Below are 57671 nucleotides of genomic sequence, written 5' to 3' on the forward strand. Positions count from 1 at the left end.
CCGTAGCCGGCTGGGCTGGTGCGGGTTGGGGGTTGATGGGTTTGATGACCGCGTCGGGGCGCTGGGCGAGTTCGCGGGCATGCTCGGCCGAGATCACCCCGTACCCATTCATATGCGCCGGGGTGGTGTTCGACTCGTCGGTCAGCGTGGTTTCCTCACACACCACATGCAACACGATCCGCGCCTGGGCCGGCGGCAGGGTTCCGGGCTCAGGGATCTCGGCATCACACTCGGCACGCCCACACTGGCACTCAAACCGGGTGCCCGACAACAGGGCGAACGCCGCATCGGAGTTGCGGGCCCGTTTCCCCCGACCATCCTTCGAGCACACGGTGCTCGCCAACGCCTGGACCGCGGCGACCGCGATACGCGCGTTCTCCGCGGTCATCGACGCCGCCAGAGTGGCCATCCCATCGCCGAAGTCCTCGACCCACACCGCACGCTGCCCTTTGGCATGCTTACGGCGTTCCCGCACCGCTTCGGGGTCGTGGCGGAACACGATCCGGTCAGCCAGATCCCGGATCGCTTGGGGCGACCACCGGCCGCGGCGTTTACGAAGTTCCTTGGTGATCGCGGCATCCACCTCGCCAATGTGGTCACCATCCACCAGATCGGTGCGGCCGACGATCGCGACGGTCTGCGCCTTGGTGAGCACACCGTCACGCAAACAGGCCGACACCAGCGGCAGCCGATCCCGCAAAGCGAGCGCCTCGCCCAACAAACACTCGGCCGTCAACTGAGAGATCGCCAACGACGCCGCGATCCGCATCGCGCACTGCGCGCGTTGATCGATCCAGTCGGTGTCGTCATCCATCGTCGGCTCCACCAGCCGGGTATGTAGTTCGGCGGCAACCTGATACGAGCGCCACGCCAAGAACGACGTGCCGTGTGCGGCCTGCTCGAACGAAGCGACCAACTCGTTGATCGACACCGCCTCCTCGTCGTCGATCACCGCGAGATCAGGTAGACCCAACACGGCAGCGTCGATCTGCGGCCACTGCACCGTTGCTGCGGTGTCGGCCGACTCTTGATCCTCGGACGCCGATTCTTGATCCTCTGACAAAGCAGTCACCCCCTTCCCCGATTCACTGGATTCAGACTAGAACACGACACCGACAATTCCGTTCGGCCAGACTCTGATCGGTAGAGGTACATTCGAAATGGTCGACTGTGCAGCACGTTTCCGGATAAACGTCGTACATCTGAATCCCTCCCCCAATTGCTGAGTACAGGGTAGAACACAGCACCGACAATTCTGTTCGGCCGCGACTTGTTCGTTGACTGTGCACTCGAAATCGTCGACTGTGCGGCACTTCCCGACCGAACGTCGTACATCGAAATCCCTCCCCGACCGACTTAGTACAGGGTAGAAGAAGGCACCGACAAGAACGTCACGCGTCGAGTGACGTTGATACACAGCGCGTGTTGGACTTGGTAGGAGAGCTCGCGGCCCTTCGAGGCTCCTCGCTAGCGCTCGTCGCACCTCAGGGAGCGGTAGGAGCGTCGGCATAGCGCCTCGAGCACCTCAGGGAGCGGTAGGAGCGTCGGCATAGCGCCGCGAGCACCTCAGGGAGCGGTAGAAGGGTCGGCTAGCGCCTCGAGCACCTCGGGGAGCGGTAGAAGGGTCGGCTTGGCGCCTCGAGCACCGCAGGGAGCGGATGGAGAGACCAACCTGCGGGAATCTGTACGCATCAGCCGAGTGAAGTGGATAGTGCACTTACACAAGCTGACTCGTACAGATTCCCCACATGAACCGGTGTGGCTCACCAACGATCGCGGTCGAGGGGCTCCCCGGCTGCACCGGCATCGGCGGCGCAGCCGAAGCCGACCACCCAACGGCCGTCGGACAATTCGACCTGCCCGAGCATCATCGGCGAGGGAAGGTCGGCGAGGAATGAACCCAGCGCCGACGGTGACAGAGTCCAGATCTCACCCTGGATCGCACGTCCGTCGGACGGATCGCGGATCAGACCCGGCTTGGGTGGCGTGGTGGACAGGGCAACGAGACGGTACGACGGCGCGGTGGTCACCTCACCGACCCAGCGAGCGCCGCGGTCGGAGAGCTCGTGAGTCAGCGGACCGCCACTCATGTGCGCACCGAACACAGCAAGTTCGACGGTGGGGGCGACGGATTCGGGCCAGGAGGCGGCGGGCGATGCCGCGCCCAGACGCTGGGCCAGATCGACGAGCACCGCGTCCTCGTGTGCCTTCGCCAGCAGGGTGATGCCGAACTGCGCTTGACTGCCATCGGTTTCGTCGACGATGCCCGACGGGATGGCGAGGCCACACAGGTCGAAGAGGTTGCAGAAGTTGGTGTAGGTGCCCATCCGGGAATTGACGCCCACCGGGTCGGCATCAACGTCGGCGAGGGTCGGATGCATGGGTGCGGTCGGGACGATGAGCGCGGTAGCGTCGCCCCATTCGGTCATCGCCAACTCTCGCAGCTCGTCCAGCTTGCGGTGTGCGCGAAGCAGATCGACAGCCCCGAATCGATTCGCGGAACGGATGATTCCCGCAACGGTGGGGTCCAGATCCGAGCCGCCGCCGTCGATGTACTCGCCCACGGCGTCGTAGCGCTCCGCGACCAGCGCGTCGTCGTACAAGAGCTTGGCAGCGGCCAGGAATGGCGACAGGTCGATGGTCTTGATCACCAGGCCGGCAGACTCTGCGCGCGACACCGCGTCGGCGAAGGCAGCACGCCAGTTGTCATCCAACGACGGCAATTCGGCTGGCACAGCAACAACCGGGCGCTCCGGCGCGGCCAGAAGAGTCGGCGTACCGAACGGTCGCGGGCCACGCGCACCGGCCATCGCGGCCATCGCGGCGTCGGCGAGATCGAGGGTCGCGGCGAAGATCGTCACCGTGTCATAGCTGGCGCACGCCGGGACCACACCGTCGGTGGAGATCGCACCGACGGTCGGCTTGATCCCGACAATCCCCTGCAATCCCGCGGGAACCCGACCCGAACCTGCGGTGTCGGTACCGATCGCAATGTCAGCGAACCCGAGCGCGACAGCCACCGCAGAGCCGGAGCTCGAACCACCGGAGATACGGTCGGGACGACGCGAGTCACGTGCCGCGCCATAGGGACTGCGTGTTCCGACGAGGCCGGTGGCGAACTGGTCAAGGTTGGTCTTGCCGATCACCACCGCCCCCGCCGCCTTCAACGCAGCGACCGCGGGTGCGTCGACATCAGGTGTGTAGGCGTACCCGGGACACGCAGCCGTGGTGGGTAACCCGGCCACGTCGACATTGTCCTTGACCGCCAACACCATTCCGGCGAGCGGGCCGCCACCCGCGACGGACTGCGCGAAATCTGCGGAAACCTCATCGCGAGAACGCAACGTGATGAACACCTCGGGGCGATCGGCGGCAGCGATTCGGCCGAAGATGTCGTCGATCTTGCTCATGCCACTTTCCCTTTCGCAAACTCGCCCTGCAACGACCAGCGTTGACGCTCCTCGGCCCGCGCAACCTCCATTGTCTCCCGTTTTGCCGAGATGTCGACGGCCTGCGAATCGAGGAAACGCTGATGCTCGGCCAGCGAGAACACTCCGTCGGTGATCCGGGTGCTGTCGCCACGACCGGCGGCGACGTCGGCCCGCATGTCGATCAGCTCCTCGGCACTCACGGGATACCAGCGGATCTGGTCGAAGAAGCGCAGCAGCCACGGGTGCTCGGGGTCGAATCCCGGTGCAGGCAACGGATGCCGATGATTCCACACCTGCGTCGTGCGGCCGACGAACTGATATCCGCCGGGTCCCTCCATGCCGTAGATGCACAGATACGCGCCACCGATGCCGACGGCATTCTCCGGCGTCCACGTCCGGGCCGGGTTGTACTTGGTGGTCACGAGACGATGCCGAGGATCGAGCGGAACAGCAACCGGCGCACCGAGATACACGTCACCGAGGCCGAGCACCAGATAGCTGGCGTCGAAGACGGTCCGGTAGACGTCGTCGACCGAGTCGAGCCCGTTCATGCGACGGATGAACTCGATGTTCCACGGACACCACGGCGCATCCGACCGCACGCCCAGCATGTAGCGTTCGATGGCCTCGCGGGTGGCGGGATCGTCCCACGACAACGGCAGGTGCACAGTACGACTCGGCACGACGAGATCCTCAGCCGCCGGGAGCTGGCTTTCACACTCGGTGAGCCACTCCAGCATCGACGCCTGCGACCACACATCCGGGTCGGCCTTCACCTGCAACGACCGAATCCCCGGGGTGAGATCGATCAGACCCCTGGGCTTTTCGGCCGCGATACGCTCACTCAGCGCGTGCACCCGGGCACGCAGCGCGAGATCGAGCCGCATGTCGCCATATTCGACGAGGATGTTGTCGTCGCCGCTACGCCGATAGGTGACGGCCGTCGACCCGTCCGCGGTCGACGTGGTGCCCAGAATGCCGTTGTCCGTGTCGCCACCGGCCGACAGCACAGGCACGAACGACGCGCGACGCCCCAACCCCAACTCGGTGGCCGACGCCGTCGCATCGCTGCGGACCGCCACGAAACGCACCGTGTCGCCGGGCTTGAGCTGCCCCAGCTTCCACCGTTCCGCGCTGGTGACCGTCACCGGACACACGAACCCGCCGAGGCTCGGACCATCCGGCCCGAGAAGAATCGGAGTGTCACCCGTGAAGTCGAGCGCACCAACGGAGTACGCGTTGTCGTGGATGTTCGACGGATGCAGACCCGCCTCTCCCCCATCGGTCCGCGCCCACCGCGGCTTGGGGCCGACGAGCCGGACACCGGTGCGATCGGAGTTGAAGTGCACCTCGTAGTCGGTGGCGAACAGATCGTCGATGTCGTCGGGCGTGAAGAACTCCGGCGCCCCATGCGGGCCGACTGTCACACCGAGCTGCCACGCGTTGGTCATCGCGGGTTGCTCGTCGAAGAGGATGCGACGAGCCCTTCGAGGCTCGCAAGCTCGCACCTCAGGGATCGGGGACGGCTCGCACACCGGACTCGACAGCTCGTCACCATCGTTCAGGCGCCGACCGTCCTTGCCGCCGAACCGGCCCATCGTGAAGGTCGAGCGGCTACCCAGGTAGTCCTCGGCGTCGAGACCACCCGAGATCGCCACGTAGACGCGCATTCCCAGGTCGCCGACCGCTCCCACGTCGAGCGTCGACCCCGCGGCGATGCGCAGCGGAACCCACTGCGGCACAACCTTTCCGTCGACCCGAACGATCACCGGGGCACCCGTCACCGCGACCACCGCCGGCTCGTCGAACCGCAGCGCCGGCCCGGCCAGGGTGACCTCGAGACCGGCTGCGGTCTCGGCATTTCCGACCGCGACGTTGGCCAGCCGGAACGACAGATCGTCCATCGGGCCGGACGGCGGGACGCCGACCTTCCAGTACCCGACGCGGCCGGGCCAATCCTGGATGGTGGTCAGCGGACCCGCGCGTAAGACGGTGATTGCCATGGTGGAACAGAGCTCCTGTGGGAAACGAACGAGAAAGGTCAGGACGGCCGGGTCACGATGACGCGGACCGCGGTCGGGTCGAAACCGTTGCAGGGGTTGTTGATCTGCGGGCAGTTGGAGATCAGGACGAGCGTGTCGACGTCGGCACGCAACGCCAGACGCTTGCCCGGCGCCGACAAGCCGTCGACGATGCCGAGCGAACCGTCCGCATCGACCGGCACGTTCATGAAGAAGTTGATGTTGCCGACCATGTCGGCCTTCCCCAGCCCGTGCCGACTGCCCTCGATGAGGAAGTTCTCCACGCACGCATGCTGATGCTTGGTGTGGTGTCCGTAGCGCAGTGTGTTGGATTCCTGCGAGCAAGCGCCACCGACGGTGTCGTGATTGCCGACCTCGTCGGCGACGATGGTCATCAGCGGGTTGGCTTCCTGATCACGGATCACACTGCCCGTGGTCAGAAAGATGTTGCCCTGCACGGCGATCGTGGCCTGCGCCGAGTAGCGGATCGAGTGGTCGTGCGCGCCGAAGAACAGCGTGTCGACCGCCTGGTTGCCGTACAGATCGACGATGGTCAGCACATCGCCGGCAGCGACGACGCCGGACCAGGGCCCGCGGTCGCCGACCTCACCGTCGTAGACGACGGTGCCGGGCACCAGGGCAAGTTCCTCGGCAGGAGCAGAAGCGAAATCGGTGGTTGTAGTCATCGTGGTGTTGGTAGTCACAGTGCATTCCAGACATCTTCGGAGTTGGCCACGGCGCGTTGGTATTCGGGATCGGTGTTCTCGACGTCGGCGAGCAGAGACGTCAGGTCGTCGGGTGCCTTCCACGCCAACAGTTCGAGCGGTCCGGTGTCGAAGGTGGGCGACGGATCGAGCGGGTGTGCGGTGTTGACGATCGCCACCACACACGGGAGGTGCAGGATCAGGTCGACCGACTTGTCGAGCCCCGCCGAACCCTTCGACGTCAACGTTCCGTCGGCCTCGACCACGACACCGTGGAAGAACGACAGCGACGGCGCGACGTCGGTCGGCGTGAGCCCGTGCTTGGCCGCAGCCAGCGTGAACATCTCCCGGCCCGCCGGTGACGCGGAATGCACATGACCGTCACCGTATTTGGCGGTGTTGCCGACGAGGGTCGAGGTACCGCACAGCGCGTCGTGGTGAGCCGACTCGTCGGCGACGATCGTCGCCAGCGCACGCCCCTGATCGCTCAGCAGCGGATGCCCGGTCGACAGGTACGCCTGCCACGGCACCTTCACTGTGTCGGCGACGTTGAGGCGCTCCCACGGGGCGTCGGCGCGCCACAGCAGGATGTGCGCGCACGCAGATCCGGCGATGTCACGCAACCGGATTCGCGTGCCACGCGCCAGCACCTTGCTGGTGTAGCGACCGCCGGGAATGGTCTCGGCCCAGGTGAGGGTGGACGGGTCGACGTCGACGGGAGGGTTGGGCCACTTACTGGCCGGAACCACCGGCATCGAGTCGGTGATCGCACCGGCCTGCGACCGCGCATGCTCGCGGGCGCCGGCAGTGGTACCGGTATCGGTGATGGTGCTCATGGGTGTTACTCCTTGGGTGTAGCAGGTTTTCGAGTTGTGGGTCGCCGGCCCTTCGAGGCTCGTCGCTAGCGCTCCTCGCACCTCAGGGACCGGAGGGCGAGTGTCAGGCGCCGACGGTGACCGGCTTCGGGTGCTCTTTGCCGCGGGGGTAGCAGGCGATGCCGACCAGGACGGTCGCGACGATGCAGATGGGGCCGGCCCAGCGCAGGATGGGCATCTCACCGCTCGGGTCAAAGACCTCGGTGCGCGGCCAGGCCAGGTTGATCACCATCAGCGTCCCGTAGGCGACCGCCAGGATGTTGACGATGATGCCGAAGCGGCCGAGCCCGAACAGCTTCTTGCCTTCCGCGTCGACCGCGACACCGCCGTTGGGCCAGCCCTGGAAGCGGCGGTAGAGCATCGGCGCCGTGACCGCGAGGTAGGCCAGGTAGATCAGGATGATGCAGACGCTGGCGAGGGTCGCGAAGATCGCCGAGTTGCCGACGTTCACCAACAGGATGCCGATGCACAACAGACCGATCAGGATGGCCGGGAGGATCGGGGTGCCGGTGCGGCTGTTCACGTGAGACAGCTGCTTGGAGAACGGGAGTCGGCCGTCACGAGCCATCGAGAACATGAGGCGCGAGCACGCGGTCTGGATGGCCAGGGTGCAGATGAAGATCGCCACGGCGACGTCGCACAGCAGCACCTTGCCCCAGAAGTTGCCGAGCACCGAGTCGAGCACGTACGGCAGGCCGCCGGTCGCAAGCTCCTCACCCAGGGTCGGTGCCGCCATGAGGGCACCGAGCAGCATCAGTCCGCCGCCGATCGCGGAAACGGTCAGCGCCATCCGGATGGTGCGCGGGGCGACGCGACGCGGGTTCTTGGTCTCCTCGGCGAGCTCACCGGCCGAACCGAAACCGACCATGACGTAGGCGGCCATCAGACCGGACACGATGAAGGCCCAGATGTAGCCCGGCTGCGTTCCGGGAACTCCGGTGTCGAACACCACGCTCGGTCCGCGCTGAGCGTGGGTGAACAGTGCGAGGATCACGGCGACCACACCGACGAGCTCACAGGTGACGCCGATGTTGTTGACGCGGCTCATCCAGGTGACGCCGACGCAGTTGATGGCGGTGACGATGACCAGCAGGATCGAGCCGAGGAGCACCGCGTTCGCCGCACCGCTCGAGCTGGTGAGGTCGGGATCGTCGCCGATGATCTGGAAGCCCGACCACACCGTCGGCAGCACCACCTGCAGCGCGATCGCTGCCGCCGACGCGGTGACGATCTGGGCGATCATCATGAACCAGCCGCCGAACCAGCCGATCACCTCCCCGCCCATGCGTCGGGACCACTGATAGATGGCGCCGGAGATCGGGTAGCGGGCCGCGATCTCGGCGAAGCAGAGCGCGACGAGGAACTGGCCTGCGTAGACGATCGGCCAGGTCCAGAAGAAGGCCGGACCGCCGAAACCGAAGCCGAGGCCGAAGAGCTGGAAGATCGTGGTCAGGATGGACACGAACGAGAAGCCCGCGGCAAACGATGCGAACTTGCCGAGGGAGCGGTGTAGCTGCTGGTCGTAGCCGAATTCCGACAGGTCGTCGGCGTCCATGCCCGTGGTGGGAGACACGGGCTGCGACGTTACGCCGGTAGATGCGGTAGAGGTCATCGTGTGTGGTCTTTCTCTGCGGTTTCTCTCTGGGGGGAGCTCACCGTTGAGCGGTTTAACTGTCAGTTGATAGATAAGCGTGTCGCTATTTCTATCACATGACAGAAATGTTGCAAGCCGGGAAACTCGCGCAACGAATGCGTTACGCGCCGCAGGTCAGCGGGCCGGGTGGCCGCACGGGCTACACTCAAGGCTCGGAATCCACCCGAAATCCCCACTCAGATGCTCCGCCGCACAGAAGGGCCGGGACATGACCCCACGGTCGGCGTCGCGCCGCACGGTGGCCGGTCCGGGCCGACCCCGACTCGTCGAACCCAAACGCCGCGGCGAGACCGCTCGTGAGGAAATCCTCGACGCCGCAGCCGAACTCTTCACCAGCCGTGGATACACCGGCACGTCGACGCGCATGATCGCTGACGCCGTCGGCATCCGCCAGGCGTCGATGTACCACTATTTTGCCACCAAGGACGACATCCTCGCCGCGCTGCTCGAGACCACCGTCCTCACCCCGCTAGACCATGCGCGTCGGCTGCTCACCGAGGAACGGCCCGCGCTCGAACGACTCCTCGATCTCGCCCGCTACGACGTCACACAACTGGCGTCGTCACGCTGGAATCTCGGCGCGCTGTACCTCCTGCCCGAGGTCCGCGACGAGCGGTTCACCGAATTCCGGGCCGCCCGACGCGAACTCGCCGACATCTACGCCAGACTTGCGACCGAGGCGCTCGGCGCCGCGTCGGACAAGCGAAACCTGTTGCCGTTCAGGCTGGTCGAGTCCGTCATCATGATGCGGGGCGACGAAGCGCGCGGAGAGTTGGGCGAGCACACCGCCGCCGGCCTCGTCGACACCATCGTCGGCGCGATCAAGATGCTGCTGGAGCACGACCCGGCGCGTTGACCCCGGAAGCGGCCATCCGTTGCGCCGCCGTCCTCGATCCCGCCGCGATGGGCCGACGCCCGACCGCCTTGCTCAGACCCCACGGTGGCATCCCGCTGTTGATGGTCTCGTGCCGGTCGATCTCGTAGGTCTCGTGCCAGATGCCGACCGCGTTCTGGTCGGCGAAGTGCTTGTTGAACCACTGCCACGCCGGCCGATGTGGTGCCGCGGAGTCGGCGGCGAAGGCCTGGATGTCCGCGGCTGATCGCCAGTAGGTCACCACCAGCGGCGACGGAACGAGATACAGGTGATACGAGAGCAGCCCGGCCTCGCGATGGCGTTCGAGATGCTTGAGCATCCTCGGCATCGCGAAGAACGTGTAGGTCCACGCGCGGATGCGCCACGGTTTCGTCACTTTCATGCCGATGAGGAACAGCGTCGTGCCGTCGGGTGGCGTCAGGTTGGTCATTCTCGCGGCGTCGGGCTTGGACATGGCGAGCCTCCTGGTTTCAAAACGATGTTATGAAACAACGTTATGGAATAATCGGCCTCGTGGCAAGACCCAGAATTCATACGAATGACCTGCGCGACCAACTGCTCGACGAAGCCGTTGCGATCGTCGCGGCTCATGGCATCGGCGCGCTGTCGTTGCGGGACGTCGCGCGGGCCGCCGGCACGTCGACGACCGCGGTGTACTCCCTGTTCGGCAGTAAGGAAGCCCTGGCCAGAGCCGTTCAGGTGCGGGCACTGGAATCGTTCACGGCCGCCGAGCATGCAGTCGCGCAGGCCCCCGACGCCGCCGGCGACATCGCGAACCTGGGCACCGCCTACGTCGGCTGGGCACTGGCAAACCCGAAGCTCTACGCGTTGATGTTCGGCGACGCGCTGACCGGTATCGCGCCGACCGACGAGTCCACCGCGGCGGCCGAACGCGCGATCCAACCACTGCGCGACGGCGTCGCACGAGCCATCGAGTCCGGGGTGTTTCGGAAAGCCGACGTCGCGACCGTCGCCGCATCGCTGTGGGCGCAGGTGCACGGCATGGCACTGCTGCTCCTGTCCGGCCACTACCCCGCCGACGCCGATCCGGTCGTCGCGGGTGGGGCCATCGTCCAAGGTTGGCTGGCACAACCCGATTAGGCTGTCCCCCATGGCAGGCCGCAGCATGAGTTTCGACCCGATCGCACAGGCACAGGCGAACTGGACCCAGGCCGGGTGGGGCGACGTGGCCGACGGGATGGTCGCGGTCACGTCGGTGATGCGCGCCCACCAGATCCTGCTCGCCCGCGTGGAGGCATCGCTGCGCCCCTACGACCTCACCTTCTCGCGCTTCGAACTTCTTCGGCTGCTTGCTTTTTCACGCCAGGGAGCGTTGCCCATCACCAAGGCGTCAGACCGCCTGCAGGTGCACGTCACCAGCGTCACGCATGCGATCCGCCGGCTCGAGGAGAACGGACTCGTCCAGCGTGTCCCCCACCCCACCGACGGTCGCACCACCCTCGTCCAGATCACCGAACTCGGACGCTCGACGGTCGAGGACGCGACCAAGACCCTCAACGCCGAGGTGTTCGCCGACGTCGGCATGAGCGACGACGAGATCGGCGGACTGGTGTCGGCGATCCAGTCACTCCGACACCACAACGGGGATTTCTGAACAGGGGCGACTTCCCAGCCTGCTCCACTCGGATCGCCGGCCACCATAGAATCCCCGAGTATGACGATCGCCTACTGGATCGCGGCCGTACTCCTCGGTGCGTTCTTCGCCTATGCGGGCGCGCTCGAACTCCTGCGTACGCGGAAGCAACTCGGCCCGGGCGCTGTCCGAAGTGACACCGCCGGGCATCGGCATGCAGATATACGCATCTGAGGACTCAACGGTGTCATCTGGGACGGCCGTCGTGTGGTCATCGACATCGGCAGCACGATCCGCCTCAAAAAGAAAGTAGGGGAAGAAGATTCCGCCCCTACCCTTGGTGTCCTCCCCGAGAAATTTCTAGCGGAAGACCATGAACCCCGGGGAAGAAGTTCTTCCCCTAGATTTTGCGACCTGGCGATCAGGCATTTCCCCAGGTCAGCGCGGATCGAGCCCGAAGGGTAGGCCACGCTCGCGGACCCACGCGGTGTGCGCCTTGGCGAGATCGCTTGTTGGTTCGCCGATGCCGTCGAGCGCGTCGGACTGTTCGCGGGTGTCGAAGGTCGCGCCGAGTCCGCTGAGTACCGCGTTGACCCCGAGGCTGATCCGGGCGAGCATGACGTAGTCGCTGGGCACGCTCATGCGGCGGAAGGCCACGCTTGCCGGACCGTCGCCGATGAAGGATCGCAGCGCGTCGCCGCTGTCGTCGGCGACAAAGGAATGCGGCTGCTCGCCGAGCGATGCCCTACTCATCATCGCCCACCACTCGAAGACCTGGTCGGCGGTCAGATCGGCGTCGGTGTCGAGGAATCCATGCCGGTTCGCGAGGCGAAAGACCTCGTCGCGATCTCCCGCGAGAGTCGCCCGATACGTGTGCACGATGCCGGTCCGCACCCACTCGGGAAACTGTTTGACACAACCGAAGTCGACGAAGCCGACACTCCCGTCGTCGCCGAAGCGGTAGTTGCCCGGGTGTGGGTCCGCGTTGAACAGACTGCCGTGGCGGTAGGCGCCGAACGCGAAGTAGCCGATCACCTCGCCCCAGTGGTTGCGCAGGTCCTGATCGGCGGTGAGGGCCTCGGACCACCCGACGCCGTCGACGTAGCTCATCGTCAACACCCGGTTGGTCGAACGGTTCGCGACCACCTCGGGTATCCGGATGAACGGATGTCCGCGGTACAGGTCGGCAAACCGGCCGATGCTTCGCGCCTCATGCCGATAGTCGAGTTCCTCGGCGATGCGCTCGGACAGTTCGGCGGCGGCCGCGCGTTGATCGGTGCGAAATGCCCTGGGGGTCAGCGACATACTGAGTTTGAAGAAGGTCGCCAGCAGTTCGGTGTTGGCCAGGTCGTGACGAATCGCCTGCGCCACACCGGGATACTGCACCTTGACCGCCACCCGGCGCCCATCGGGCAGCCACGCCACATGCACCTGACCGATGGAGGCAGCCGCCATCGGCTCGGGCGAAAAGCCCGCGAACAACTTCTCGATCGGCTTCCCCAGTTCGGCTTCGACGATCTCGCGTGCGGTGTCGGCGTCCATCGGTGGCGCGTCGGCCTGCAGGCGACGCAACGCCTGCTGGTAGATCGCCAGCGGCCCGTCTGTGGGCCCTGAACCGTCGAAGGTCGACATGAGTTGCCCGGCCTTCATCAGGACACCTTTGGAATGCCCGAGCAGATCGGCATAGCGATCGGCGGTGCGACGATGGAAATCGTCCACGGCCCCTTCGTTTCCCGCCCGCTGGCGCAATCCGGCCACCACACGACCGCCCGCCGACCGGGCCGCGAATCCCACCACGGGAATGGTGCGACGCACACGGCCCGCGCGCACCTCGCCGAAGCGGTCGGGAGCCTGGGGCGCTTCGTCGGTCATGATCGGGATCCTTTCAGGAATCTCATCGGCAGGGAATGCAGCCCGCGGAGCAGGCGCGAGTCGCGCAGCACCGGCGGGCCGTCGAGCACTGGCTCACGACCGATCAGCATCCGCAGCGCCACAGTCACCTCCAGACGCGCCAGCGCCGCGCCGAGGCAACGATGGGGACCGTGTCCGAACGCCAGGTTCGGTTGTCTCCCATCGCGATCGAGACGGAACTGGTCGGGGTTGTCAAAGACATCCGGGTCGCGGTTGGCGGAACCGAGGACCACGATGGCCCGGTCACCGGCCCCGATGGTGTGCCCGCCCAACTGCTGCGTGAACGTCGCCACCCGGAAGACGGCCTGGGCGGGACCGTCGAGCCGCAGCATCTCGTCGAGCACGGCGGGGTCGTCGGCGTCGATCCGATCGATCGGTCGCCGACCGACCGGCCCGGTCAGCAGTCGGGCGATCCCGCCACCGAGCAGGTTCGCGGTGGTCTCGTGCCCGGCGACCGCCAGCAGGATCGCGTTCATCACCACCTCGTCCAGATCGAGACGCGGATCGGTCGCCAGCAGACTCAGCAGGTCGTCGCTCGGTTCGGTTCGACGCTGTGCGGCCAACGGCAGGAACTCGGCGACCAGCGCGGCGAGCGCACCGGCCGCTGCGGGGGCCGCCTCGGCATCGAGGATGCCGTCGAGCGCCGGGGCGATGGCGGCCGCCTCGGTCCACAGCGTCTGCGCCGCAGGCAGATCCAGACCCAGCCACTCGGCGATCACCGCAATCGGAAACGGCTGGGCGATCTCGGTCATGAAGTCGAAGGGGGTGCGCGTTCCGATCGGCGCGATGATGTCGTCGGCGATGGCCACGACGCCGTCGGAGAGCTGCGCGATGTACCGGGGCGTGAACACGTCGCGGACCGAATCACGTTGGCGCGCATGATCATCGCCGTCCAGAAGAAGCATCGTGCGGGAGAGCGGCGGCTCGGCGATGCCCAGGGCATCGAGTCCCTGACGATTCACCTCGGACGCCATCGGATCGCTCGTCCACCCGCGCCCGGTCAACACCGACCGCGCGGCCTCGTATCCGAGGATCAGCCACGCCCCCGACGCGTCGTCGTGGCCGACGGGTCCGTGCAGCGCGCGCAGACGTGCGTAGTCGGCCGGCGCCCGGTCCGATGACCAGGGAAGTTGAGCAGGCCCGAGTGCGGTACTCATTCCGGACTCCTTCCCAAGTGCTCACTTAGGTGGTTACACTTGGACAGACTAAGTGAGCACTTGGGAGGTGTCAATGGACGCTTTGTCGACGCGCGACCGATTGATCGACGAGGCAATGCGCCTCTTCGGCGAACAGGGTTACCGCGCAACGAGCGTCGCCCAGATCGAGGCAGCCGCCGGCCTCGCGCCGGGATCCGGCGGGCTCTACCACCACTTCCGATCCAAGGAGTTGCTGCTCGAAGCCGGGATCGATCGTCAACTCGACCGGATGAGCGCTCTCGCCGACATCCGGCAGATCTTCGAGGGACTGACCGACATGCGGTCCGAACTCACCGTCCTGTGCCGATACACGCTGAGCGTCATCGACGAAGAAGCCACCCTGCTACGCATCGTGTCCTCCGAATTGCGAGACCGCCCACGCAAACTCGCCGACGCCTTCGGATCACTGGTGGCCGACTCCTACACCGGCATGACCGCCTGGGTCGCGCGGGCCGCTCCGCACATCGACACGCAGGCCGCCGAGGCGATCGCCGCCGTTGCACTGGACGCCCTGTTCGCACACCGCACCATGCGGCAATTCCTTGGCGTCGAACCCCTCGCCATCGACGACGAACGATTCGTCGCCGAATGGGTCGCGATGGTCGCGGGGCGGATCGAGAGCGTCTGACGCGGGCTCGTCAGTGCAGGCTGTTGATGATGGCGCTGAAGTCCTGGTCGGCGTGCTGTTCGGCGAACGCGCGGTAGAGCTGCGCCGCGTGCGTGCCCAGCGGGGCGCGGGAACCGGTGCTGGCGACCGCGTCCATCGCCAGGCCGAGATCCTTGTTCATCAGCGCGGTCGCGAAACCCGGCTTGAAGTCGTTGTTCGCCGGTGACGTCGGCACCGGACCCGGGACCGGGCAGTTGGTCTGCACGGCCCAGCAGTTGCCCGTCGCACCGGTGATCACGTCGTACAGCGCCTGATCGGCGAGACCCAGCTTCTTGGCGAGCACGAAAGCCTCCCCCACCGCGATCTGCTGGACGGCGAGCACCATGTTGTTGCACACCTTGGCGGCCTGGCCGGCACCGGCCGTGCCGCAGTGAATGATCTTGCCCGCCATGGGTTCCAGCGTCGGGCGGGCCGCGGAGAACGACTCCTCCTCACCGCCGACCATGAACGCGAGCGTGCCGGCCGTCGCACCCTTGACACCACCCGAGACCGGGGCGTCGATCTGCGCGAACCCATGGTCGAGCGCCTGCGCGTGGATCTCCCGCGCGTCGTCGACCGAGATGGTGGAGCTGTCGATGAACAGCGCGCCGGTCGGCGTGGCCGGCAGGATATCGGAGTAGCACTTCTTCACGATGGCACCGCTGGGCAGCATGGTGATCACCACCTCCGCGGCGGCCACCGCCTCCACCGCCGACGGAAACGTGCCGATCCCGTTGGCTTCCGCGGTCTTGACCGCCTCCGGGACGGGATCGAACCCGTGCACGGTGTGGCCGGCCTTCACCAGGTTCGCGGCCATCGGGCCGCCCATGTTGCCCAGTCCCAGAAACGCGATCGTCGTCATTGTCGATTCTCCTGTTGATGTGTGGTTGTGGTTGACGCGCCCTTCGAGGCTCGTCGCTTGCGCTCCTCGCACCTCAGGGAGCGGATGGGGGCCACTTGGGTGGAGACTCTGGGGTCACGGAGCGGAGTGAAACCGCGACGCGATCGACCTGCCGAGAACCACCCGCATGATCTCGTTGGTGCCTTCCAGGATGCGATGAACGCGGAGATCCCGGACGATTTTCTCGATTCCGTACTCGGACAGATATCCGTAGCCGCCGTGAAGTTGCAGTGCCGCATCGGCGATGGTGAAGCAGGTGTCGGTGACATAGCGTTTGGCCATCGCACACTGCTCCACCTTGTCGGGGGCGTTGGCGTCGAGCGCCGACGCCGCATGCTCGAGCATCAGCCTGCTGGTCTGCAATCCGGTCGCCATGTCGGCCAGCGTGAAGCGAATGGTCGACTCGTCGAGCAGAGCCTTCCCGAACGCCTTGCGCGTGGCGACATAGGAGGCGGCCTTGTCGTAGGCGGCCTGGGCACCACCGAGCGACGACGCCGCGATGTTGAGCCGACCACCGTTGAGGCCGTTCATCGCGATGCCGAAACCGATGCCCTCGGTGGCGCCGAGCAGCCGGTCGGCCGGAACCCGCACCTCGTCGAGGATCACCTGCGCGGTGGGCTGCGCATGCCAGCCCATCTTGTGTTCCTGCGCACCGAAACTCAGTCCCGGCGTGTCCTTGTCGACGAGGAACGTCGAGATGCCCTTGGGTCCGGCGTCACCGGTGCGCGCCATGATCACGTACAGATCCGACGACCCGGCACCCGAGATGAACTGTTTGACACCGGTGAGCACGTACTCGTCACCGGATGCAATTGCCTTGGTGGACAACGCCGCCGCGTCCGAACCGGCGCCTGGTTCGGTGAGGCAGTAGCTGGCCACGGTCTCCATCGTCGCCAGCTTCGGCACCCACTCGGCGCGCTGCTCGTCGGTGCCGTAGTGATCGACCATCCACGTGCACATGTTGTGGATCGACAGGAACGCGGCCACCGCCGGGTCGGCGTAGGCGAGTTCGGCGAAGATCCGAACCCCGTCGAGACGACGCAGTCCACTGCCGCCGACGTCGTCGGAGCAGTAGATCGCGCCCATGCCCAATTCGGCCGCCTCGCGCAGTTCATCGAGCGGGAAATGATTGTTCGCATCCCATTCGAGCGCGAAGGGCGCGAGCTTCTTGGCCGCGAAACCGGCGGCGGTCTCGACGATCACACGATCGTCACTGTCGAGACCGGCGCCGGGACCGGCGTCGGTGAACAACGACATCTGCGGTCAGTCCATCGTCGGGATGACGAACTCGGCGCCATCCTTGATGCCCGACGGCCAGCGCGACGTGATGGTCTTGGTCTTGGTGTAGAACTGGATCGACGCCGGGCCGTGCTGGTTGAGGTCGCCGAAGCCGGAGCGCTTCCAGCCACCAAAGGTGTAGTACGCCACCGGAACCGGGATCGGCACGTTGACGCCGACCATGCCCACCTCGACACGAGCCGTGAAGTCACGGGCAGCGTCGCCGTCCTGGGTGAAGATCGCAACACCGTTGCCGTACTGGTGATCCGTCGCCAGCGCGAGTGCTTCCTCGTAGTCGTGGGCGCGCACGATCTGCAGCACCGGACCGAAGATCTCGTCCTCATAGGACGTCATGCCCTTGGTGACATGGTCGAACAGCGTGGGGCCGATGAAGAATCCGTTCGAGATGTCCTCGTCGCCGAAAGTCTGTTCGTCGCTGGTGCGTTCGCGGCCGTCGATGACGAGCTCGGCACCCTCTTCCACACCCTTGGCGATGTAACCCTTGACGCGCTCGAGCGCGGCCGCGGTGACCAGCGGACCGTAATCCGCCTTGGGGTCGAGGCTGTGGCCGACGCGCAGCGCGTTGACCTTGTCGATCAGCTTGGCGCGCAACCGGTCCGCGGTCTGCTCGCCCACCGGAACGGCGACGCTGATGGCCATGCAACGCTCGCCGGCGCTGCCGTAGCCGGCACCGATGAGGGCATCGACGGCCTGGTCGAGATTGGCGTCGGGCATGATGATCATGTGGTTCTTGGCACCGCCGAAGCACTGTGAGCGCTTGCCGTGGGCGGCCGACGTCTCGTAGATGTACTGCGCGATGTCGGAGCTGCCGACGAAGCCGAGTGCCTTGACGTCGGGGTGGGTCAGCAGCGCGTCGACCGCCTCCTTGTCGCCGTGGACAACCTGGAAGACACCGTCGGGAAGCCCTGCCTCGGTGAACAATTCGGCCAGCCGGACCGGGACCGACGGGTCGCGCTCGCTCGGCTTGAGGATGAAGGCGTTGCCGCAGGCGAGCGCGGGTCCGGCCTTCCACAGCGGGATCATCGCGGGGAAGTTGAACGGCGTGATGCCGGCGACGACGCCGAGAGGCTGGCGCACCGAGTGAACGTCGATACCCGAACCGGCGCCCTCGGTGAACTCACCCTTGATCAGATGCGGGATGCCGATGGCGAACTCGATCACCTCGATGCCGCGCTGGATGTCGCCGCGCGCGTCGGCGTGGGTCTTGCCGTGTTCGAGCGAGAGCGTGGTGGCCAGGTCGTCGGCGTTCTGGTTGACCAGGTCGACGAAGCGCATCAGCACGCGGGCGCGGCGCTGCGGGTTCCAGGCGGCCCACTCCTTCTGCGCGGCCTTCGCGGTCTCGACCGCGGCGGCCACCTGCTCGGTGCTCGCCAGCGGGACCTGCGCGGCAACCGCTCCGGTGCTGGGGTTGAACACGTCGGCAAAGCGGCCGGCACCGGCGTCGGCGGTCACCCGCTTGCCGTCGAGGTAGTGCGGAATCGAAGTGGTGGCAGTCACGGCGAGGATCACCTGAATTTCGGATCGGGGAAGTCTTGACGCCCCCAATAGTAGGACATCCAAGTAAATTCGCAAGGACTTTCTCCTCTGGCGCAGATTTCGGCGATGAGGGATCGTTAGGGTACCCTCGCTCGTGACCTCGGCCTTTTGGGTCGAGAACCGGGCCTCACCATGCTCTTCTCGAAAGGAGCCCACCTTGTCGGTCGTCATCCTGTACGGAACGGAAACGGGAAACTCCGAGCTCGTCGCTGATGCGATCGCCGATGTGCTCGCCACCGACCACGACGCGTCGGTCTACGACATGAGCGACTACGCCGTCGAAGATCTCGATCCGGCCGATTTCGTCGTCATCGTCTGCGCCACCTACGGCGAAGGCGAACTGCCGACCGGCGCCGAGCCGTTTGCCGAGGAACTCGACAGCGTGGACCCCGACCTCACCGACCTGCGCTTCGCGGTCTTCGGCCTCGGCGACACCATCTACGGCGAGACCTTCAACCGTGGCGGCGAGATCATCGCCGAGATGCTGACCAAGCGCGGCGCGATCCAGGTGGGCGAGCACTCGCGCCACGACAACTCGTCCGCGATCAAGCCCACCAAGCAGGCCGAGGAATGGGCGGCGACCATCTCGCCGATCATCGACCCGGTCACTGCGGTTTAAGCAGCCGAACGTTCGTCGGTCGCCGAGGGTGCCTCGGCGGCCTCGACCGCCTCTTCCCAACCTCGCACCGCAGACAGTTTCGCCAGTTCGATGACCGCGCGGACCATGACCGCCAGGATGATGCCGAGGAACAGTGCCGTCGGCACCGACACCTTGAGGTTCTCGCCGAGCAGTAGTACGCCGAGGACCATCGCGACTGCCGGTTCCATCACCGTCATCGATGGGAACGACGTCTGCAGGTCGCCCGCGCCGAACCCCTTCTGCTGGGCGATCACGGCGCAGATCACCACCGTGCCGAACAGATAGATCTCGGGCTGGGTGAAAGTCCGCGGCAGATCGTGGGTGATCTGGTAGACGACGGCCTTGATGAGCAGTGCCGACACCCCGAAGAGCGTTCCGGCCACCAGACCGTAGAACAGCGCCTTGTAGTGCGGGCTCGACCGTTCGGCACACCACACACAGCTGAACACCACGGCCACCACTGCGCCGACCGTCGCCCACATGACGATCTCGTCGGGGCGTCGCATCGACGGTTCGGGACGCGCGACCGCCAGGAAGGTCGCCACGCAGGCGACCAGAACGCCACCCCACGCCCACTCGACCCGATGGGGATGACGGTGATCGGCCCAGGCCTCGAACGGCAGCGCGAACAGCACCGCGAGCACCACCAGCGGCTGCACCAGCAGGATCGACCCCAAACCCAGGGCCGACGCCTGCAAAATGAAGCCGCAGAGCGCGATTCCCGCGCCAGCCCACCAGCCTGCGGTGATCGCGCCACTGGCCCGCGACGCGCGTTGCCGCAACACTGTGCCACCAGCGATCAGCAGCGCCGCGAACACGGCGAGCAGAGCGGGGACCCAGGTATGCACGCCCACAAGGCTAGGGCATCGAGGATGCGGCTCGCACCCGCCGGACAGGCCCGCAAGGCAGTGTCGGTGCCTCCGGATGGCCTCGCCGACACGTACATTTCAACCATGCGGTACCGGCCTGATCTGGAGCGACTCGCGACCCTTGACGCGACCCACCCCCGGACCCTCGTCCTGATGCGGCATGGGAAATCGGGCTATCCACCCGGTGTCGGCGACCACGGCCGGCCGCTCGCCGATCGTGGCCGACGCGAGGCCGCGCTCGCCGGACGCTGGATGGCCGACGAAGGACTCGTCGTCGACGCCGTGTTGTGTTCGTCGTCCACCCGAACCCGCGAGACGCTCGAACGGACCGGCATCACCGCACCGACCACGTACCTCGACGACATCTACGGCGGATCGCCCTTCGACGTCCTCGAGGCGATCCGGGTCTTCGCGCCCGCGGACGCACGCACGTTGCTCGTCGTCGGACATGAGCCCGGGATGCCCACGACGGCGCTCACCCTCGACCCCGACGCTGACATCGAGCGCTTCCCCACCTCCGCGTATGCCGTCGTCACCGTCGGCGATCCGTGGTCGGAGTTGGGGAACGCGGCGGTCGCCGACGCGCACCTGGTGGGCGTGCGCATCCCACGGGACTGACGGACGTCCGGCGTCGTTCTTCACCAGCTCGTGCGGCCGGGCTGACGCCACCACCGCTCCCTGAGGTGCGAGCTTGCGAGCCTCGAAGGGCGTGGTGAGACAACAACGTTCGTCTCACCAGGCCTTCGAGGCTCGTCGCTAGCGCTCCTCACACCTCAGGCAGCGGGAGGGGACAGCTCAGCGGGAGGAACCGCACGGCCGGCGGGAGGGTTCAGGGTGAGCGGGAGGAACCGCACTCGCGGCGGAGGGGACAGCTCAGCGGGAAGGGCCGCACGGCCGGCGGGAGGGTTCAGGGTGAGCGGGAGGAACCGCACTCGCGGCGGAGGGGACAGCTCAGCGGGAAGGGCCGCACGGCCGGCGGGAGGGGTTCAGGGTGAGCGACCCGACATTGAGCGCTTCGGCAACCGTGGGTTACGATCGGTCAGCAATTGAGGTTTTGTTCAATCCGTAAATCCATGGAGCCACCATGCCGCACACCTCCCACGACGACGACCGCCCGCTCTACGAGATCAAGGCGAACCTGTTCAAGGCACTCGCCCATCCCGCGCGCATCCGGGTGCTGGAGGTGCTGAGCGCCAACGGAGAACCGACACCGGTGAGTGAATTGCTGACGATCACCGAGATCGAGCCGACGCTGCTGTCCCAACACCTCGCCGTCCTGAAGCGCCATCAGGTGGTCCGCAGCGAACGCAAGGGCAACGCCGTCTTCTACGAACTCGCCCACCCGAAGATCTCCGAACTGCTGGTCATCGCCCGCACGTTCCTCGCGGACACCCTCGGAGCCCGCCGGGATCAGCTGCGCGCGCTGTCATCGCTGCCGCCGGTGGTGAAGAAGTGACCTTCTCGACCGCGGTCCGCCACGCACGCGTGCGCGTCACCCGACTACTGCCTGAACGCGCCGACTACGCCGACCTGCGCTCGTCGTGGAAGACCGACGTCCTCGCGGGCATCACGGTCGGCGTGGTCGCGCTTCCGCTGGCGCTCGCGTTCGGCATCAGCTCCGGCGTCGGCGCCGCCGCCGGGCTCATCACCGCCGTCGTCGCCGGTCTCATAGCGGCGATCTTCGGCGGCTCGCACGTGCAGGTGTCGGGTCCGACCGGTGCGATGGCGGTGATCCTCGCGCCCATCGTCGCCGAACACGGACTCGGCAGCGTCGCGCTCGTCACGGTGCTGGCCGGGCTGATCGTGCTGGTGGCGGGGGTCGTCGGGCTCGGTCGCGCGGTCACCTTCATCCCCTGGCCGGTGATCGAGGGATTCACCCTGGGCATCGCGGTCATCATCTTCTTGCAGCAGGTTCCCGCGGCCTTCGGCACCACCGCGCCGGCGGGTCAACGCACCCTCCCCGCAGCACTGGACGTGGTGATCCATGCGGACTGGACGGTCGCGGTCAAGACGCTCGGAGTGGTCGCGCTGGTCGCGGTCCTGATGGTCGGACTCCCCCGCATCCACCGCGGAATCCCCGAGTCGCTCACCGCAGTGGTGGTCGCGACCATCGCGGTGATCGTGCTGCACGTCGACGTCGCGCGGATCGGCGAACTGCCGTCGCATCTGCCCGCACCGGTCCTGCCCGACGTGGACCCTGCCGCACTCAAACCCCTGTTCGGCGCCGCGCTGGCCATCGCGGCTCTCGCAGCGATCGAATCGTTGCTGTCGGCGCGCGTCGCTGCGACGATGTCGCCGACCGGACCCTACGATCCCGACCGCGAACTGACCGGTCAGGGACTCGCGTCCGTCGCGTCCGGCCTGTTCGGTGGCATGCCCGCGACCGGTGCGATCGCGCGGACCGCCGTCAACGTCCGATCGGGTGCTCGCACGCGGGTGTCGGCGATAGTGCACGCTCTGTTCCTGCTCGGCGTCGTCTACCTCGCGACCGGGCCGGTGTCCGAGATCCCACTCGCCGCGCTGTCCGGTGTTCTCATGGTCACGTGCTTCCGGATGATCTCGGCGACCACCGTGCGCAAGATCCTGCGTTCCACACGATCCGACGCGATCATCTTCGTCGTCACCGCCGTCATCACCGTGTGCTTCGACCTCATCGAGGCCGTCCAGATCGGCATCGTGGTGGCCGCGTTCTTCGCGTTGCGGCAAGTGGCCAAGCGGTCGAGCGTCACCCGCGAGGAGTTGCCCGGCCCAGAGCACGACGGCGACGACCAGATCGCCCTCCTGCGGCTCGACGGCGCGATGTTCTTCGGTGCGGCCGAACGCATTTCGTCGACCATCGCCGAGGGCGCCGGCCCGGCCGGGGTGACGGTCGTGATCATCCGGATGTCGCATCTGGGCATGCTCGACGCCACCGGCGCGCACACCCTCGCCGAGATCGTCGCCGACCTCGAGGCACGCGGGATCACCGTGATCATCAAGGGAGTTCAGCCCGAACATCGTCGGCTGCTGGACGGGGTCGGGGTGTTCGACTCACTGCGCCACGAGAATCACCTGATGGACACGCTCGACGACGCGATCGAGCACGCGCGCGATCATGTCGCGCGGGTCGAACACTAGCGCTGCACCCCCGGCTACGCTGACGTTGTGTCTGTCCATGCCAACGGGTTTGTCCGCGTCGCCGGCGCGGTACCCGTCGTCGCCCTAGCCGACCCAGCGACCAACACCGCCCGCACCATCGAGCTGATGCGCCGCGCCGCCGACGACGGCGCCGGTCTAGTCGTCTTCCCCGAACTCGGGTTGAGCGGATACAGCATCGACGACCTCGTGCAGCAGGACGCGCTGCTGCACGCCTGTCTCGTGGGTCTGGACGAGATCGTCGAGGCGAGCGCCGGACTGCGGCCGGTGGTCGCCGTGGGATTGCCGATGGTCGTCGGCGACGGCCTCTTCAACTGCGCCGCCATCGTCCACGACGGCAGGGTTCTGGGCGTCGTACCGAAGGCGTATCTGCCCAATTACCGTGAGTTCTACGAACAGCGGTATTTTTCCGCCGCCCGGGACGCGGTGACGACGACGGTCACCGTCAGCGGCGCCGAGGTTCCGTTCGGCACCGACCTCATCTTCGAGGCCGCCGATCTGCCCGGGTTCGCCCTGCACGTCGAGATCTGCGAAGACGGCTGGGTGGCGGTGCCGCCGAGTACCTGGGCCGCGCTCGGCGGCGCGACGGTGCTGGCCAACCTGTCGGGCAGTCCGGTGACCGTCGGCAAGGAGTCGTACCGGAAGTCTTTGTGTACCAGCCATTCCGCGCGATTGGTGGCAGCCCACCTCTACGTCGCGGCCGGATACGGCGAGTCCACCACCGACCTCGCCTGGGACGGCGACGCACTCATCTCCGAGAACGGCACCCTGCTCGCCCGCAGCGACCTGTTCGCGATGTCCAGCCAGATCATCTCCGCGGACATCGATCTGGACCGCCTACGACAAGAGCGACGCCGCATGATCAGCCTGCGCGATCAGGCCGGCGACTACGCCGACGACCTGAAAGCGTTACGCCGCATCAGTTTCGACCTCGGAACGATCAACGACGACGACGTGGTGCGCCGCGTCATCCCGCGATTCCCGTTCGTGCCGGCGGATTCCGCCGACCGTGACGAACGGTGCCGGGAAGTCCGCAACATCCAGGTGCAGGGCCTGGCGGCGCGATTGCGTGCGACGGGGATCGAGAAGATCGTCATCGGGGTGTCCGGCGGACTGGACTCCACCCTGGCGCTACTCGTCGCGGTCGACACCTTCGATCGACTCGGGTTGCCGCGCAGCAACATTCTCGCCTACACCATGCCGGGGTTCGCCACCGGCGACGCCACCCTGCGGCGGGCACACACCCTGATGGATTCCCTCGGCGTCAGCGGCACCGAACTCGACATCCGACCGTCGTGTCTGCAGATGCTCGCCGACCTCGATCACCCGTTCAGCCGCGGCGAGCAGGTGTTCGACGTGACCTTCGAGAACGTCCAGGCGGGCGAACGCACGTCGCACCTGTTCCGGCTGGCCAACCACCACGGCGGAATCGTGCTGGGCACCGGCGATCTCTCCGAACTGGCCCTCGGCTGGTGCACGTATGGCGTCGGCGACCAGATGTCGCATTACAACGTCAACGGGTCGGTGCCGAAAACCCTTATCCAGCATCTGATCCGGTGGATGATCGCCACCGGGGAGTACTCCGGGGACACCACCAGCGCCCTCACCGAGATCCTGGCCGACGTCATCTCCCCCGAGCTGGTGCCACCCGGAGCCGACGGCGCCATCCAGAGCACCGAGGACACCGTCGGACCGTACGAGCTGCACGACTTCTTCCTCTACCACCACACGCGATTCGGCTATCGGCCGGCCAAGATCGCCTACCTCGCGCAGCAGGCGTGGGGTGACCGCGATCGCGGCCCGTGGTCGGACATGATCGCACCCGAGCGGCGCAACGAGTACGACGCTGCCACCATCGAACGCTGGCTCGGCGTCTTCCTCAAGCGGTTCATGAACAATCAGTTCAAACGCACCGCGATGCCCAACGGACCCAAGATCGGTTCGGGCGGATCGCTGTCCCCGCGCGGCGACTGGCGCTCGCCGTCCGACGCGTCGGCCCGCGTGTGGCTCGACGACCTCGGAGGTCGGTGATCAGTCGCAGGCGGCGAGCAGCTGTTTGAGCTGGTCGTCGAAGGCACTGGCGATCGACTCGGGGTCGGGGGTCTGGTCGGTGCACGACACGATGCCGATGTTGAGGTGCCCGTCGGCGGAGAACACGGTGATGTTGAGGCCGAGACCCTGGAAGATCGGGCCCAGCGGGTACACACCGGTCACCTTGGCGCCGAGGAAGTACAGCGGGAAGTCGGGCCCGGCGACATTGGAGACGAGCACGTTGAAGATCGGCGGATGGGCCGACGCCAGCTTGCGGTCTCCGTAGAACTTCATCAGGTTGGCCATCGTGACACCGGGCGCGAACTGCGCCCAGCCGCGCAGGATGTTGCCGTCGATGGTCTGGTGATGGTCCTTGCTGGTCCGGCTGTATTCGGCGGCCGCTTCCACCCGCTGCACCGGGTCGTCGATGTCGGTGGGCAGCAGGGTGAACATGCCGGTCACCTTGTTGGTGCCCTCGACCACCAGGTCTTTCTCGTTGGCGTCGTGCACCGACACCGGGACCATGCCGACCAACGGCTGGTCGGGCAGTTCGTCGTGATCGGTCAGGTAGGTGCGCATCGCGCCGCCGACCATGGCGAGCACCACATCGTTGATCTTGACGCCGAACCGGTTCTTCACGCGCTTGACGTCCTCGAGCGAGAGCTGGCTCAGCGCGATACTGCGGTGGGGTGTGATCGGCGCGTTGAATCGCGTGCGCGGCGCCCGGAACGGGGCGGGCATCGCGCTGTCCGAACGCGAACGACGCAGCCAGTCGAAGGGCACCCCGAGCGTGCCCGGGAGCAGCTTGGCCATCGCCACCGGACGACCGAGGAAGAAGTTCATCGCGCCGGTCACCGCGATGGTCGTCCGCGACGACGGCCCGGCGGTTTCGAGGAGTTTGTCCGGATCGAGATCGGGCGCTTCGGGCGTGAGAGTGCAGAGCTGCGACAGCATTTCGGCGCTCGTGACACCGTCGGTGCTCGCGTGATGGACACGCAGCATGGCCGTGATCCGACCGTTCGCCATCCCCTCGATGATCCAGAGTTCCCACAGCGGCTTGCCACGGTCGAGTGTCTGCCCGGCGAGATGTCCCACCAGTTCGGCGAGTTCGCCCGCATCACCGGGACCAGGAACCGCCACCCGGTGGACGTGACGTTCGATGTCGAAGTCGTCGTCCTCGATCCAGACCGGATGGTCGATGTTGAGCATCGAATTGTCCAGCTTGCGACGGAAAGTCGGCATCGCCGAGACGCGCCGTTCGAGTTCGCTGCGCATCTTGGTGAAGGAATAACCGCCGGGCACCGTGCTCGGGTCGACCTCCACCAGACCGATCACGTGCATCAACTGCGACCTGGTCTCCAGGTACAGGAATGACGCGTCGAGCCCGCTCAGCCGTTCCATACACTCATCCGCATCTCGTCCTCCCTGCCGTGCGCACGCAGGATGTCCCCATCCTTCTCACCCACAGAATGTCCTCATCCTTCTTATATGATGCCGCAGGAAGTGGGCAGCAGGGACCGGTTCCGCGAGTACGTTTGCCCCATGCACATTCGTCCCACCGATCGTGAGAACTACCGCGACATCCCGGTCGAGGCCAACCCCGTGTTCTGCCGGCCCGGCGAAGCGACGGCATTCTCCCGCTACGAAATGCCCGCCGACCCCTCCCTCCCTGAGACCGCCTATCAGATCGTGCACGACGAGGCGATGCTCGACGGCAACGCGCGACTGAATCTCGCGACCTTCGTCGGAACCTGGATGGACGACCACGCCAACCGGATCTATCTCGAGTCGGCCGACAAGAACATGATCGACAAGGACGAGTACCCGCAGACCGCGGCCATCGAAACCCGTTGCTGGACAATCCTTGCCGACTTGTGGAACGCCCCCGATCCGGGAAAGAGTATCGGCACGTCGACCATCGGGTCGTCGGAGGCGGCGATGCTCGGCGGTCTCGCACTCAAGCGCCGGTGGCAGGAAGCGCGCAAGGCCAAGGGCCTCGAGGGCGGCACCCCGAACTTGATCATGTCCTCGGCGGTGCAGGTGTGCTGGGAGAAGTTCTGCAACTACTTCGAGGTCGAGGCGCGTTACGTCCCGGTCACCGACGAACACCCGACCCTCGACGGTCACGACCTGGCCGACTACGTCGACGAGTACACCATCGGCGTCGTCGCCATCATGGGCGTCACCTACACCGGCGCCTACGAACCGGTCACCGCGATCTCCGACGCCCTCGACGAGATCCAGAAGAACACCGGACTCGACATCCCGATCCACATCGACGGCGCGTCCGGAGCGGCGGTCGCCCCGTTCCTGCAACCGAACCTGCCGTGGGACTTCCGCGTCGAGCGCGTCCACTCGATCAACATGTCCGGCCACAAGTACGGATTGGTCTACCCCGGCATCGGCTGGGTGGTGTGGCGCGATCGCTCACTCCTGCCGGACAGCCTGGTGTTCGACGTGACCTATCTCGGCGGCCACATGCCGACCTTTGCCCTGAACTTCTCCCGGCCCGGCTCCCAGGTGCTGCTGCAGTACTACCAGTTCCTCCGCCTCGGCTTCTCCGGATACCGTGCGGTGCAACAGAATTGCCAGGATGTGGCCACCTACCTGTCGGCGGCGATCGGTTCGATGGACCAGTTCGAGCTGATCAGCGAGGGCACCGACATCCCAGTGTTCGCCTGGCAACTCGCCAAGGGAACCTCCGAGAACTGGGATCTGCACAGCCTGTCGTCGCAGCTGCGGCAGCGCGGCTGGCTGGTCCCGGCATACCCGATGCCCGACAACCTGTCCGACCGCACCGTGCAACGCATCGTCGTCCGCAACGGCCTCTCCCGCGACCTCGCGACCAATCTGCTGCAGGACATCAAGGAGTCCGTCGTCTACCTCGACAACTTGGACGCCCCGATGCCGACACCGTCGACGACGAGCAACTTCCATCACTGACTAGATCGGCAGCGAGTTGGCGAAGTCGAGGATCTGCTGTTCGGTCAGTTTGATGGCGCCGGCGATGATCACGGTCGAGAGTTCCTGGGCCGGGTCGTCGGAGATCTTGAACATGCCGCGGCCCTTCACCGGGTCGATCGTGGCCGTGCCATGCTTCCAGCTCACCGGGTGACCGGTCTCGGCCTCCTTCGAGAAGGCGGCATTGCGCGCGTCCTGGTTCACGTACCAGGTCAAGGCGAAGTTGCGTTCGAGTCCCTGTGTCGCACAGCGGATACGGGCGACGGTGCGCTGATTTCCGTTGCCGTTCTCGGCCGGGCCTCGCTCGTCGAGGGACGGCACGATCATCCAGACACACCGAGTGCCCTCGAACGAGGACGCGATATCGGGGGCCTGCGGCACCAGGTCGGGGAACTGGCCGACGAGCGGCGCGTACAACCCCCAGCCGGCACCAGCCGCGATCGACTCGGATTCGCTTGCCGCAGAATCCCTGTCGTCCTTGATGGCGAAAACCCGGTAAGAATGCTCACCTTTGGTCACGGTGATGTCGGTCGCGGTGGTGTGGGGTCCGCTGTACACGACGACGTCGTCACGGACGAGCCGATATCCGCTCGCACCATCGACCGACTGCCACGTCGCCTTGACCCGTCCCGGTTCCTTGGTGAGCTCCAGTCCGGTCGGGGCATCGGGTGCGCTCGGGGTGTCCAGGGCACGGACGCCCAGGTACGCACCGACGAGTGCGACGACGGAAAGCACTGCGATCACCGCGACGCCCAACCAGCGTCGGGGCTTGCGTGGCACAACGGGACTGGCGGACACCGGCGTCGGGTAACTGATCTGCGGACCGGGGTGTGTCATCAGATCGGCAGCTTCCGCATGAGGTCGGCCGCCTGCTTCGGCGTGCCGTCCGGGTAGAAGACCTGCACGTAGGTTCGCGCGCGCGGGCCCGAACTGAAGGCGAGCGTGGCCGAGCCTCCGTTGAATCTGTCGGCTCCGACGTACAACGTCCCGATGTTGCCCTGGGTGGTCGTGAACGGCTGCGGCGAAAACCGGTAGGTTCCGATCTTCACATCCGTCGACGTCGCCTCCGGGCTGTCGAAGGCGAATATCGAGATCTGGTAGATCTTGGTGGTGTCGTCGGCCTCGTACTTGTTGCAGTCGATCGTCTTCTGGGTGTTCTCCGGGAACGCGAGACTGCCGCCACCACCGGAGCAGGTGATCTCGTCAAACGTGTTGGTGCTCAACGGAGTCACCGGAATCAGATCCGGGTACAGGTCGGCCACCCACTGCAGTTCACCCCACGTCATGTAGACCGTCACCTCGTCGGAGGCGAGGGAGAACTCCGATCCGGGGGCCGAATCACTGCGCGCGGCAACGGTGTACGTGTACTTACCGGGAAGCGGCAGCGGCGCCGCATAAGTCGTGCCGGGGCCGGTGTAGATCTCCTGATCGTTCTGCTTCACCACATAGGACGACGCCCCGCCGACACTGTTCCAGGTCAGCTCCACCGCCCGGGTGGTGACCTTGGCGTCGGGCCGGCCGGGCGTCTCCAATCGTCCTGCGTCGGGCATCAACAGCGCGACCAGAGCCCCGACCAAGGCCGCGGCCAGCACGATCGCCGTGCCGATCAGCGCGAGTCGGCGTGGCTTGCGAGGCGGCGCCGATGGCGGCGACACCGGCCCAGAGTTCCAGACGCCCACCGGTTGGACGGTCGGCGACGACGGATATTGCGGGGCGGTCGGCCATGCACCGGGCGTGGCCTGGGCAGGTGCAGGTGCTGGTGCTGGTGTTGGTGGCGGCATCGTCGGCGTGGGCCCGACCAGCGTCTTGCGCGTGTCGAAGGCGTCACCGAGCGCGGTCGCGAAATCTCGGGCGCTCTGGAATCGGTGGTCGGGGTTCTTGGCGACCGAACGCTGCAGCACCGGGTCGACGCCCGGCGGCAGGGTGCGGTTGCGTTCGGTCGCCCGAGGCGGTTCGGCGAACATGTGGGCGCTCATCAGCCCGTGCAGCGATGGCGCCTCGAACGGCGGTGCGCCGGTCAGCAATTCGTACGCGGTGGCGCCGAGCGAATAGATGTCGCTGCGGAGATCGACCCGGTGCCCGCCGATCTGCTCGGGCGACGAGTAGCGCATCGTGCCGACCGTGGTGCCCGTGCCGGTCAGCGACGTCACCTCGTCGAGGGCCTGCGCGATCCCGAAGTCGGTGAGTTTCACCGCATCCGGGACCATCGCATCCTCGCCGGGAGTGACCAGGATGTTGGCCGGTTTGATGTCCCGGTGGGTGATGCCGCGGCGGTGCGCGGCGTCGAGACCCGCCGCGGCGCCGTTGACGATGGCCATGGCCAAGCGCGGGTCCAACGGTCCGAGGGTGTCGACCAGGTGCCCCGCGTCGGTTCCCGGCACCAATTCCATGGCGATCCAGAGCCGGCCGTCGTAGATGCCGCGGTCGTACACGGCGACGATGTTGGGGTGATTGAGCGGGGCGACCAGATCCGCCTCGCGCTCGAAGCGCGCGCGGAACACCGGATCGGTGGCGTGCGCCGACCGCAGCACCTTGATCGCGTCGGCACGTGGCAACCGCGGATGGGCGGCCTTGTACACCTCACCCATGCCGCCGTGACCGAGTACCTCCAGCACCCGGTACCCGGCGATCAGATCCCCAACCTGGTACATGCCCTACTCGACCGATCCTGCCTTCATACCCTGCCCGGGCGACGGCCGACGTCGGCAATCAAACCCGGTGAGGTGCACAATCTTGCCCCATCGCGCACCGAATCCCCAACCCGCGAACCAATAGCCGGCGTCCCGCAGTGTATAGAATGAGATACATGCCGGCTCGCAATCCCGAGATCCCGCCCACCACCGAAAAGGTGCTGGCCACCATCGGTGGCGCGCTACGTGCGCGACGCCTGGATCTCGGCATAAGCGCAGTGACCACCGCCGAAGCCGCCGGAATGTCACGCGTCACCTTGCATCGGATCGAGTCAGGCGCGCCGTCTGTGACGATCGGTGCGTACCTGAATGCGGCCACCGCTCTGGGCTTGCAATTGGCAGTCGTCGAGCCGGGCGACCATTCGGCGTCGCCAACCCCGTCGAACGCGAGCGGAGAGGAAGCGACCGCCCGCATCGGCGACTACGAGCAACTATCGGCGATCGCATGGCAACTACATGCCGACACCGAGATCAGCGAGTTGGACGCTCTCCGGCTGTACGAACGCAACTGGCGACACGTCGACCAGTCCGCGATGAGCGATGAGGAGCGCGCGTTTGTGCAGCGTCTTGCCGACGCGTACAGCGGAGGAGTTCTGCTTGTTTGAGCGCCCGCACCACACCCGGATCGCCGCTGTCCTCGAGGCGCTCGACGCCGATCTGCTCGCGGCGTCGAAGTGCTACTTCGGGGGCGGCACCGCAATCGCCCTGCGCCATGGCGAGTTCCGTGAGTCCCGAGAGATCGACTTGATGGTCTCCGACAAATCTGGCTATTTCGACCTCCGCGAGCGAGTTCGCGGGGCAGATGGCTTGAATGCGCTGACCAGGCTGCCCTTGAAAACCCTTCGCCCGGTCATCACCGACCAGTACGGCATCAGGACCGTGGTCGACATCGAGGAAGAGCCGATCAAGTTCGAAATCGTCTTCGAGAACCGGATTCCCCTCGATGAACCCGAGGCCGACGATGTCTTCTGCGGGGTCACGACGCTGACAGCGATGGACATGGCCACCACAAAGCTCCTGGCGAACTCTGACAGATGGGCAGACCGGTCGGTTTACAGCCGGGACCTCATCGACCTTGCGATGATGCAACCGACCCACGACCTGATGCGCCATGCGACAGCGAAGGCCCAAACGGCCTACCGGTCGGCGGTGGTGAAGGACTTGAACAAGGCGATCGACGACCTGCGGGGCAATCCCCACCGGTTGGACGACTGCATGCGTGCATTGCACATGACCCGGACGCCGAAAGCCGTCTTGTGGGAACGGATCATCAATTTGGCGGCGTGAGGTGATCGCGCCCGAGATCAACCGACCGGCCCCGTCGAACTAGAACACGTTCTAGTATCACCGCCATGACAGCAGTGTTCGACGCCGACGAACTCGACCGCGCCTTCCTCGACTTCCAGCGCACCGTCGCCGAGATCGCGGTCAGCCGGGATTGGGATCGCTTCGCCGACATGTTCACCGAAGACGCGCACTACATCGAGCATGCACTCGGCACGATGCGCGGCCGCGAGGAGATCCGCGCCTGGATCTGGAAGACGATGACGGCGTTCCCCGGCAGCCACATGACCGGCTTCCCGGCGTTGTGGCACGTGGTCGACGCGCCGACGGGTCGGGTGATCTGCGAGGTCGACAACCCGATGCGAGATCCGGGCGACGGAACCCACATGACCGCGACCAACATCACCATCCTCACCTACGCCGGCGACGGACTGTGGTCGATCGAGGAGGACGTCTACAACCCCCTCGAATTCGGTATCGCCGCGATGCGGTGGTGCGAAAAGGCGCGCGACCTGGGCACTCTCGACGACGCCGCGCGCACCTGGATGGAGACGACCGGCGAGATGTTCGCACGATCGGCCGGACGCGCGTAGAGTCGGCCGAGTTAGGGTGACCTAACACACGTTCGGTTCTGCGCGACGAGGCGTAACGTCGGGGACTCAAGCTACGACACCGTAAGCATCGACTTGGGCGTGTCCGATCGGTGCCGTAGGCTTGACCTTTGATCAGCGGTGCCCGGAGTTCGACGGGGGAGCATCCTGGCACCGGATGGTCGGCCCGACGTCCAGGCCGGCAACACGAGCAGTCGAGACACGCGAAACCACCCGGAGGAATATCAATGGCACGCGACCTCACCCAACTCGAACTCCTCCAAGAGCTCGAGACGGTGGCCGAGGACAACGTCAATCGGCACCTCAAGACCGCCAGGGACTGGAATCCGCACGATTACGTGCCGTGGGACGAGGGCAAGAACTACGCCGCGCTCGGCGGCGCGGACTACGACCCCGAGAATTCACAGCTCGACGAGGTGGCCAAGGCGGCCATGATCACCAACCTCTTGACCGAGGACAATCTGCCCTCCTACCACCGCGTCATCGCCGACAACTTCTCCATGGACTCCGCCTGGGGCCACTGGGTCGGCCGCTGGACCGCGGAGGAGAACCGCCACGGCATCGTCATGCGCGACTACCTCGTCGTCACCCGCGGGGTCGACCCGGTCGCCCTCGAAGAGGCGCGCATGATCCACATGACCAACGGCTACGACCCGATGCTCGCCGCCGCCGGCCGCACCGAAGAGCTCGAGGAGTACGCCGACGAACTCGGCATCCTGCACTCGGTTGCGTACGTGACCTTCCAGGAGCTGGCCACCCGCGTCAGCCACCGCAACACCGGCAAGGCCTGCAACGACCCGATCGCCGACAAGATGCTGCAGCGCATCGCGGCCGACGAGAACCTGCACATGATCTTCTACCGCAACATCTGCGGCGCGGGCATGGACATCTCGCCCGACCAGACGCTGCGCGCCGTCACCGACATCGTGACCAACTTCCAGATGCCCGGCGCCGGCATGCCCAACTTCCGTCGCCACGGCGTGCTCATGGCCAAGCACGGCATCTACGACCTGCGTCAGCACCTCGAAGAGGTCATCCAGCCGGTCCTGCGCAAGTGGAAGGTCTTCGAGCGTGAAGACTTCACCAGCGAAGGCGAGAAGACCCGCGAGGAGCTCGCCGCCTTCCTCGAGCAGCTGGAGAAGGACACCGTCCGCTTCGAGGAGATGCGCGACCGCGCACTCGCCCGCGAGGCCAAGAAGCGGGAGCAGCAGGCGTCCTGAGCACCGCTGTAACAACAACCGTCACCGACGCAGCACCCCCGCTGCCTGAGGTGCGAGCCTGCGAGCCTCGAAGGCCTGGCGACTGTGCGTCACCAAGCCCTTCGAGGCTCGTCGCTAGCGCTCCTCGCACCTCAGGGAGCGGTGAAGGCACCTCAGGGAGCGGGAAGTTGCGCATCGGATCGATCGAACTGGCGAGTCCGGTGGTGCTCGCTCCGATGGCCGGCGTCACCAACGTCGCGTTCCGCACCCTGTGCCGCGAGCTCGAGATCGCGCGCGCCGGCACGGTGTCGGGCCTCTACGTCTGCGAGATGGTGACGGCGCGGGCGCTGGTCGAACGGCATCCGGTGACGATGCACATGACGACCTTCGCGCCGGAGGAGTCGCCGCGGTCGATGCAGCTCTACACCGTCGACCCCGAATACACCTATGCGGCCGCGAAGATGATCGTCGACGAGAATCTCGCCGACCACATCGACATGAACTTCGGCTGCCCGGTACCGAAGGTGACCCGCAAGGGCGGCGGCTCGGCGATCCCCTACAAGCGCACGCTGTTCCGCAAGATCGTCGCGGCCGCGGTCCGTGCCACCGAGGGCACCGACATCCCGGTCACGGTGAAGTTCCGCATCGGCATCGACGACGACCACCGCACCCACCTCGACGCCGGCCGGATCGCCGCCGAGGAAGGCGCGAAAGCCGTTGCGCTGCATGCCCGTACCGCGTCACAGCGGTATTCCGGCCAGGCCGACTGGGACGAGATCGCCCGGCTCAAGGAGCACGTGACCGACGTTCCGGTCCTCGGCAACGGCGACATCTTCGAGCCGGCGGATGCCGTGGCGATGATGGCGCAGACCGGCTGCGACGGCGTCGTGATCGGCCGCGGCTGCCTGGGCCGGCCCTGGTTGTTCGCCGAATTGGCCGCAGAACTGGGCGGATTCGCCGCGCCGGAACCGCCGACCCTCGGCGAGGTCGCCGACATCATCGTCCGGCACTGCGAACTCCTCGTCGCCCATCACGGAGAGATGAAGGGCTGCCGCGAGATTCGCAAGCACGTCGCCTGGTACCTGCGCGGGTTCCCCGCCGGCTCCGACATCCGACGCCGCATGGCGCTGGTGGAAACGGTCGATCAGCTCCGCGAACTCGTCGGGTCGCTGCCCGCCGACGCGCCGTTCCCCACCGACGGTCACGGCCCGCGCGGACGACAGGGCTCGCCCGCGAAGGTCGCGCTGCCCGACGGCTGGCTCGACGATCCGTACGAAGACGTCGTCCCCGCCGGCGCCGAGATCATGCACTCTGGCGGCTGACGCCTTTACCAGCGCAAACACTGGTTGCGATCGTTGTCACACACCGCTGTGGCTGAGATGGCTTCTCAGGTGCGATCAGTACTATGACCCGAAAGGTCCCGGCCGACGGGACCATGTAATGGTGCGCGCCGCAGCGTAAGACCCCAGTAGAGCGGCGGCGCGCATTCCACGTTCGGGGTCGCGAGGAAGCCACGTGAGTCGTTGGACATCAGGACCCGACGGTCCGGAGCCGGATGCCGGGGGCAGACGCCCCCGTCGCAGCCGTCGCGCCGGACGCGACCGGGACGCCAACGACTTCCGCGAGAAGTTCGGCGACAAGACACCGACCAGCGATCCGACCTCCCCGAACACGACGCCGCCACCGGCATCGGCCGCCCATCCGAGCCTCCGGGAACCCCGCGGATCAGACCGTTACGTGCGAGGACGCACGCGGCTGACCGTTCGCGAGCTCATGGAGCAGATGAATGCCGAGGAGCCGCCGCGACCGGCGGCGCCCACCCCGGCCCCTGCACCACCACCTGCACCGCGACAGCCCGCCCCGGACGAGAACTTGACGGCGGCTCATCGGTTCGACAACGACGCGACCCAGAAGATTCCGACGGTCACCGGCGACGCAGGCGTCGACCTGTCCGATCGCACCACCGCCAAGCGCGCCATCGCCGAGTCGCGTGCCCAGGAGACGCACGCCGCTCCCCTGCAGCCCACCCCGGACCTCAGCGCGCAGCTCCCCACCCGGTCCACACCCAAGCGCCACCCAGAGGACCCCGAGCGGCGCGGATCGGTCGCGCGGCGCGCCACCATCACCGGACGTGTGCTGGTGGCCCTGGCCTGCGTGTGCGCCTTGGTCGGCACCGGCTTCGCCTGGGGCTACCTCAAGCATTGGAACGGCAGCTGGCGAACCATCGCCGCGATCGACCCCGACGACAAGAACATCCGCAACAAAGACGCGCAGTACGGCGACGAGACCTACCTGATCGTCGGCACCGACACGCGCGGCGGCAAGAACTCCAAGGTCGGTGCCGGTGACGACACCGAGATCCAGGGCGCCCGCTCCGACACTGTCATCCTGGTGAACATCCCGGCCAATCGTGAACGCGTGGTGGCTGTTTCGTTCCCACGAGACCTCGCGGTCGACCGGCCCGAGTGCCAGCAGTGGGACAACTCCAACCAGTCCTACGGCGACACGCTCTATGCGGCGTCCGGCGTCAAACTGAACAGCGTCTACGCCGAGGGCGGCCCGTCCTGTCTGGTGCGCACGCTGACCGCGATGAGCGGCCTCAACATCAACCACTTCATCGCGATGGACTTCTACGGATTCGAGAAGGTCGTCACCGCCGTCGGTGGTGTCGAGGTGTGCTCGACCACCTCGCTCTACGACTACGAACTCGGCGACATCCTCAAGCGACCCGGAAAGCAGAAACTCAAGGGACGCAAGGCCCTCAACTATGTGCGGGCCCGGACGATCGCGTCGGAGGGCAACGGCGACTACGGCCGCATCAAGCGCCAGCAGCTGTTCATGTCGTCGCTGCTGCGCTCGACGCTGTCCGGCGACGTGCTGTCCAATCCGAGCAAACTCAACAAGATCATCAACACGTTCATCGACTACAGCCTCGTGCAGAACGTGAACACCGAGTCGTTGCTGGACCTCGCCGAATCGATGCAGGGCATCGAAGCCGGCAAGGTCTCCTTCATCACCATCCCGACGACGGGCACCGCCACCGACGGCAGCAACAACGAACTGCCGAACACCGAGGGCATCAACGCGATCTTCAACGCGATCATCGACGACCAGGCACTCCCGCGGGAGACCGGGCGTAAGTCGGCGCCGAAGAAGAGCACGACCACCACCGACAACACCGCCGGAAGCACCACCACGCCCGACACACCGAGCCGGGTCACCGCGACCGCGCAGAGCCCGGCCAACGTCGGCGTGCGGGTGCTCAACGGCAGCGGCCAGACCGGTCTGGCGGCCGGGGTCTCCGAACAACTCGCCGCACAGGGGTTCGACGTCCGCGGTGTCGCCGACGCGTCGGAGAGCCGCGCGGACACCGTGGTCCGTTACGGACCCGGTCAGCAGGACGCGGCGGCAACGCTGGCCGCGACGATTCCGGGTGCCACCATTCAGTCCGACCGCACGGTCCGGTCGGGTGTGGAGGTCATCTTGGGAAGTGGCTTCACGGGAAGCGTGGGTAGCGCACCGGAAGCCGGGAGCACGCTGACGGTGAACCAGTTGCCGCCGTCGGTGCGGGTCAACAACCTGCCCAACGACCTGGCCATCACCAACGCCGGCGACACCACCTGCGCGTAGCCGGACGAATACTGCCGAACAGACTCGTACGCCCCCGTTCACGGTGTGTTCATTGCGCCGGCTCGGGGAATACCAGCCAGAACACGTAAACTTGGCCTATGCGTACCGCCTACCATGAGCAGCTCGAGGCGCTCAACAGCATCCTCGGAGAGATGTGTGAACTCGCCGGCGCGGCGATGGCCCGGGCCACCCAGGCTCTCCTGCAGGCCGACCTCGCCGTCGCCGAAGAGGTCATCACCGACAACGACCGCATGAGCGAGCTGTCGGCGCGGGCCGAGGAGCAGGCGTTTGCCCTGCTCGCACTGCAGGCCCCGGTCGCGGGCGACCTGCGTGGGATCGTCAGTGGCTTCCAGATCGTCGCCGATGTCGACCGCATGGGCGCGCTCGCCCTGCACGTCGCCAAGATCGCCCGACGACGCCACCCCGCCAAGGCCCTTCCCGAAGAGGTCAACGGCTACTTCGCCGAGATGGGCCGGCTGGCCGTGAAGCTGGCACACAACGCTCGCGAGGTGCTCAACACCCAGGACCCCGAGGCCGCGGTGCGACTGCAGGAAGACGACGACGCGATGGACGACCTGCATCGTCACCTGTTCACCGTGCTGATGGACCGGGAATGGAGCCACGGCGTCGCCGCCGCCGTCGACGTGACCCTGCTCGGCCGCTTCTACGAGCGCTTCGCCGACCACGCCGTCCTCATCGGGCGTCGCGTCGTCTTCCAGGCCACCGGCCAGACCCCCGAGCAGTACCAAGAGGTTTCCTGACGCCGGTGCGGTGTGCTCGTCGACACGGGGCCGTTCACACTGTGAGCGGCCCCGCTTCGATTTCACCTGCGGACTCACCCGGCGTTAAGGTGGCCGAATGGGTCTCCACTATCCAACCGAGCCCGACTTCAACGCGGTGTCCGAGCACGACGCGGAAGCTGCCGCGCACCGGCGCCAGATCATGACCTACCTGGGCGTGACCGCCTCACTGGTCGCGCTTCTGGTGATCTTGCTGCTGAGTATGTAGTTCCCTACCGCTCCCTGAGGTGCGAGCGAAAGCCCCACCGCTCCCTGAGGTGCGAGCGAAGCGAGCCTCGAAGGGTCCTGGTGAGACAAGAAATGTCATCTCACCAGGGGCCTTCGAGGCTCGTCGCTAGCGCTCCTCGCACCTCAGCCGGCGGGAGGGGTCACCCCAGCCGGCGGGTGGGTCTGCTCAGCCGAAGCGACCGGAGATGTAGTCCTCGGTCTCCCGCTTGAGCGGGTTGGAGAACATCGTCTCGGTGTCGTTGATCTCCACGAGCTGCCCCGGCTGCCCGATGCCCTCGAGGTTGAAGAACGCGGTCTGGTCACTCACACGCGCAGCCTGCTGCATGTTGTGGGTGACGATGACGATCGTGTACTCCTTCTTCAGCTCGCCCATCAGATCCTCGATGGCCAGCGTCGAGATCGGGTCGAGGGCGGAGCAGGGCTCGTCCATGAGCAGCACGTCCGGCGACACCGCGATGGCACGCGCGATGCACAGACGCTGCTGCTGACCGCCCGAGAGACCACCGCCCGGCTTGTCGAGGCGATCCTTGACCTCTTCCCACAGGTTGGCGCCGCGCAGGCTGCGCTCGGCGACCTCGTCGAGCTCCGACTTGCCACGGACTCCCTGCAGTTTGAGGCCGGCCACGACGTTGTCGCGGATCGACATCGTCGGGAACGGGTTGGGGCGCTGGAACACCATGCCGATGGTGGAGCGGACGCTGACCGGGTCGACGCCCTTGCCGTAGATGTCCTCACCGTCGAGCAGGACGCTGCCGGTCGCGTGGGCGCCGGGCGTCACCTCGTGCATGCGGTTCAGGGTCCGAAGCACCGTCGACTTGCCGCAACCGGACGGCCCGATGAAGGCGGTGATGCAGCGCGGCGGCACGTCGAGGGTGACGTCCTTGACCGCGTGGAAGCTGCCGTAGTAGATGTTCAGGTCTTTGATGTCGAGCCGCTTGGCCATTGCTGTGTTCCGATCTGTGTGAGCCGCTCCCTGAGGTGTGAGCGGAGCGAGCCTCGAAGGGTCAGGAGGTCTTGGGGGCGAAGATCTTGGCCACCCACTTGGCGCTGAAGTAGACGAGGGCGACCAGGATGACGAGGGTCAGGGCCGCACCCCACACCAGGTCCAGGGCACCGGGCCCGTTGTTGTACTGCTGCACCATCATCAGCGGCAGCGATTCCTGGTTGCCGTCGAAGGGATTCCAGTTCATCGCCCGCGTCGACCCGACGAGGATCAGCACCGGCGCGGATTCACCCATGACGCGGGCGATGGCGAGCATGACGCCGGTGATGATGCCCGACATCGCGGTCGGCAGGACGACCCGCAGGATCGTCTTCCACTTCGGAATGCCGAGGGCGTAGGCTGCCTCGCGCAGGTCCTGCGGGACGATCTTGAGCATCTCCTCGGTGGCACGGACCACCAGCGGCACCATCAGCAGCACCAGCGCGATGGCGACCACGAAACCCGATCGCGGCAGCCCGAGCGTCGTGCGCCACACCGCGTACACGAACAGTGCGGCGACGATGGACGGCACACCCGAGAGGATGTCGACCATGAAGGTCGTGGTGCGGGCCAGGACCGACTTACCCGTGCTGTATTCGACCAGGTAGATCGCGACGAAGATGCCGAGCGGGATCGAGATGACCGCCGCGATCGCCGTCTGGATGAGCGTGCCGACGATGGCGTTGGCGGCGCCGCCCTTCAGCTCGGGCTTGGTCCACCATTCCGGGTCGAGGATGGGTTCGATGCCATTGGCGACCAACGTCACGACCAGCCAGACCAGCGGGACCAGCGCGACGCCGAGCGACGCGATGACCAGGATCTTGACCGAACTGTCGGCGAACCGTCGACGCGCGGACAGCGGCGTGAAACCGGACGGACGCTTCTTGACCGGATCGGTCGACGTCTCGGTGGTGACGCTCATATCACTTCTTCTTTCCGGTGATGACGGCGCGAGCTGCCGCGTTGACGATGAAGGTCAAGACGAACAGCGTCAAACCCGCGGAGATGTAGGCGCCGGTCTTGGCCGGCGAGTCGAACTCCGCCGCGTTGTTGGCGATCTTGGTCGCGAACGTCTCGCCGCTCTCCATCAGGTTGAAGTCCATCGGGCCGACGGTCGAGATGATCAGCAGCAGGGCCATCGTCTCGCCGAGGGCGCGACCGAGGCCGAGCATCGAACCGCTGATGTAACCGGAGAAACCGAACGGCATGACGGCGAGCTTGACGACCTCGAACTTGGTCGCGCCCAACGCAAGTGCCGCTTCGCGATGCCCCTTGGGGGTCTGCATGAAGACCTCGCGGGTCACCGCGGTGATGATCGGCAGGATCATCACCGCCAGGACGATGCCGGCGGTGAGCAGCGTGCCGCCGGTCGACATGTTGGCCACCTGGGTGGGCTCCTGGAAGAACGGCAGGAACCCGAGATTGGCGACCAGCCAGTTGTTGACCGGAACCAGCGCGGGCCCGAGCACCAGAATGCCCCAGAGGCCGTAGACGATCGACGGGACGGCCGCGAGGAGGTCGACGGTGTAGGTGACCGGTCCGATCAGACGCTTGGGCGCGTACTCGGTGAGGAAGATCGAGATCGCCAGGGCGACCGGCATCGCGATCAGCAGCGCGATGATCGACACGACCATCGTGGCGTAGAAGAGCTGCGGGATACCGAAGGCGAGTTCGCTGCCCGAGGTGACCCACGGGCCGGAGTAGGTGAAGAAGTTCTCGGAGTTCTTGGCAAGCGACGGGGCCGCTTGTGCGATGAGGAATATCGCGATCAACCCGATGACGATCGACACCACGAAACCGGAGCCGACCGCCAGGGAGCGGAAGATCTGGTCGGCGAGCCGGTGGTGTGCTGCGGCGTGCAGGCCGCCGGGCTGTTTGTCGTCGGGCGTGGGCACCGGTGAATCGGAGCCGTCACCCGGGGGTGGCAGGGCGCCCTCTTCTTTACTGATGGAGGTCATGCGTCCTTCTGAATCGGCTTTGGTCATCGAGCCACTCTCCGGCGTCGCGCGGACACGCTGGGAGTCCGCATCAGTCTCTCAACGACGTGCGCGGGACCGCAACGCGAAGCGGCCCCGCGCACATCATCGTCGGTATCTTCGGTTATGCGTTGCCGCCGGCAGGAGCAAGCGCGTCAACCGTGCCCTGCAGAGTGGCCTTGTACTGCGCAGGCAGCGGGACGTAGCCGAGATCCGGCAGGGCCGCCTGACCGTCGTTGAGGATCTTGGTGAAGGCATCCTTCAGCGTGGTGCTGGTGGCGGAGTCGCTGTAGCCGGTCGAGCACACGATCTCGTAGGTGGTCAGCAGCAGCGGGTAGGTGCCCGGAGCCTTCGACGCGAACAGCGCGGCGGTGTCGACCTCGAGGTCCTTGCTGCCCGGCTTCTTGAAGGTGACGTTGTTCAGCGCAGCAGCCGTGGTGTCGGCGTTCAGCGGAACGGCGCCCGAACCGAAGTCGATCTGGGCGACACCGAGCTTGTTCTCGGTGGCGAAGCCCCACTCGACGTAGGTGATGGAGCCCGGGGTCGCCTTGACGGTGTTGCCGACGCCGGTCGACTTGGCCGCGGCCGAACCACCCTTGCCCTTGAACTCCTTGCCGTGGCCGTAGGTCCAGGCCTGCGGGGCCGACGACGAGAGGAAGTACTGGAAGTTGTCGGTGGTGCCCGAGCTGTCGGAGCGGTGCACCGGCACGATCTTGGTGGATGGCAGCGCGACGCCGGGGTTGAGGGCCGCGATCTGCGGGTCGTTCCACGTGGCGATCTTGGAGTCGAAGATGCCGGCGAGGACCGTCGGGTTCAGGTTCAGCTTGTCGACGCCGGGGAGGTTGTAGGCCAGCGCCACCGGGCCGACGACCAGCGGGATGTGCCAGGCGGGGTTGTTGCCACAGCGGGCGGTGGCCTTTGCCACCTCGTCGTCCTTGAGGGCCGAGTCGGAGCCGGCGAAGTCGACGTCGCCTGCGATGAACTTCTTGATGCCGTCGCCCGAGCCGCTGCCGGTGTAGTCGAGAACGATGTTGCTGTTCTCGGCCAGCATGTTGCTGAAGCTCTCCATGGCCTTCTGCTGGGCAGTCGATCCCTCACCACTGATGGTCTGGGTCTCGTCGCTGCTGCACGCCGTCATGGCAAGGGTGAGAGCCGCGAGGGTCGAGACCGCAGCCAGGGCGGGATTCCGCTTGATCTTCACTGCTGGTGTTGCCTTTCGTTCAGGTGCGCCGGCACACGCATTGGGGGGCGTGCCGGTGGGCCCGGAGTGTCCGAATTGAAGCTATGGGTGAGCGGTGGACCAGTGGCCTACGGGAGGTGAACGGAAGATGAATTGGGCACGCCAACTCGCCGCTGTCGCGAGAAATTCCGCAATGCGGGCATAGGGTGCATGCACCTATTGCTGGGCGCAGGCGCGAGAGCTCACCAGATCATCGGCGCGATGAATTTGGCAGCGTAACTGCGCACCGACTCGGCGTCGTCGATATCGAGGGCTCGCGTCGGGGTCAAGGCAAGCGAAGTGAGCATCCGGAACACCAGTTCGGCTGCATGCCTCAGGTCCTCCTCGGGCATCGATGCACCGGCGCTCCTCAGGTTTGCGGCGATGCCTTGACTGAACGCCTCGACGAGATCCTCGACCTGGGCCGTATCGAATCCGACGAACATGCCCAAGGCGTCGGGAGTGTCGGCGACGATCTTTCTCACCAGGTCGTCTGTGCGAATGCCGAGCACTCCGATCACGAATGTCTCGACAACGGCGTCTCGGGGGTTTTTCCCGGCGGTCGACATGACGACCTGCCGGGCATAGCCGCGTCGTAGACGTTCCACGACCGCGCCGAGCAGATCTTCCTTCTTCGGAAATCGGCGGTACAGGGTGCTGCGGCTGACTCCGGCGTCAGCAGCGATGCGCTCGAGGTTGGCGCCGCGCACTCCGGAGCGCCGAATCTCGTCGGCGGCCGCATCGGCGATGGCGTCGGCCTGCGCGCTTTCGATCGTCACGCGCCGATCAGCGCGTGTCCGATGCTTGGTGGCGACGCTCACACTTCTGAACGTACACGACGCGTTCTTCTCATGGATGTACACACCGCAGGACCCGGTCAGATCGAATATCGCACCCAGAGGCATCCGCCCGAGCAGCCATATCCCCTTGTGAAGCGTCATTTCGTGATGGGGGTGTGACACGGGACACCTCTTTGTGTGATACTCGCTCAAGCTCACAATCTGAAACAAGGGGTTCGTGGGCGTTTCAAAACCAAGCAAGTGCTTGACCGAGGAATGGGGGCGCCGGTGCCACTCGCCACCAGTGCGCAGAGCTTCGGCCGCACGGTCCGGCTCGGTGCCCGGACTCCGCTCATTGCGGCCATGGACATGGCCGGTGGACGCTTCCCGGTGCGTGAGACCGTGGTCCAGGCCTGGTTTCTGCTGAGCATCACCGTGTTGCCGGCGCTGCTGATGTCGGTCCCGTTCGGTGTGATCATCGCGGTGCAGATCGGCGGTCTGACCAGCAACCTCGGCGCCACCTCGATGGCCGGCGCGGTCGGTGGCATGGGAGTCATCCAGCAGGGGGCACCCATGGCGGCCGCACTTCTGCTCGGCGGTGCGGGCGCCTCGGCCATCACCGCGGACCTCGGGGCCCGGACCGTTCGCGAGGAGATCGATGCGATGCGGGTACTCGGAATCGACCCCACCCGACGCCTCGTCGCGCCGCGGATGGTGGCGATGGTGATCGTGGCTCCGGTGCTGTCGATCCTGATCATCGTGATCGCGGTGGCTGCGAGCTTCATCGTCGCCATCACCGGGCAGGGTGTGGTCGCCGGCTCGTACTGGCAGTCCTTCGGCAGTTATGCCTCGACCACCGACCTGTGGATCTGTCTGGGTAAATCGGTGGTCTTCGGATTCGTGGTGGTCGTCATCGCAGCTCGTCGTGGCCTCGAGGCCGCCGGCGGTGCGCGAGGTGTGGCCGACGCCGTCAACGCGGCAGTCGTCCTGGGGATCGTCGCGTCGATGGTGATCAACGTGATCATCACGCAGGTGACGACCCTGTTCATTCCGGTGCAGGTGATCTGATGGCGCCGACACCCACCCTGATACCCAGCGCGCGGGGCATGAGACTGCGCCGTGCCGCAGACGCGACCGGGCAGCCGTTCGAGCACATCGGACGGCAGACGAGTTTCGTCCTCGACGTGATCGCGGGGTTGCCACATACTCTGCGCGCCTACCGTAAACAGACCCTCGCAGCGTTTGCCGAGGTCACCTGGGGCAACGGTTCGTTCATGGTGGGCGGCGGTATCGCGAGCGTTCTCGCCATCCTCGGCCTGTCGGTCGGCGGCATGATCGGCATCCTGGGTGTCACGAGTCTGTCGTCGCTCAATCTCTCGCCGATGGCCGGCCTCATCACCGGATACGCCGCCACCCGCGAGATGGCGCCCATCATCGCCGCGGTCGGGTTCGCCGCGCAGGCCGGATGCCGCATGACCGCCGAGATCGGCTCGATGCGCATCTCTGAGGAGATCGACGCGCTCGAGGCACAGGCCATCCGGCCCATCCCGTTCGTCGTCGGCACCCGGGTGGTGGCCGGCGTCCTCGCGATCGTGCCGTTCTATCTGGTCTCGCTGTGTTTGGCATACCTGTCGTCGCGAATCGTCGTCAGTGTCTTCTACGGACAGTCGGCCGGCGCATACGACCGTTACGTCGAGGCGTTCGTGAGTCCGGTCGACGTCGTGTACTCGACATTGAAGGTGGTGGTCTTCGCGATCGTCGTGATCATCGCGCACACCTACTACGGCTTCTTCGCGCACGGCGGACCGGAAGGGGTCGGCATCGCCTCGGGCCGGGCGATTCGCGCGAGCCTCGTGCTCATCGTCACCACCGACATGGCGATGTCGCTGATGTTCTGGGGGCTGAACTCGGGATTGAACTTCGCATGAGCGCTGCACGTGGGCGCTCGGCGCGAACACTGCGACTGCGTGGCATCGTCACCGTCGCGGTGCTGGCGGCGATCGTGACATTGGTTGTCGTCAAACCCTTCTCGGGTGACGACGGAATGGTGGAGTTCGACGTCCTGGCGCCGGCCGTGCCCGACGGCATCCAGATCGGGGTGCCGGTCGACGTCCGCGGCGAGACGATCGGTTCCGTCTGCGGGCTCGACACGTCGCAGCCGTATTCGACGCGACTGACGATCTGTGCCGAACGTTCGGAGATCGGCGAGCTGACCAACGATTCGGCGGTCAGTTTTGTCTCCCGCAACCTGTTCGGGTCCGATGCCGTGCGCTTGGGGCCGGCGACCACCGGCGTCCCGGTCCGCTCGGGCAGCGTCATCGAGCTGCAACAGGCGCCGGCCGACAACACGATGACCGCGATCATGCGCAGTGCCGGCAGGCTCACCCTGCCGGTCCTCACCCCCGAACTCACCGTGCTGCTGCGGAATCTCAGTGACACGACCACGAGGCTCGCACCCTTCATGACAGCGACGACCGTCGCCCTTCAGACGTTGCAACGCGGTCAGACGGCGCGCATCAAGACACTCTTGCCCGTTGCGACAGACGCTTTCAACGGTCTGGCGGTGGCCGGGGCATCGGCGATCAGCGGGCTGGAGATCACCCTGACCACCCCGCTCCTCGCTGACAAGCCCTACACCGAGAGCGTGACGAGCATGATCGGGGACATCGGCGACCTGTTCTCCGGTCTCGGCGCCCTCTTCAACGGTATGAGCGGTTTTGGTGCGGTTCTCGATCTGGCCAACGCGTATGCGACGCCGCTGGGTACCGCGCTGCGTGGGGTGACCCCATCACAGCTCGCACAAGCAATTCACCGATTTGGCAACGCCTTTCACACGGATCCGCGAACCGGCAGGACGACGCTGTCGACCGAGGTGAACCTCGAGTTGGTCCCCGGATTCTCCACACCGGTCAATCAGCTGCTGGCCGGGCTGCGAGGTAAACCATGAGAAGCGCCCGATCTGCACTCATGCGCCTGCTGCTGGTCGCCAGCGTGGTGATCCTTGCCGTGTATGCCATTGTCACGGCCATCAACCGTCCGGTCGGCGGCGACACCGAAACCTACCGAGCCGAATTCAGCGATGTGTTCGGGCTACACAAGAACGCCGACGTCCGTATCCGAGGGGTCGCGGTCGGGAAGGTACTCGACATCGACCTGCAGCCCTCGGGCGTCGCGCAGGTCGAGTTGTCGGTGCGCACCGACAACCGGCTCACCGACAAAGACCAGCTCGCGATTCGCTTTCAGAACCTCGTCGGGCAGCGATACATCGCGATCACCCGGCCCGACGCAGCATCGGGCGAGGGTCAGGCGATCGATCCCGACCACACCATTCCGGTGTCGAGGACGATCGGCTCCTTCGACATCACCAAGCTGTTCAACGGACTTCGACCGATCCTCACCGGCGCAGACCCAGCGGTCTTCAACACCTTCGCCACCAATCTGCTGCACCTCATCCAGGGCGAGGACGGGGTCGGAATAGGCACGGTCCTCGGTGACATCGACCGACTTGCCCAGTTCGCCACCAACAAACGCGCGATGATCACCGTGATCTTGGCGAACCTGGCGACGGTATCCGCACAGCTGCAAGGCAAGTCGTCGATGATCAACGCCTTGATGACGAACATGGGCATGCTCTTCGACACCCTGGAGAACCGGCTGGATCTGTTGAAGGCGGCATTCGGAACCGGCTCGCAGGTGTTTCCGCCGATCGTCGATCTGATGAAGAGCAGCTTCGACGTCGGACTGGGCGGCCACGACCAGATCTCTCGGAGAATCCTGGAGTTGGTCCCGGACACCACGAAATTGACCGAGGTTCTCGGCTTGGTGCCGACCATGTTGTCGACGGTGAACGCGACCATGGGCCAGTACGGATTTGATGCCAATTGCTCACACGGCGAGGTGGCATTGCCGGCGATGGGCACCATCCTGCTCGGGGGCGGGAAGGTGACGCTGTGCCGGAAATGAGCAAACGGGTTCCCGTCCTCTCGAGGCTGGAGGACTTCGCCGTGCGCGACGAGATCGGCCGCCGCGGCGAACTGGCGTGGGCATTCGGACTCGTGGTGGCCGTCGCGATCCTGGTGGCGGTGACGTCGTTCTTCTATCTCAAACCCCCTGGGCGCGTGCAGTATCACGCGGTGATGAGCGAGAGCGGCGGAATCACCAGCGGCACAGAGGTTCGCGTCGCCGGAATCCCGGTCGGCAAGGTCAGCGACGTGACGCTCGGCGACGGTCACGTCGATGTCACGCTCGACGTCGAATCCTCCGTCTTCGTCGGCGATCAGACGTCCATGCAAGTGCGGATGCTGACCGTCGTGGGCGGAACCTACGTCGCGCTGCTGCCTTCTGGCGGAACACCACTCGGTGACACCCCCATTCCCGCGCAGCGGGTTTCGATCCCCTACTCGACCGGCGAGGTGCTGGACTCGGCGGCCTCCACGGTGGGTCGCATCGACGCGCTGACGCTACGCGGAACCGCCGTGGCCACCACCCGCAGTCTCGACGCCGCGCCAGGGGCGGTGCGTGGGATCCTCACCAATGCGGCCGACATCACTGCCCTGTTGGACGAGCAGCAACGTCAGATTCAGAGCATCGCCGATCTCGGTGGGGAGTACACCACCGCCCTCGTCGCCCAGCGCGACACGTTGATCGAGATGATCCGCCGAATCCGGTCCGTGCTGCCCCTGATCATCGGCTACAAGGATCGGGGCATCCTGACCTACGACGCTCTCGCGGAAATGGTTCTCTACGTGGGCGACATCTTCGGTGACCCGTACCAGAAGCGGATCAAGCCGCCGCTGCACAAGCTCGCCGCGATGGCCGGACAGACCAACGAGATGTCGCGACGGATGGCCGAGGCCATTCGCCAGCTGCGGACCATGGCCGACCAACTGTCCAGGATCGTGACACCCCATGGCGTCTCGCTCGACTTCGGCGACAGCGTCGTCGACGACTCCGTCATCTGCATCCCGATCGCCGGCAGGACCTGCTGATGGCCAACAAGTTCGGCATGCCCGAGATCCGTGGAAGGCAGCGCGCGCTGGTGGCGGCGATCGTCGCGGTGGCCGTGGTGGTCGGTGCGGTCACGATCTACTCGCGGCTGACCGCCGACGACACACGTCCGGTGTGCGCACAGCTCCCCGACGCGGCCGGGCTCTACGTCGGCAACGCGGTGAACGTTCGCGGTGTCCGGGTCGGCAAGGTGACCGCAATCTCCGCGCACGACAACACCATCACCGTCGACATGAGGATCGACCGCTCGATCAGCGCCAAGACAAGTCTTGTCGCAGTGAACAACTCGGTCCTCGCCGACCGTCGGATCGAGCTCGTCGACAGCGAAGCGCGTGGCGGTCAGACACTGGCCACAGATCAGTGCATACCGCTGAACAGATCCCATACACCCATCTCGGTGAGTACCGCGTTCCAGTCCTTCACCACCATGTTCAACGAAGTCGGCGGCAAAGGAACCGATTCCGGCGCGCCGGTGGGCGCGCTGCTCACCGCCGCCGACCGTCAGCTCGACGGCACCGGCAAGGACATCAACGCGACGGTCACCAATCTCTCGCGGCTGATGGCCGACCCGGATCGCTTCCTCGGGCAGATGCGCACCGTCTTCGACAACTTGGCCGTGCTGACCAACGTGGCGAACCAGAACTGGGACGGTATTCGCGAGATCGGGATCAATGCGGCAACTCTCACCCATTTCATGGCGCGGTTGTTCGAGGACTTCGTGTACATCTTCGACGGGCTGGGCCGGTCGGGCCCGGGCCTCGATGACCTGCTGGGCAACGTGCTGCCGCCGGTTCTCGACATGGGCGACGTCGCAACACCTTTCATCGACGTCGCGATCGCCCACACCGACGACCTCAAGACGATCCTCGAGAAGACCCCCGGTATCGCAACGAGTCTGGCGACGACCGTCAACCGCAATGCGGCAGCCTTCCACCTCTCCTACCGCGGTCCCCGGGTGGCCGTACGAACACCGAACAGCGCAACGCTGTGTGCGCTCGTCAACCGGGCCGACCCGGGAGGATGCAATCCGAGGACGGCGTCGGTCTCCGATGTGGACCTGGCCGAACTCGTCGCACGCGCGGTGCAGGGAGGTGCCAGGTGAGCGGTCGGGCAGGCGGAAATGTCCGTCACACAATCAAGATGGCGATGTGCGTGCTGGCGGTGGTGGCCGCTCTGGTCATCGTCGTCGTCGGCCGAAGCACGAGTCCCGCATCGCTGTTGCCGCGCGTGACGTCGTCGGCCGACGGCGCGGTCCTCTACGTCGACTTCGCCTCGGTGGTCAACCTGCCACTGGGCGCCCGCGTCCTCGCGCGGGGCACCCAGATCGGCACGCTGGAGTCCATCGACCTGGTACCCAACGCTGCCCGGTTGCGGCTGGGGCTGCAATCTCAGGCGCACATCCCGTCCGGAACCCGCGCCGAGCTGCGCCAGTCGACCCTGCTCGGCGACATCTACGTCGCCCTGATCCCGCCGCCGGCAGCGAGCGGCGGCGAATCGACGATGCTCGACGACGGCGCTGTCATCCCGTTGGCGGACACCGATCCTGGTCCGCAGGTGGAGGACATCATCGTCAACCTTGCCGACTTCATGTCGGGCGGTTCGATTCTGCGAGTGCAGGAATCGATCCGGAAGGTGAACCAGTCGATCGACGTCCCCGGGGCCGACCTCGCCGCCGCGTCGCGTGTCGGTGCCGAGGACATCGCCGACCTCGCGCAGGGCACCCGTCAGCTGAACTCGATGATCACCTCCCTGCAGGCCGCCGCCGCCGAGATGGCCGCCAACCCCGACGCCCTGGCGTATTCGTTCAGTGGTGCAGGACAATTCGGCCTCCGGGCCGTCTTCAATTCTGTCACCGAGGGTTTCAAACTGGTCGCCGGGTCGAGTGCCTTGGCGGCCGGTCTGAGCTGGCTGACCCCTCGACTCGCCCAACTGAATCCGTTCTTGGACAAGCTCGTTCCGCTGCTGCGCAGCTACTCGGCTCGGTCAACGCAGTTCAACGGCAATCTCGGCGCGATGATCGACGTCGGACAGAGGTCGGTGGTGCCGTTCGTCAAGAACGGTGCGATCTCCGTCGACAAGTTGTCGGTCGACGACAAGGACGTGACGACCGCGGTGTCGTCGGTGTTGCGGATGATCGGGGCGCTGCGATGACGATCCGGTACTTCGTCTCCATCCTGGCAACGCTCGCCGTGTTCGTTGCATCGGCTGCGTACCTGTCCTTCGGAGTTCTTGCGCAGCAACCCTTCACCCACAAGACGACCGTGTGGTTGACGGTGCCCGCCTCCAACGGGCTGCACACCGGATCTGCGGTCCTGCTGCGGGGTGTGCCGATCGGCGAGGTCACCTCGGTCGCCTACGCCGGGAAGACCGTCGAGGTCTCGATCGCCTACGACTCCCGCTACGAGATCCCGGTCGACAGCCAGATCGAGATCGCGGCCCAGTCGATGCTCGGTGAGTCGAGCGTGTCGGTCGTGCCGCCGCTGTACGGCGGCGACGATGTCATCGCGGATGGTCAGACGTTGGCGGCCAACGTCGTCGACGTGCCCGCCTCGGTGCCCGAATTGCTCGGCTCCACCCAGCAGTTGCTCGACCAGGTCGATCCCGGGTTGGTCGATCGGCTTGTCACCACGCTCTCGACAGCGCTGGAAGGGACTCAGGATGCCGTCGCCCGGCTGACGCCGGCCGCTCAGGTGCTGGCCGCGACGATGATCTATTCGCAGCCCGCTTTGGTGACCATCATCGGCAACGCGACCTCGATGTTGCAGCGCGGCCAGTGGATTGGGCCGGCTCTGCGGCCTACCCGACCTGAGTTGCTGTACGCGGGCGAGAGCCTGCGACGCGTGATCAACAGCGTCAAACCCTTCGCGGACTTCACCCGTGGCGGAGAGTTGATCGGCGAGCGGTGGAAGCCGGTCCTGAACAGGTCGGCACCCCTCGTGGCCAAGATCGCGCCGCCGATCGGAACGTTGGCGTCCACATTGCTTCCCGCGGCGCAACGTTCGGGTGCCACGCTCGCCAATCTCGACATCGCAACGCTCCTCGACCGGGTCATGCAGATGATGCCGGGCAACGGTCTGCGACTCAACGTGACCATACCCAAGTGAGATGAGGAACAGCCCATGAGCATCGACGTCCACCAGGCCCTCGCCGAGTTGCAGGACACCGATCCCGAGCCGGATTCTGACGTCGGCAAGACCGAAGTGGTTGCTGCTGAAACCAAGACCACAGCCAAGGTTGCCGAACCGGCCAAACCCTCGGTGACCAAACCCTCGGTGCGCGAACAACTGAGCGAGAACCTCAACCCCCGTCGGCACCCGGTGATCGTCGGGATGACGGTGCTGTGTCTGGCCGCGCTGGTGGCTGCGGCCGTCTTCGGCGTTCTCGCATACCGGAGTTCCAAAGACCTGACGGCTGCCGAGAACCTCACCGCGGACAAACAGTCGGCCGAGCGCGTAGCCGGCGACTACGCGGTCGGAGCCGCGACCTTCGACTTCAAGGACCTGGCTCCGTGGTCGGCGGCCCTGAAGAAGGGAACGGCACCCGAACTGGCCTCCCGCTTCGACGTTGCCGTCAAGACCCTGACCCCGTTGATCCAACAGGTTCAGTGGAGCCAGACCGCCAAGCTGATCGCCGCGAAGACCATCGACGTCCGAGCCGATCGACAATTCGTGGTGCAGGTGTTCGTCTCCACGCACATGACCAGCACCCAGAACCCCAACGGTCTGAACACGGTGACTCCCTACACCATCACCCTCGATCGAGACGACAACTGGCTCATCACCGACGTCGCGGGGATCGCGGGCGTGGCACAGGACGGTTCCAACGGTGCGGGGACACCAAACCTTGCCCCCAACGACGCTGCCTCCTCGAACAACTCACCGACAGCAACGACGCCTGCGACGCCGACTCCGTGAAGTCGCGACGCACCGATCGCGAGTTCTGTTGGTCGGTGACACTGTTCGCGCTCAGCGCGGCCGCGGTAGTCGCCGTGTTCATGCCGTGGGTGCGCGGTCGGGGTGCTCCGATTCCTCAGGCCGCGCAGTTGTCGTCGGCGCAGATCCAACAGCCGGGAGCCACACAGAGTCTCCAGTGCACTGGAATCAGTACGACAACCGGCGCAGTGCTGTTGGCCGCCGCGTGCGTGCTGGCCGTGGTCGCACTGTGGCGAACGAGCCCGTCCTACCATTCGTCGGCAGCGGCCTACCTCGCGATCGTGGTGTCCGCCATCGGTATCGCCGCGGTCTTGTGGTTCATCGTCGATGATGCCCTCCGCATCGACGCGATCGGACGGTCGGTGGACCTCGATGCCGATTCGGTGGCGATCACGTGGTGGCCGTGGGCCGCCCTGGCGCTGTTCGCGTCGAGCCTGGTCGTCGGAGTCATGCTCATGCCTGCGCGTTCGGAAGCCGGCATGGAAGAAGGCCATTCGGTCGGGAATCAGCGAATGGAGAACTCATGCCTCTGCGGGTGATTCAGTGGACGACAGGGAATGTCGCGAAGGAGGCGGTCCGGGCGGTTGCCCAACGGCCCGACCTCGAGTTGGTCGGGGCATTTGCGTACTCGCCGGCAAAGGTAGGTGTGGATCTCGGCGAGCTCTGCGGACTCGGGAGCGAGCTGGGAGTTCTCGCGACCGACGACGTCGACTCGCTGCTCGCTCTCGATCCGGACTGCGCCGTCTACAGTCCGCTTCGTTTCGACGTCAACGAAGTCGCATTGCTGCTGAGGGCCGGAATCAATGTCGTCACCAGCGCCGAGTTCGTCACCGGGTCGAATCTGTCGCCGTCGGACCGCGCATCGTTGGAAGCGGCAGCCGCCGCCGGAGGAGCCTCGCTTTTCGGCAGCGGCATGAACCCCGGCTTCGCACAGCTGGCGGCAGCAGTGGCCGGTGGCCTGTCCACCAGTGTCAGCCACGTGTCGATGACGGAATCGGTGGACGTCTCACAGTTCGTGGGCGACGCGAACTTCGCCGGCGTCGGATGGGGCCGCCCCAAGGGGGACCCGAACCACACTCGAAGTCGTGGCCGTGAACCAGAGATGGGTGGCGACCACCGCCTTGGAACCGGCATGGACCGTCGAACACGGCTACCTTCTCGACGTCGTCGGCGATCCCGCCGTGCATGTGCGTATCGGCCTCATCCCGACAGCAGCAGACCTGGCCGATCTCACCCCGGCACGGATGCGGGGGATCGGACTCCGCATCACCGCCGCGCCGCTCGTCAACGCCATACCGGCGGTGTGCGCGGCCCAGCCTGGCATTGTCACCTATGCCGACCTACGTACAGTGGCACCGCGGCTCATTCCACCAGCCCGGTGATGCGCTGCCGTCACGGCCGGACCGTGGCAACCACACCTCGATGGTCCGAACCGGGCAGGTCGACCGCCTCGAACCCGGTGGGAACGGGTCCGCCACGGGTCAGCACACGATCGAGGGCAAGCATCGGCGGGAACGCCCGATTCGCCGGGTAGGTCGCGACGATCCCCGCGCCCAGGTGGTCCGCCGCGTCGGTGAGACCGGGCGAGTACGGCGCATCCGATCCGGCGAGCAGGTCACGGAACGGGCGATGGTCGTAGGTGGAGTTGACGTCGGTCCCGATGATCAAGGGCAACGGCTCAGCACGCAGTTGCTCGCCGAGGCGTCGCAGTTCGAGTTGCCACTTCCAGGCGGGTTCGGGATAGGGCGGAATCGGGTGCAGCGCATAGAGCGCGCGGCGTCCGACCCCCGGAATGGTCACGACCGCACGGAGATTGGCGTGCGTCAGACCGGTGAGCTCTCGAGTGTCGGAGAGCGGGTAGCGCGAATAGATCCCCGAACCACTGCCGCCCTCACGAGGATCGAGGTAGGCGAAGGGCAGTCGCGCCCGCAGACTCGTCGTTTCGATGCGTCGGGCCGCGTCGGGCGTCAGCTCCACCACGGTGAGGACATCGATGTCGCGGTCGTCGGCCAGCCGTGCCAGAGCCGTCGTATCGGCTTGTCCGAGATAGATATTGGCCTGCATGACCCGCAGGTCCGACTCTGCGACGTGCTCGTCGGCGCCGACGAACAGCGGCACCTGAGTCGGCAGTCCGACAACGACGACAACGAGCGCCACCACCGCCGACCAGACGAACCGCGCAAGCCCGAGCAGGATCAGCCCGACCACCGCGCCGAGGATCATCAGCGGCGTGAACGCCGCCGCCCGGGCCCACACGGTGTTCGCCCATCCCGAGAAGTGCGCGATCACCCCGGCCACGCCGAGGGCGACCAGCAGCCAGCCGGTCACCGCAGCAATGTAACGCAACACTCCACCCCCCGATGGTGTTGTCGGACACGTTCTTTCTTCTCGGTTCAGTTCCCGTAAGCGACGTCGATCGCGTAGCGGTCGAATCCCAACCGATGGTACGTGTGCAGCGCGGCGGTGTTGTCGCCCTCCACGTACAGATTCACCTCACGCATTCCCACCTCGGCCAGGTGATGCAGTCCGGCCAGGGTCAGCAGCCGACCGAGCCCGCGCCCTTGGGCGGCCGGATCGACGCCGACGATGTAGACCTCACCGAGCTCCGCGTCGTGCTGCTTGGTCCAGTGGAATCCGAGCAGGGTGTCCGGCGCTGCCGCGTCGAATGCCAGGAACAGTCCCTGCGGGTCGAACCACGGCGCCGACGTGCGTTCGGTGATCTGCGCCAGGCTCCAGCCGCCCTGCTCGGGATGCCAGTCGAAGGCCGCATTGTTGACACGCAAGATCTCGGCGTCATCGGATTCGCCTGCGTAGGTGCGCAATACGATCGAGTCGTCGACGACGAGGTCGGGCAGCTGCGGGCCCGAGACCAACGACCTGCGCAGTTGCAGGAGCTCCCGGCGACGCTGCAGACCCATCGCGGCGGCCAACGCCACCGCCTCCGGCAGGTCACCGTGTGCCCAGACGCGCGGCGCCGGGTCGGACTCCGATCGCAGATCCGCGGCGGCCTCGAATGCCTTGTCCAGCAACGCCCGACCATGCCCGCGGCGTCGGAGCGCGGGGTCGACGACCGCCTCGATCATCGCGGACTCCCCCGGCCGTCCGGCAATGATGTTGGCGTAGCCGGCCGTCGAGAGCACGTGCACAGCGGCACCGTCGGCGGTCTCGATGGCCGCGACCGCCTGCTCCGACAACGGCGAAACTCCGTCTGCCGCAGTCGCTTCCCGTACAAATGCGAGCGCCCGCGCAGCCTCGTCGTCGTCGAGACGCGTGCGGACCGCGATACCGTCAATTGCCATTGGCGCTGGTGCGCAATTCCTCGTCGAACGGATCCTCGCCACCGAGCGGGGCGTCGTCGAGGTCGAGGTCGTCGGAGTCGACTTCCGCCTGTGAACCGTCCAGTGCCGCATCCGAACCCGACGAACGACCCCGGCTCGGGCGAACCGCCTTGTACCCGACGTTGCGCACCGTGCCGATGAGCGATTCGTGTTCGCTGCCGAGTTTGGCCCGCAGACGCCGCACGTGGACGTCGACCGTCCGCGTGCCGCCGAAGAAGTCGTAGCCCCAGACCTCTTGGAGTAGTTGCGCTCTGGTGAACACCCGGCCGGCGTTCTGCGCGAGGTACTTCAGGAGTTCGAACTCCTTGTAGGTGAGATCGAGCGGACGGCCGCGCAACCGCGCGGTGTAGGTGCCCTCGTCGATGATCAGTTCACCCAAAGTCACCTTGCCCGACGCCTCTTCGGAGGTCACCCCGCGCGTACGGACCACCAGCAGCCGCAGTCGGGCGTCGAGTTCCGCGGGTCCCGTTCCGGGCAGCAGGAACTCGTCGATACCCCAATCGGCGTTCACCGCCACGAGCCCGCCCTCGGTGAGCACCGCGGCCACCGGGACGGCCGATCCCGTGCTGCCGAGCAGGCGGCACAGTCCACGGGCCGCTGCGAGGTCGGTCCGGGCGTCGACGATGGCGACGTCGGAGTTACCTGCCTCCATCAGCGACGAGACCTCGGTGGGCGCCACCCGAACGGTGTGCGCCAGCAGCGACAGCGACGGCAGAACCGCCTCGGGGTTGGGGTCGGCGGTCAACAGCAGGAGATCCATCGACACTCCGATCTTCCTTGTGAATGCGCCGCCGGGCGTACGGCCCCTCTACGCGCCGCACCTGGCCATTGTTTACTCTGCCTTACCAACGTGTGCGCGATAGGTGACAGAATAGCGCCAATGGCGCGATTCGCTGTTAACAAGGCAGGCCAGGGGTGAGCGAACCCGATCGACGGGGCGATCATGGCACGGGTTCCGATCGGCGGGTTCCCGGCCGTCGGTACGTCGCCATCGCCCTCATTGTGATCGTGGTCACAGGACTGCTGGCGGTTCTCGCCGACGTCGGCCTGGCGATCCGCACGGAGTATCAGATGTCCCGGGCGATCGCCGCCTCACCGCGGGTGTCCTTCGACCCCGAAGTGACGCTGAGCGGATTCCCTTTCCTCACGCACGTGCGTGCAGGCCGGTTCGACGGTGCCGTCATCGCAGCGCGTGACGTCACCCTGCCCGGCTGCGAGGGTCGAGGCGGCTGTCGCGGTGAACTCGGCGCGACGCTGGGGCTGTGGCACATCGATGACGCGTGGGACATCACGGCCGATGACGTTGTACGCACGGAGTCCGTCTCTGCCCACACCAAGCTCGATGCCGTCACCATGGCCCGTTACCTGGGGATCGTCGATCTGACGGTGAGCACCCCCGCACCCGACGGCAAGGTGGGCGGCGGCGGACCGCAGGACGGCGCCCCCAGCAGGCAGTCGGGCGTTGTCCTCACCGGCACCGTCGCCCTTCCCCCGTCCGCGGGCGACGACCCCGACAACCCGCCGTCGGCGTCGACGTTCGACGGACCCAAGGTGAGGGTCAGCGTCTCGGTGGACCTGAGCGTGCAGGATGGGCGTCTGGCGATCCGGGCGACCGACTATTACACGGGGCCCGAACGCCACGTCGATGCCGACGTCCCCGAGGCCATGCGGGCAGCCGTCCTCGATCGGTTCACCACGATTCTGCCGTTGATTCCGCT

The 57671-nt window shown here is 66.1% G+C and carries 55 protein-coding genes and 1 pseudogene (1 of these 56 running past the window's edge); 32 read left to right on the top strand and 24 right to left on the bottom strand.

Going from position 1 to position 57671, the window contains the following annotated elements:
• The 6 genes from MKW15_RS20035 to MKW15_RS20060 all read right to left on the bottom strand — a co-directional run.
• On the bottom strand, positions 1-1072 hold a 1072-nt coding region (locus MKW15_RS20035), incomplete at its 3' end, for a DUF222 domain-containing protein (RefSeq protein ID WP_240861269.1).
• A 691-nt stretch (positions 1073-1763) separates the two neighbouring features.
• Positions 1764-3410: an allophanate hydrolase gene (gene atzF / locus MKW15_RS20040; RefSeq protein WP_240861272.1), complete on the bottom strand. Its 1647-nt coding sequence runs from the start codon at positions 3408-3410 to the stop codon at positions 1764-1766.
• Positions 3407-5434 carry a 5-oxoprolinase/urea amidolyase family protein gene (locus tag MKW15_RS20045; RefSeq protein WP_240861276.1) on the bottom strand — a complete coding sequence of 676 codons (2028 nt, stop codon included), beginning with the start codon at positions 5432-5434 and terminating at the stop codon, positions 3407-3409. Before MKW15_RS20045 ends, atzF begins: the two co-directional genes overlap by 4 nt.
• Before the next feature lie 38 nt (positions 5435-5472).
• Positions 5473-6138: an urea amidolyase associated protein UAAP2 gene (locus MKW15_RS20050; RefSeq protein ID WP_240861278.1), complete on the bottom strand. Its 666-nt coding sequence runs from the start codon at positions 6136-6138 to the stop codon at positions 5473-5475.
• A gap of 14 nt (positions 6139-6152) precedes the next feature.
• Complete coding sequence (locus tag MKW15_RS20055; protein WP_240861279.1) at positions 6153-6992, bottom strand: urea amidolyase associated protein UAAP1; 840 nt, start codon at positions 6990-6992, stop codon at positions 6153-6155.
• Between the two features lie 103 nt (positions 6993-7095).
• The gene (locus tag MKW15_RS20060) at positions 7096-8643 is read right to left on the bottom strand and encodes an amino acid permease (RefSeq protein ID WP_240861281.1); all 1548 of its coding nucleotides are present in this window, start codon (positions 8641-8643) and stop codon (positions 7096-7098) included.
• Between the two features lie 250 nt (positions 8644-8893).
• On the opposite strand from MKW15_RS20060, the gene MKW15_RS20065 reads away from it, so the two are divergent.
• Positions 8894-9541, top strand: a complete 648-nt coding sequence (locus MKW15_RS20065; protein ID WP_240861283.1) for a TetR/AcrR family transcriptional regulator — start codon at positions 8894-8896, stop codon at positions 9539-9541.
• Here the strand turns inward: MKW15_RS20065 and MKW15_RS20070 are convergent.
• A complete protein-coding gene (locus MKW15_RS20070) occupies positions 9507-10013 on the bottom strand; it encodes a DUF4188 domain-containing protein (RefSeq protein WP_240861284.1) in 507 nt (168 codons plus the stop codon). The genes MKW15_RS20065 and MKW15_RS20070 overlap by 35 nt on opposite strands.
• Before the next feature lie 50 nt (positions 10014-10063).
• Between MKW15_RS20070 and MKW15_RS20075 the strand changes: the two genes are divergently transcribed.
• The 3 genes from MKW15_RS20075 to MKW15_RS20085 are packed head-to-tail and all read left to right on the top strand — an operon-like array spanning position 10064 to position 11387.
• Positions 10064-10660, top strand: coding sequence for a TetR/AcrR family transcriptional regulator (locus tag MKW15_RS20075; protein ID WP_240861402.1), 597 nt, complete (start codon positions 10064-10066; stop codon positions 10658-10660).
• Between the two features lie 10 nt (positions 10661-10670).
• Positions 10671-11174 (top strand): MarR family transcriptional regulator, encoded by a 504-nt coding sequence (locus tag MKW15_RS20080; protein WP_240861286.1) that lies wholly within the window; start codon positions 10671-10673, stop codon positions 11172-11174.
• A gap of 60 nt (positions 11175-11234) precedes the next feature.
• A complete protein-coding gene (locus MKW15_RS20085; protein ID WP_240861288.1) occupies positions 11235-11387 on the top strand; it encodes a hypothetical protein in 153 nt (50 codons plus the stop codon).
• A 204-nt stretch (positions 11388-11591) separates the two neighbouring features.
• Here MKW15_RS20085 and MKW15_RS20090 read toward each other — a convergent pair whose 3' ends face one another.
• Both MKW15_RS20090 and MKW15_RS20095 read right to left on the bottom strand, forming a co-directional pair.
• Entirely contained in the window at positions 11592-13025 is a 1434-nt protein-coding gene (locus MKW15_RS20090; protein WP_240861290.1) for an ABC1 kinase family protein, read from the bottom strand.
• Positions 13022-14221: a cytochrome P450 gene (locus MKW15_RS20095; protein WP_240861291.1), complete on the bottom strand. Its 1200-nt coding sequence runs from the start codon at positions 14219-14221 to the stop codon at positions 13022-13024. The genes MKW15_RS20090 and MKW15_RS20095 overlap by 4 nt, the downstream gene beginning before the upstream one ends.
• Positions 14222-14294: 73 nt before the next feature.
• Here MKW15_RS20095 and MKW15_RS20100 point away from each other — a divergent pair, with 73 nt between their 5' ends.
• Positions 14295-14888 carry a TetR/AcrR family transcriptional regulator gene (locus MKW15_RS20100; protein WP_240861293.1) on the top strand — a complete coding sequence of 198 codons (594 nt, stop codon included), beginning with the start codon at positions 14295-14297 and terminating at the stop codon, positions 14886-14888.
• 10 nt (positions 14889-14898) lie between these two features.
• On the opposite strand, the gene mmsB is transcribed toward MKW15_RS20100, so the two are convergent.
• From mmsB to MKW15_RS20115, 3 genes are all read right to left on the bottom strand, one after another.
• The gene (gene mmsB / locus MKW15_RS20105) at positions 14899-15768 is read right to left on the bottom strand and encodes a 3-hydroxyisobutyrate dehydrogenase (protein WP_240861296.1); all 870 of its coding nucleotides are present in this window, start codon (positions 15766-15768) and stop codon (positions 14899-14901) included.
• A 114-nt stretch (positions 15769-15882) separates the two neighbouring features.
• On the bottom strand, positions 15883-17064 hold the full coding sequence (locus tag MKW15_RS20110; protein ID WP_240861299.1) for an acyl-CoA dehydrogenase family protein: 1182 nt from the start codon (positions 17062-17064) through the stop codon (positions 15883-15885).
• A gap of 6 nt (positions 17065-17070) precedes the next feature.
• A complete protein-coding gene (locus MKW15_RS20115; protein WP_240861303.1) occupies positions 17071-18603 on the bottom strand; it encodes a CoA-acylating methylmalonate-semialdehyde dehydrogenase in 1533 nt (510 codons plus the stop codon).
• 196 nt (positions 18604-18799) lie between these two features.
• On the opposite strand from MKW15_RS20115, the gene MKW15_RS20120 reads away from it, so the two are divergent.
• Positions 18800-19261 carry a flavodoxin domain-containing protein gene (locus MKW15_RS20120; protein WP_240861305.1) on the top strand — a complete coding sequence of 154 codons (462 nt, stop codon included), beginning with the start codon at positions 18800-18802 and terminating at the stop codon, positions 19259-19261.
• Here the strand turns inward: MKW15_RS20120 and MKW15_RS20125 are convergent.
• Complete coding sequence (locus MKW15_RS20125) at positions 19258-20136, bottom strand: DMT family transporter (RefSeq protein WP_374247580.1); 879 nt, start codon at positions 20134-20136, stop codon at positions 19258-19260. The two genes, MKW15_RS20120 and MKW15_RS20125, sit on opposite strands and share 4 nt — an antisense overlap.
• A gap of 99 nt (positions 20137-20235) precedes the next feature.
• On the opposite strand from MKW15_RS20125, the gene MKW15_RS20130 reads away from it, so the two are divergent.
• The 4 genes from MKW15_RS20130 to MKW15_RS20145 all read left to right on the top strand — a co-directional run bounded on the left by MKW15_RS20130 (position 20236) and on the right by MKW15_RS20145 (position 25317).
• Positions 20236-20769 (top strand): SixA phosphatase family protein, encoded by a 534-nt coding sequence (locus tag MKW15_RS20130; RefSeq protein ID WP_240861310.1) that lies wholly within the window; start codon positions 20236-20238, stop codon positions 20767-20769.
• Positions 20770-21235: 466 nt separating this feature from the next.
• Positions 21236-21607, top strand: a complete 372-nt coding sequence (locus MKW15_RS20135) for an ArsR/SmtB family transcription factor (RefSeq protein ID WP_240861311.1) — start codon at positions 21236-21238, stop codon at positions 21605-21607.
• Positions 21604-23268: a SulP family inorganic anion transporter gene (locus tag MKW15_RS20140; RefSeq protein WP_240861313.1), complete on the top strand. Its 1665-nt coding sequence runs from the start codon at positions 21604-21606 to the stop codon at positions 23266-23268. Before MKW15_RS20135 ends, MKW15_RS20140 begins: the two co-directional genes overlap by 4 nt.
• A gap of 27 nt (positions 23269-23295) precedes the next feature.
• On the top strand, positions 23296-25317 hold the full coding sequence (locus MKW15_RS20145) for an NAD(+) synthase (protein WP_240861315.1): 2022 nt from the start codon (positions 23296-23298) through the stop codon (positions 25315-25317).
• Here the strand turns inward: MKW15_RS20145 and MKW15_RS20150 are convergent, their stop codons facing one another.
• Positions 25318-26718, bottom strand: a complete 1401-nt coding sequence (locus tag MKW15_RS20150; protein ID WP_240861317.1) for a WS/DGAT/MGAT family O-acyltransferase — start codon at positions 26716-26718, stop codon at positions 25318-25320.
• 141 nt (positions 26719-26859) lie between these two features.
• On the opposite strand from MKW15_RS20150, the gene MKW15_RS20155 reads away from it, so the two are divergent.
• Positions 26860-28260 carry a glutamate decarboxylase gene (locus MKW15_RS20155; RefSeq protein ID WP_240861319.1) on the top strand — a complete coding sequence of 467 codons (1401 nt, stop codon included), beginning with the start codon at positions 26860-26862 and terminating at the stop codon, positions 28258-28260.
• On the opposite strand, the gene MKW15_RS20160 is transcribed toward MKW15_RS20155, so the two are convergent.
• The gene (locus tag MKW15_RS20160; RefSeq protein WP_240861322.1) at positions 28261-29115 is read right to left on the bottom strand and encodes a fibronectin type III domain-containing protein; all 855 of its coding nucleotides are present in this window, start codon (positions 29113-29115) and stop codon (positions 28261-28263) included.
• Positions 29115-30929 (bottom strand): serine/threonine-protein kinase, encoded by a 1815-nt coding sequence (locus MKW15_RS20165; RefSeq protein ID WP_240861324.1) that lies wholly within the window; start codon positions 30927-30929, stop codon positions 29115-29117. Before MKW15_RS20165 ends, MKW15_RS20160 begins: the two co-directional genes overlap by 1 nt.
• Before the next feature lie 155 nt (positions 30930-31084).
• Here MKW15_RS20165 and MKW15_RS20170 point away from each other — a divergent pair, with 155 nt between their 5' ends.
• The 8 genes from MKW15_RS20170 (at position 31085) to MKW15_RS20205 (ending at position 38700) form a co-directional block, all read left to right on the top strand.
• Entirely contained in the window at positions 31085-31573 is a 489-nt protein-coding gene (locus MKW15_RS20170) for a helix-turn-helix domain-containing protein (protein ID WP_240861328.1), read from the top strand.
• Positions 31566-32255 (top strand): nucleotidyl transferase AbiEii/AbiGii toxin family protein, encoded by a 690-nt coding sequence (locus tag MKW15_RS20175; protein ID WP_240861330.1) that lies wholly within the window; start codon positions 31566-31568, stop codon positions 32253-32255. Before MKW15_RS20170 ends, MKW15_RS20175 begins: the two co-directional genes overlap by 8 nt.
• Before the next feature lie 65 nt (positions 32256-32320).
• Positions 32321-32845: a nuclear transport factor 2 family protein gene (locus MKW15_RS20180; RefSeq protein ID WP_240861333.1), complete on the top strand. Its 525-nt coding sequence runs from the start codon at positions 32321-32323 to the stop codon at positions 32843-32845.
• Between the two features lie 245 nt (positions 32846-33090).
• Positions 33091-34083 carry an acyl-ACP desaturase gene (locus tag MKW15_RS20185; RefSeq protein ID WP_240861335.1) on the top strand — a complete coding sequence of 331 codons (993 nt, stop codon included), beginning with the start codon at positions 33091-33093 and terminating at the stop codon, positions 34081-34083.
• 215 nt (positions 34084-34298) lie between these two features.
• Entirely contained in the window at positions 34299-35384 is a 1086-nt protein-coding gene (gene dusB / locus MKW15_RS20190) for a tRNA dihydrouridine synthase DusB (RefSeq protein WP_240861405.1), read from the top strand.
• 193 nt (positions 35385-35577) lie between these two features.
• The gene (locus tag MKW15_RS20195; RefSeq protein ID WP_240861337.1) at positions 35578-37692 is read left to right on the top strand and encodes an LCP family protein; all 2115 of its coding nucleotides are present in this window, start codon (positions 35578-35580) and stop codon (positions 37690-37692) included.
• 98 nt (positions 37693-37790) lie between these two features.
• Complete coding sequence (phoU, locus tag MKW15_RS20200; RefSeq protein ID WP_240861341.1) at positions 37791-38453, top strand: phosphate signaling complex protein PhoU; 663 nt, start codon at positions 37791-37793, stop codon at positions 38451-38453.
• A gap of 97 nt (positions 38454-38550) precedes the next feature.
• Positions 38551-38700, top strand: coding sequence for a hypothetical protein (locus MKW15_RS20205; protein ID WP_240861344.1), 150 nt, complete (start codon positions 38551-38553; stop codon positions 38698-38700).
• A 186-nt stretch (positions 38701-38886) separates the two neighbouring features.
• Here MKW15_RS20205 and pstB read toward each other — a convergent pair whose 3' ends face one another.
• From pstB to MKW15_RS20230, 5 genes are all read right to left on the bottom strand, one after another.
• On the bottom strand, positions 38887-39663 hold the full coding sequence (gene pstB, locus MKW15_RS20210) for a phosphate ABC transporter ATP-binding protein PstB (RefSeq protein ID WP_240861346.1): 777 nt from the start codon (positions 39661-39663) through the stop codon (positions 38887-38889).
• 61 nt (positions 39664-39724) lie between these two features.
• Positions 39725-40624, bottom strand: coding sequence for a phosphate ABC transporter permease PstA (gene pstA / locus MKW15_RS20215; protein ID WP_240861348.1), 900 nt, complete (start codon positions 40622-40624; stop codon positions 39725-39727).
• Between the two features lies 1 nt (position 40625).
• A complete protein-coding gene (gene pstC / locus MKW15_RS20220; RefSeq protein WP_240861351.1) occupies positions 40626-41660 on the bottom strand; it encodes a phosphate ABC transporter permease subunit PstC in 1035 nt (344 codons plus the stop codon).
• A 142-nt stretch (positions 41661-41802) separates the two neighbouring features.
• Positions 41803-42879: a phosphate ABC transporter substrate-binding protein PstS gene (gene pstS, locus MKW15_RS20225; protein WP_240861354.1), complete on the bottom strand. Its 1077-nt coding sequence runs from the start codon at positions 42877-42879 to the stop codon at positions 41803-41805.
• A 221-nt stretch (positions 42880-43100) separates the two neighbouring features.
• Complete coding sequence (locus tag MKW15_RS20230) at positions 43101-43676, bottom strand: TetR/AcrR family transcriptional regulator (protein WP_240861356.1); 576 nt, start codon at positions 43674-43676, stop codon at positions 43101-43103.
• Positions 43677-43964: 288 nt separating this feature from the next.
• Between MKW15_RS20230 and MKW15_RS20235 the strand changes: the two genes are divergently transcribed.
• The 12 genes and pseudogenes from MKW15_RS20235 (at position 43965) to MKW15_RS20285 (ending at position 53997) form a co-directional block, all read left to right on the top strand.
• A complete protein-coding gene (locus MKW15_RS20235) occupies positions 43965-44744 on the top strand; it encodes an ABC transporter permease (protein ID WP_240861358.1) in 780 nt (259 codons plus the stop codon).
• A complete protein-coding gene (locus MKW15_RS20240; RefSeq protein ID WP_240861360.1) occupies positions 44744-45604 on the top strand; it encodes an MlaE family ABC transporter permease in 861 nt (286 codons plus the stop codon). The genes MKW15_RS20235 and MKW15_RS20240 overlap by 1 nt, the downstream gene beginning before the upstream one ends.
• On the top strand, positions 45601-46623 hold the full coding sequence (locus tag MKW15_RS20245; protein WP_240861362.1) for an MlaD family protein: 1023 nt from the start codon (positions 45601-45603) through the stop codon (positions 46621-46623). Before MKW15_RS20240 ends, MKW15_RS20245 begins: the two co-directional genes overlap by 4 nt.
• The gene (locus MKW15_RS20250) at positions 46620-47639 is read left to right on the top strand and encodes an MlaD family protein (protein WP_240861364.1); all 1020 of its coding nucleotides are present in this window, start codon (positions 46620-46622) and stop codon (positions 47637-47639) included. Before MKW15_RS20245 ends, MKW15_RS20250 begins: the two co-directional genes overlap by 4 nt.
• Positions 47636-48664, top strand: a complete 1029-nt coding sequence (locus tag MKW15_RS20255) for an MlaD family protein (protein ID WP_240861365.1) — start codon at positions 47636-47638, stop codon at positions 48662-48664. Before MKW15_RS20250 ends, MKW15_RS20255 begins: the two co-directional genes overlap by 4 nt.
• Positions 48664-49785: an MlaD family protein gene (locus MKW15_RS20260; protein ID WP_240861367.1), complete on the top strand. Its 1122-nt coding sequence runs from the start codon at positions 48664-48666 to the stop codon at positions 49783-49785. Before MKW15_RS20255 ends, MKW15_RS20260 begins: the two co-directional genes overlap by 1 nt.
• Positions 49782-50834, top strand: a complete 1053-nt coding sequence (locus tag MKW15_RS20265; protein ID WP_240861372.1) for an MlaD family protein — start codon at positions 49782-49784, stop codon at positions 50832-50834. Before MKW15_RS20260 ends, MKW15_RS20265 begins: the two co-directional genes overlap by 4 nt.
• The gene (locus MKW15_RS20270; RefSeq protein WP_240861375.1) at positions 50831-51787 is read left to right on the top strand and encodes an MlaD family protein; all 957 of its coding nucleotides are present in this window, start codon (positions 50831-50833) and stop codon (positions 51785-51787) included. Before MKW15_RS20265 ends, MKW15_RS20270 begins: the two co-directional genes overlap by 4 nt.
• A 15-nt stretch (positions 51788-51802) precedes the next feature.
• Positions 51803-52597, top strand: coding sequence for a serine/threonine protein kinase (locus MKW15_RS20275; protein WP_240861378.1), 795 nt, complete (start codon positions 51803-51805; stop codon positions 52595-52597).
• Between the two features lie 35 nt (positions 52598-52632).
• A complete protein-coding gene (locus MKW15_RS20280; protein ID WP_240861381.1) occupies positions 52633-53154 on the top strand; it encodes a hypothetical protein in 522 nt (173 codons plus the stop codon).
• Positions 53139-53414, top strand: a pseudogene (locus MKW15_RS24690) (dihydrodipicolinate reductase); the annotation flags it as partial. The gene MKW15_RS20280 and the pseudogene MKW15_RS24690, both read left to right, overlap by 16 nt.
• 286 nt (positions 53415-53700) lie before the next feature.
• Positions 53701-53997 (top strand): hypothetical protein, encoded by a 297-nt coding sequence (locus MKW15_RS20285; protein WP_240861384.1) that lies wholly within the window; start codon positions 53701-53703, stop codon positions 53995-53997.
• A gap of 10 nt (positions 53998-54007) precedes the next feature.
• Here the strand turns inward: MKW15_RS20285 and MKW15_RS20290 are convergent, their stop codons facing one another.
• The 3 genes from MKW15_RS20290 to MKW15_RS20300 form a co-directional block, all read right to left on the bottom strand.
• Positions 54008-54943 (bottom strand): endonuclease/exonuclease/phosphatase family protein, encoded by a 936-nt coding sequence (locus MKW15_RS20290; protein ID WP_240861386.1) that lies wholly within the window; start codon positions 54941-54943, stop codon positions 54008-54010.
• 65 nt (positions 54944-55008) lie between these two features.
• Entirely contained in the window at positions 55009-55914 is a 906-nt protein-coding gene (gene mshD, locus MKW15_RS20295; RefSeq protein WP_240861388.1) for a mycothiol synthase, read from the bottom strand.
• Positions 55904-56713: a winged helix-turn-helix transcriptional regulator gene (locus tag MKW15_RS20300; RefSeq protein WP_240861408.1), complete on the bottom strand. Its 810-nt coding sequence runs from the start codon at positions 56711-56713 to the stop codon at positions 55904-55906. Before MKW15_RS20300 ends, mshD begins: the two co-directional genes overlap by 11 nt.
• A 155-nt stretch (positions 56714-56868) precedes the next feature.
• On the opposite strand from MKW15_RS20300, the gene MKW15_RS20305 reads away from it, so the two are divergent.
• On the top strand, positions 56869-57671 hold the 5' portion of the coding sequence (locus MKW15_RS20305) for an LmeA family phospholipid-binding protein (RefSeq protein ID WP_240861390.1). 100 nt of this gene lie beyond the right edge of the window; 803 of the gene's 903 nt are visible here — the first part of the coding sequence; the start codon lies at positions 56869-56871; its stop codon lies beyond the right edge, outside the window.

Origin of the sequence: Gordonia gummivorans (assembly GCF_022513585.1) — a bacterium.
In the GTDB taxonomy this organism is placed as follows: Bacteria; Actinomycetota; Actinomycetes; order Mycobacteriales; family Mycobacteriaceae; genus Gordonia.

What these genes read in the sequence shown, in the direction of transcription:
- atzF (WP_240861272.1), bottom strand. Translation starts at nt 3,410, where the DNA reads ATGAGCAAGATCGACGACATCTTCGGCCGAATCGCTGCCGCCGATCGC.
- MKW15_RS20045 (WP_240861276.1), bottom strand. Translation starts at nt 5,434, where the DNA reads ATGGCAATCACCGTCTTACGCGCGGGTCCGCTGACCACCATCCAGGAT.
- MKW15_RS20050 (WP_240861278.1), bottom strand. Translation starts at nt 6,138, where the DNA reads ATGACTACAACCACCGATTTCGCTTCTGCTCCTGCCGAGGAACTTGCC.
- MKW15_RS20055 (WP_240861279.1), bottom strand. Translation starts at nt 6,992, where the DNA reads ATGAGCACCATCACCGATACCGGTACCACTGCCGGCGCCCGCGAGCAT.
- MKW15_RS20060 (WP_240861281.1), bottom strand. Translation starts at nt 8,643, where the DNA reads ATGACCTCTACCGCATCTACCGGCGTAACGTCGCAGCCCGTGTCTCCC.
- MKW15_RS20065 (WP_240861283.1), top strand. Translation starts at nt 8,894, where the DNA reads ATGACCCCACGGTCGGCGTCGCGCCGCACGGTGGCCGGTCCGGGCCGA.
- MKW15_RS20070 (WP_240861284.1), bottom strand. Translation starts at nt 10,013, where the DNA reads ATGTCCAAGCCCGACGCCGCGAGAATGACCAACCTGACGCCACCCGAC.
- MKW15_RS20080 (WP_240861286.1), top strand. Translation starts at nt 10,671, where the DNA reads ATGGCAGGCCGCAGCATGAGTTTCGACCCGATCGCACAGGCACAGGCG.
- MKW15_RS20085 (WP_240861288.1), top strand. Translation starts at nt 11,235, where the DNA reads ATGACGATCGCCTACTGGATCGCGGCCGTACTCCTCGGTGCGTTCTTC.
- MKW15_RS20090 (WP_240861290.1), bottom strand. Translation starts at nt 13,025, where the DNA reads ATGACCGACGAAGCGCCCCAGGCTCCCGACCGCTTCGGCGAGGTGCGC.
- MKW15_RS20095 (WP_240861291.1), bottom strand. Translation starts at nt 14,221, where the DNA reads ATGAGTACCGCACTCGGGCCTGCTCAACTTCCCTGGTCATCGGACCGG.
- MKW15_RS20100 (WP_240861293.1), top strand. Translation starts at nt 14,295, where the DNA reads ATGGACGCTTTGTCGACGCGCGACCGATTGATCGACGAGGCAATGCGC.
- mmsB (WP_240861296.1), bottom strand. Translation starts at nt 15,768, where the DNA reads ATGACGACGATCGCGTTTCTGGGACTGGGCAACATGGGCGGCCCGATG.
- MKW15_RS20110 (WP_240861299.1), bottom strand. Translation starts at nt 17,064, where the DNA reads ATGTCGTTGTTCACCGACGCCGGTCCCGGCGCCGGTCTCGACAGTGAC.
- MKW15_RS20130 (WP_240861310.1), top strand. Translation starts at nt 20,236, where the DNA reads ATGCGGTACCGGCCTGATCTGGAGCGACTCGCGACCCTTGACGCGACC.
- MKW15_RS20135 (WP_240861311.1), top strand. Translation starts at nt 21,236, where the DNA reads ATGCCGCACACCTCCCACGACGACGACCGCCCGCTCTACGAGATCAAG.
- MKW15_RS20150 (WP_240861317.1), bottom strand. Translation starts at nt 26,718, where the DNA reads ATGGAACGGCTGAGCGGGCTCGACGCGTCATTCCTGTACCTGGAGACC.
- MKW15_RS20155 (WP_240861319.1), top strand. Translation starts at nt 26,860, where the DNA reads ATGCACATTCGTCCCACCGATCGTGAGAACTACCGCGACATCCCGGTC.
- MKW15_RS20160 (WP_240861322.1), bottom strand. Translation starts at nt 29,115, where the DNA reads ATGACACACCCCGGTCCGCAGATCAGTTACCCGACGCCGGTGTCCGCC.
- MKW15_RS20165 (WP_240861324.1), bottom strand. Translation starts at nt 30,929, where the DNA reads ATGTACCAGGTTGGGGATCTGATCGCCGGGTACCGGGTGCTGGAGGTA.
- MKW15_RS20170 (WP_240861328.1), top strand. Translation starts at nt 31,085, where the DNA reads ATGCCGGCTCGCAATCCCGAGATCCCGCCCACCACCGAAAAGGTGCTG.
- MKW15_RS20180 (WP_240861333.1), top strand. Translation starts at nt 32,321, where the DNA reads ATGACAGCAGTGTTCGACGCCGACGAACTCGACCGCGCCTTCCTCGAC.
- MKW15_RS20185 (WP_240861335.1), top strand. Translation starts at nt 33,091, where the DNA reads ATGGCACGCGACCTCACCCAACTCGAACTCCTCCAAGAGCTCGAGACG.
- dusB (WP_240861405.1), top strand. Translation starts at nt 34,299, where the DNA reads ATGGCCGGCGTCACCAACGTCGCGTTCCGCACCCTGTGCCGCGAGCTC.
- phoU (WP_240861341.1), top strand. Translation starts at nt 37,791, where the DNA reads ATGCGTACCGCCTACCATGAGCAGCTCGAGGCGCTCAACAGCATCCTC.
- MKW15_RS20205 (WP_240861344.1), top strand. Translation starts at nt 38,551, where the DNA reads ATGGGTCTCCACTATCCAACCGAGCCCGACTTCAACGCGGTGTCCGAG.
- pstB (WP_240861346.1), bottom strand. Translation starts at nt 39,663, where the DNA reads ATGGCCAAGCGGCTCGACATCAAAGACCTGAACATCTACTACGGCAGC.
- pstA (WP_240861348.1), bottom strand. Translation starts at nt 40,624, where the DNA reads ATGAGCGTCACCACCGAGACGTCGACCGATCCGGTCAAGAAGCGTCCG.
- pstC (WP_240861351.1), bottom strand. Translation starts at nt 41,660, where the DNA reads ATGACCTCCATCAGTAAAGAAGAGGGCGCCCTGCCACCCCCGGGTGAC.
- MKW15_RS20240 (WP_240861360.1), top strand. Translation starts at nt 44,744, where the DNA reads ATGGCGCCGACACCCACCCTGATACCCAGCGCGCGGGGCATGAGACTG.
- MKW15_RS20245 (WP_240861362.1), top strand. Translation starts at nt 45,601, where the DNA reads ATGAGCGCTGCACGTGGGCGCTCGGCGCGAACACTGCGACTGCGTGGC.
- MKW15_RS20250 (WP_240861364.1), top strand. Translation starts at nt 46,620, where the DNA reads ATGAGAAGCGCCCGATCTGCACTCATGCGCCTGCTGCTGGTCGCCAGC.
- MKW15_RS20255 (WP_240861365.1), top strand. Translation starts at nt 47,636, where the DNA reads ATGAGCAAACGGGTTCCCGTCCTCTCGAGGCTGGAGGACTTCGCCGTG.
- MKW15_RS20260 (WP_240861367.1), top strand. Translation starts at nt 48,664, where the DNA reads ATGGCCAACAAGTTCGGCATGCCCGAGATCCGTGGAAGGCAGCGCGCG.
- MKW15_RS20270 (WP_240861375.1), top strand. Translation starts at nt 50,831, where the DNA reads ATGACGATCCGGTACTTCGTCTCCATCCTGGCAACGCTCGCCGTGTTC.
- MKW15_RS20275 (WP_240861378.1), top strand. Translation starts at nt 51,803, where the DNA reads ATGAGCATCGACGTCCACCAGGCCCTCGCCGAGTTGCAGGACACCGAT.
- mshD (WP_240861388.1), bottom strand. Translation starts at nt 55,914, where the DNA reads ATGGCAATTGACGGTATCGCGGTCCGCACGCGTCTCGACGACGACGAG.
- MKW15_RS20300 (WP_240861408.1), bottom strand. Translation starts at nt 56,713, where the DNA reads ATGGATCTCCTGCTGTTGACCGCCGACCCCAACCCCGAGGCGGTTCTG.